Origin of the sequence: Trichocoleus sp. FACHB-6, from assembly GCF_014695815.1 — a bacterium.
GTDB lineage: Bacteria > Cyanobacteriota > Cyanobacteriia > Cyanobacteriales > FACHB-T130 > Funiculus > Funiculus sociatus.
This window is the reverse complement of record NZ_JACJOY010000120.1, coordinates 1-57,671: the sequence shown is the minus strand read 5'-3', so window position 1 is coordinate 57,671 and position 57,671 is coordinate 1. Positions and strand designations below refer to the sequence as shown.

General features: G+C 46.1%; 45 protein-coding genes, 1 tRNA gene and 1 pseudogene (1 of these 47 running past the window's edge). 24 read left to right on the top strand and 23 right to left on the bottom strand.

The features are described from left to right. The 3 genes from H6F66_RS24240 to pgsA form a co-directional block, all read left to right on the top strand. Positions 1 to 5,003: the 3' portion of a hypothetical protein gene (locus H6F66_RS24240; protein ID WP_190426742.1), read on the top strand. It extends 202 nt beyond the left edge of the window; only the last 5,003 of its 5,205 coding nucleotides appear in the window; its start codon lies beyond the left edge, outside the window; it ends in the stop codon at positions 5,001 to 5,003. A 349-nt stretch (positions 5,004 to 5,352) separates the two neighbouring features. Continuing rightward, complete coding sequence (locus H6F66_RS24235; RefSeq protein ID WP_190426816.1) at positions 5,353 to 6,003, top strand: sugar transferase; 651 nt, start codon at positions 5,353 to 5,355, stop codon at positions 6,001 to 6,003. A gap of 97 nt (positions 6,004 to 6,100) precedes the next feature. Then, complete coding sequence (gene pgsA / locus H6F66_RS24230; protein ID WP_190426740.1) at positions 6,101 to 6,622, top strand: CDP-diacylglycerol--glycerol-3-phosphate 3-phosphatidyltransferase; 522 nt, start codon at positions 6,101 to 6,103, stop codon at positions 6,620 to 6,622. Positions 6,623 to 6,663: 41 nt separating this feature from the next. Here the strand turns inward: pgsA and H6F66_RS24225 are convergent, their stop codons facing one another. From H6F66_RS24225 to surE, 3 genes are all read right to left on the bottom strand, one after another. Then, complete coding sequence (locus H6F66_RS24225; RefSeq protein ID WP_190426739.1) at positions 6,664 to 7,599, bottom strand: NAD-dependent epimerase/dehydratase family protein; 936 nt, start codon at positions 7,597 to 7,599, stop codon at positions 6,664 to 6,666. Beyond that, a complete protein-coding gene (locus tag H6F66_RS24220) occupies positions 7,587 to 7,868 on the bottom strand; it encodes a hypothetical protein (RefSeq protein ID WP_190426736.1) in 282 nt (93 codons plus the stop codon). Before H6F66_RS24220 ends, H6F66_RS24225 begins: the two co-directional genes overlap by 13 nt. Before the next feature lie 216 nt (positions 7,869 to 8,084). Then, the gene (gene surE, locus H6F66_RS24215; protein WP_190426733.1) at positions 8,085 to 8,762 is read right to left on the bottom strand and encodes a 5'/3'-nucleotidase SurE; all 678 of its coding nucleotides are present in this window, start codon (positions 8,760 to 8,762) and stop codon (positions 8,085 to 8,087) included. Positions 8,763 to 8,908: 146 nt separating this feature from the next. Between surE and H6F66_RS24210 the strand changes: the two genes are divergently transcribed. Next, a complete protein-coding gene (locus H6F66_RS24210) occupies positions 8,909 to 9,823 on the top strand; it encodes a branched-chain amino acid transaminase (RefSeq protein WP_190426730.1) in 915 nt (304 codons plus the stop codon). A gap of 40 nt (positions 9,824 to 9,863) precedes the next feature. On the opposite strand, the gene H6F66_RS24205 is transcribed toward H6F66_RS24210, so the two are convergent. Continuing rightward, entirely contained in the window at positions 9,864 to 10,268 is a 405-nt protein-coding gene (locus H6F66_RS24205; protein WP_190426728.1) for an NIL domain-containing protein, read from the bottom strand. Positions 10,269 to 10,439: 171 nt separating this feature from the next. On the opposite strand from H6F66_RS24205, the gene H6F66_RS24200 reads away from it, so the two are divergent. Together H6F66_RS24200 and H6F66_RS24195 are read left to right on the top strand one after the other, a co-directional pair. Continuing rightward, positions 10,440 to 11,036 (top strand): thioredoxin family protein, encoded by a 597-nt coding sequence (locus tag H6F66_RS24200; protein WP_190426726.1) that lies wholly within the window; start codon positions 10,440 to 10,442, stop codon positions 11,034 to 11,036. An 87-nt stretch (positions 11,037 to 11,123) separates the two neighbouring features. After that, the gene (locus H6F66_RS24195; protein WP_190426724.1) at positions 11,124 to 12,146 is read left to right on the top strand and encodes an S-layer homology domain-containing protein; all 1,023 of its coding nucleotides are present in this window, start codon (positions 11,124 to 11,126) and stop codon (positions 12,144 to 12,146) included. A gap of 81 nt (positions 12,147 to 12,227) precedes the next feature. Here H6F66_RS24195 and H6F66_RS24190 read toward each other — a convergent pair whose 3' ends face one another. The 3 genes from H6F66_RS24190 to H6F66_RS29100 all read right to left on the bottom strand — a co-directional run bounded on the left by H6F66_RS24190 (position 12,228) and on the right by H6F66_RS29100 (position 15,011). Then, complete coding sequence (locus H6F66_RS24190) at positions 12,228 to 12,671, bottom strand: hypothetical protein (RefSeq protein ID WP_190426723.1); 444 nt, start codon at positions 12,669 to 12,671, stop codon at positions 12,228 to 12,230. A gap of 191 nt (positions 12,672 to 12,862) precedes the next feature. Then, complete coding sequence (locus H6F66_RS24185) at positions 12,863 to 13,936, bottom strand: peptidoglycan-binding protein (RefSeq protein WP_190426699.1); 1,074 nt, start codon at positions 13,934 to 13,936, stop codon at positions 12,863 to 12,865. A 148-nt stretch (positions 13,937 to 14,084) separates the two neighbouring features. Further along, positions 14,085 to 15,011 (bottom strand): N-acetylmuramoyl-L-alanine amidase, encoded by a 927-nt coding sequence (locus H6F66_RS29100; protein ID WP_190426694.1) that lies wholly within the window; start codon positions 15,009 to 15,011, stop codon positions 14,085 to 14,087. A 308-nt stretch (positions 15,012 to 15,319) separates the two neighbouring features. Between H6F66_RS29100 and H6F66_RS24175 the strand changes: the two genes are divergently transcribed. The 3 genes from H6F66_RS24175 (at position 15,320) to H6F66_RS24165 (ending at position 21,332) form a co-directional block, all read left to right on the top strand. Continuing rightward, positions 15,320 to 16,957: a hypothetical protein gene (locus tag H6F66_RS24175; protein ID WP_190426689.1), complete on the top strand. Its 1,638-nt coding sequence runs from the start codon at positions 15,320 to 15,322 to the stop codon at positions 16,955 to 16,957. Between the two features lie 90 nt (positions 16,958 to 17,047). After that, positions 17,048 to 20,785, top strand: coding sequence for a magnesium chelatase subunit H (bchH, locus tag H6F66_RS24170; RefSeq protein ID WP_190426686.1), 3,738 nt, complete (start codon positions 17,048 to 17,050; stop codon positions 20,783 to 20,785). Between the two features lie 259 nt (positions 20,786 to 21,044). Continuing rightward, positions 21,045 to 21,332, top strand: coding sequence for a hypothetical protein (locus tag H6F66_RS24165; protein ID WP_190426683.1), 288 nt, complete (start codon positions 21,045 to 21,047; stop codon positions 21,330 to 21,332). Between the two features lie 58 nt (positions 21,333 to 21,390). On the opposite strand, the gene H6F66_RS24160 is transcribed toward H6F66_RS24165, so the two are convergent. The 3 genes from H6F66_RS24160 to H6F66_RS29565 form a co-directional block, all read right to left on the bottom strand. Further along, positions 21,391 to 21,981, bottom strand: coding sequence for a hypothetical protein (locus H6F66_RS24160; RefSeq protein ID WP_190426682.1), 591 nt, complete (start codon positions 21,979 to 21,981; stop codon positions 21,391 to 21,393). Positions 21,982 to 22,064: 83 nt separating this feature from the next. Further along, a complete protein-coding gene (locus H6F66_RS24155; protein WP_190426679.1) occupies positions 22,065 to 23,105 on the bottom strand; it encodes a zinc-binding dehydrogenase in 1,041 nt (346 codons plus the stop codon). 158 nt (positions 23,106 to 23,263) lie between these two features. Further along, positions 23,264 to 23,446, bottom strand: coding sequence for a hypothetical protein (locus tag H6F66_RS29565; protein ID WP_347269424.1), 183 nt, complete (start codon positions 23,444 to 23,446; stop codon positions 23,264 to 23,266). 422 nt (positions 23,447 to 23,868) lie between these two features. On the opposite strand from H6F66_RS29565, the gene H6F66_RS24150 reads away from it, so the two are divergent. Next, on the top strand, positions 23,869 to 26,115 hold the full coding sequence (locus H6F66_RS24150; protein ID WP_190426676.1) for a PAS domain S-box protein: 2,247 nt from the start codon (positions 23,869 to 23,871) through the stop codon (positions 26,113 to 26,115). Between the two features lie 241 nt (positions 26,116 to 26,356). After that, positions 26,357 to 29,365 (top strand): response regulator, encoded by a 3,009-nt coding sequence (locus tag H6F66_RS24145; RefSeq protein ID WP_190426673.1) that lies wholly within the window; start codon positions 26,357 to 26,359, stop codon positions 29,363 to 29,365. A 37-nt stretch (positions 29,366 to 29,402) separates the two neighbouring features. Here H6F66_RS24145 and H6F66_RS24140 read toward each other — a convergent pair whose 3' ends face one another. The 7 genes from H6F66_RS24140 to H6F66_RS24110 all read right to left on the bottom strand — a co-directional run bounded on the left by H6F66_RS24140 (position 29,403) and on the right by H6F66_RS24110 (position 41,082). Then, complete coding sequence (locus tag H6F66_RS24140; protein ID WP_190426670.1) at positions 29,403 to 31,916, bottom strand: glycosyltransferase family 39 protein; 2,514 nt, start codon at positions 31,914 to 31,916, stop codon at positions 29,403 to 29,405. A gap of 16 nt (positions 31,917 to 31,932) precedes the next feature. Then, entirely contained in the window at positions 31,933 to 32,484 is a 552-nt protein-coding gene (locus H6F66_RS24135) for a nuclear transport factor 2 family protein (RefSeq protein ID WP_190426658.1), read from the bottom strand. A gap of 93 nt (positions 32,485 to 32,577) precedes the next feature. Next, entirely contained in the window at positions 32,578 to 35,559 is a 2,982-nt protein-coding gene (gene pruA, locus H6F66_RS24130) for an L-glutamate gamma-semialdehyde dehydrogenase (RefSeq protein WP_190426656.1), read from the bottom strand. A gap of 272 nt (positions 35,560 to 35,831) precedes the next feature. Further along, complete coding sequence (locus H6F66_RS24125; RefSeq protein WP_190426652.1) at positions 35,832 to 37,181, bottom strand: serpin family protein; 1,350 nt, start codon at positions 37,179 to 37,181, stop codon at positions 35,832 to 35,834. 877 nt (positions 37,182 to 38,058) lie between these two features. Beyond that, entirely contained in the window at positions 38,059 to 39,459 is a 1,401-nt protein-coding gene (locus tag H6F66_RS24120) for an NAD(P)(+) transhydrogenase (Re/Si-specific) subunit beta (RefSeq protein ID WP_190426648.1), read from the bottom strand. 61 nt (positions 39,460 to 39,520) lie between these two features. Beyond that, positions 39,521 to 39,811 carry an NAD(P) transhydrogenase subunit alpha gene (locus tag H6F66_RS24115; RefSeq protein ID WP_190426646.1) on the bottom strand — a complete coding sequence of 97 codons (291 nt, stop codon included), beginning with the start codon at positions 39,809 to 39,811 and terminating at the stop codon, positions 39,521 to 39,523. A gap of 125 nt (positions 39,812 to 39,936) precedes the next feature. After that, complete coding sequence (locus H6F66_RS24110; RefSeq protein WP_190426644.1) at positions 39,937 to 41,082, bottom strand: Re/Si-specific NAD(P)(+) transhydrogenase subunit alpha; 1,146 nt, start codon at positions 41,080 to 41,082, stop codon at positions 39,937 to 39,939. Between the two features lie 552 nt (positions 41,083 to 41,634). On the opposite strand from H6F66_RS24110, the gene H6F66_RS24105 reads away from it, so the two are divergent. The 12 genes from H6F66_RS24105 (at position 41,635) to H6F66_RS24050 (ending at position 51,752) form a co-directional block, all read left to right on the top strand. Then, on the top strand, positions 41,635 to 42,168 hold the full coding sequence (locus H6F66_RS24105; protein WP_190426642.1) for a DUF2808 domain-containing protein: 534 nt from the start codon (positions 41,635 to 41,637) through the stop codon (positions 42,166 to 42,168). Between the two features lie 194 nt (positions 42,169 to 42,362). After that, positions 42,363 to 42,500, top strand: coding sequence for a 50S ribosomal protein L34 (gene rpmH / locus H6F66_RS24100; protein ID WP_190426639.1), 138 nt, complete (start codon positions 42,363 to 42,365; stop codon positions 42,498 to 42,500). 73 nt (positions 42,501 to 42,573) lie between these two features. Beyond that, on the top strand, positions 42,574 to 42,954 hold the full coding sequence (rnpA, locus tag H6F66_RS24095; protein WP_190426636.1) for a ribonuclease P protein component: 381 nt from the start codon (positions 42,574 to 42,576) through the stop codon (positions 42,952 to 42,954). Then, positions 42,944 to 43,342, top strand: a complete 399-nt coding sequence (locus H6F66_RS24090) for a PH domain-containing protein (protein ID WP_190426633.1) — start codon at positions 42,944 to 42,946, stop codon at positions 43,340 to 43,342. The genes rnpA and H6F66_RS24090 overlap by 11 nt, the downstream gene beginning before the upstream one ends. 160 nt (positions 43,343 to 43,502) lie before the next feature. Further along, positions 43,503 to 44,666: a membrane protein insertase YidC gene (gene yidC, locus H6F66_RS24085; protein WP_190426630.1), complete on the top strand. Its 1,164-nt coding sequence runs from the start codon at positions 43,503 to 43,505 to the stop codon at positions 44,664 to 44,666. Positions 44,667 to 44,668: 2 nt separating this feature from the next. Then, positions 44,669 to 45,184 carry a R3H domain-containing nucleic acid-binding protein gene (locus tag H6F66_RS24080; RefSeq protein WP_190426627.1) on the top strand — a complete coding sequence of 172 codons (516 nt, stop codon included), beginning with the start codon at positions 44,669 to 44,671 and terminating at the stop codon, positions 45,182 to 45,184. Between the two features lie 78 nt (positions 45,185 to 45,262). Further along, positions 45,263 to 45,769: a YceD family protein gene (locus H6F66_RS24075; protein ID WP_190426624.1), complete on the top strand. Its 507-nt coding sequence runs from the start codon at positions 45,263 to 45,265 to the stop codon at positions 45,767 to 45,769. Positions 45,770 to 45,857: 88 nt separating this feature from the next. Then, positions 45,858 to 47,387 carry an AAA family ATPase gene (locus H6F66_RS24070; RefSeq protein ID WP_190426621.1) on the top strand — a complete coding sequence of 510 codons (1,530 nt, stop codon included), beginning with the start codon at positions 45,858 to 45,860 and terminating at the stop codon, positions 47,385 to 47,387. Continuing rightward, positions 47,384 to 47,845 carry an SH3 domain-containing protein gene (locus H6F66_RS24065; protein WP_190426620.1) on the top strand — a complete coding sequence of 154 codons (462 nt, stop codon included), beginning with the start codon at positions 47,384 to 47,386 and terminating at the stop codon, positions 47,843 to 47,845. The genes H6F66_RS24070 and H6F66_RS24065 overlap by 4 nt, the downstream gene beginning before the upstream one ends. Before the next feature lie 600 nt (positions 47,846 to 48,445). Next, complete coding sequence (locus H6F66_RS28095; protein WP_190426617.1) at positions 48,446 to 49,309, top strand: peptidoglycan-binding protein; 864 nt, start codon at positions 48,446 to 48,448, stop codon at positions 49,307 to 49,309. A 70-nt stretch (positions 49,310 to 49,379) separates the two neighbouring features. Beyond that, the gene (locus H6F66_RS24055; protein ID WP_190426614.1) at positions 49,380 to 50,333 is read left to right on the top strand and encodes a peptidoglycan-binding protein; all 954 of its coding nucleotides are present in this window, start codon (positions 49,380 to 49,382) and stop codon (positions 50,331 to 50,333) included. A gap of 258 nt (positions 50,334 to 50,591) precedes the next feature. Next, complete coding sequence (locus H6F66_RS24050; protein ID WP_190426610.1) at positions 50,592 to 51,752, top strand: peptidoglycan-binding protein; 1,161 nt, start codon at positions 50,592 to 50,594, stop codon at positions 51,750 to 51,752. A gap of 81 nt (positions 51,753 to 51,833) precedes the next feature. Here the strand turns inward: H6F66_RS24050 and H6F66_RS24045 are convergent, their stop codons facing one another. From H6F66_RS24045 to lipA, 4 genes are all read right to left on the bottom strand, one after another. Beyond that, complete coding sequence (locus tag H6F66_RS24045; protein ID WP_190426608.1) at positions 51,834 to 52,289, bottom strand: transcriptional repressor; 456 nt, start codon at positions 52,287 to 52,289, stop codon at positions 51,834 to 51,836. A gap of 281 nt (positions 52,290 to 52,570) precedes the next feature. Next, complete coding sequence (gene sigC, locus H6F66_RS24040) at positions 52,571 to 53,842, bottom strand: RNA polymerase sigma factor SigC (RefSeq protein WP_190426605.1); 1,272 nt, start codon at positions 53,840 to 53,842, stop codon at positions 52,571 to 52,573. A gap of 469 nt (positions 53,843 to 54,311) precedes the next feature. Next, positions 54,312 to 55,232, bottom strand: coding sequence for an NAD(P)H-dependent glycerol-3-phosphate dehydrogenase (locus tag H6F66_RS24035; RefSeq protein WP_190426812.1), 921 nt, complete (start codon positions 55,230 to 55,232; stop codon positions 54,312 to 54,314). A gap of 101 nt (positions 55,233 to 55,333) precedes the next feature. Next, on the bottom strand, positions 55,334 to 56,212 hold the full coding sequence (gene lipA, locus H6F66_RS24030; RefSeq protein ID WP_190426602.1) for a lipoyl synthase: 879 nt from the start codon (positions 56,210 to 56,212) through the stop codon (positions 55,334 to 55,336). 136 nt (positions 56,213 to 56,348) lie between these two features. Between lipA and H6F66_RS24025 the strand changes: the two genes are divergently transcribed. Next, positions 56,349 to 56,422: transfer RNA gene (locus H6F66_RS24025), tRNA-Pro, on the top strand. Positions 56,423 to 56,569: 147 nt separating this feature from the next. Here H6F66_RS24025 and H6F66_RS24020 read toward each other — a convergent pair. Further along, positions 56,570 to 57,266: pseudogene (locus H6F66_RS24020) on the bottom strand (IS1 family transposase). A 28-nt stretch (positions 57,267 to 57,294) separates the two neighbouring features. Next, the gene (locus H6F66_RS24015; protein WP_190426599.1) at positions 57,295 to 57,438 is read right to left on the bottom strand and encodes a hypothetical protein; all 144 of its coding nucleotides are present in this window, start codon (positions 57,436 to 57,438) and stop codon (positions 57,295 to 57,297) included. Between the last annotated feature and the right edge of the window lie 233 nt (positions 57,439 to 57,671).

Below are 57,671 nucleotides of genomic sequence, written 5' to 3'. Positions count from 1 at the left end.
AAACGGGGCGGCAAATTGTGCAAGCGGTTGAGAAAGAGATGCACTCGTTGCGCTCCGGCTTAATTGGGCCTTTACAGGCGGAAATGGAGCGGCTGCGCCAACAACGGGAGTCGCTAATTTCAGAAATTCGGCAGATGGAGAGTTCCCGGCTGCACTATCGAACTCTTACCCAGCAACAGGCATCCCAGCAGCAAATGATTTCCGAATTTTTGCAGGCGCTTTCTGGTCGCTTGCAGGAAACTCTGACGCAACAGATGGCTCAAAGCCTGACGAATCTAGAAGCCCAATTTATGAATTTGGCGTATACATCCCAACAAACGCCACCATCCGCCTCTGGCCCAGCCTACGACCGCAGCCAGATAAACAATCCAGCACCGCTACACCCTCGTGAGCGTCTGGAACAACTGCAAATGCTACAGGCGCGATCCGATCAACTGTTGATAACGCTGGATTCTACTATTTGTTCCGTCTTCGAGACGCTACAGCGCAATATTCACAGCTATCAAGAGTCTTTGTTCCAAGGACTGGAGAAGATTCACAATTTGGGGCAGCAGAGTGAGGTCAGGTTTACCGAGTTGGTAAATCATCTGAGTGAGCAGTTACAGCAAGAAGCCTCAACCATAATGCAATCCTCCTCTAGGCGGATTTCCGAATTGGAGTCACCCCCAGAAGCGACTACAAGGCCGCAAAACCCAGGCAACCTGGAACCCAGGCAACGTGGAACCCAGGCACCTTGGAGAGAGGCAAATATTGCTCCGTTCTCGCCTTCACAAAATTACAGAAGCTTCTCGCCTAATGCTGACAACCCTCCCACACAATTACCGTATCCAGGTATTGAACTGCCAGCTAGATCGGTGGAACTGGTAGAGGAGCCAAGTCCGGAGGCGAATCCGACTATTAGCACTTGGGTTGTACAGGGACAGGAGCGATCGCCATCCGCAGCAGCCAACAGTGATGAAGGACTGAATCCGGAGATGGATATATCCGCTCTAAATCTGGATAGTCTGGATGATGATGATATGACAACCCTCCTACAGCTGAATGCTGTAATTCCCGTGCCTCCTGAAACACGGGAAGACGAACTAGACGATTTTTTTAATAGTTTGTTTGGTGCGGAACCGGTGAGTGACGCTGGGGTGGAAAAGTCACAACATACGGCTCAGGAAGAAGGAGAGAGGGGGAGACTAGGAGCAACAGAAAAATCCCCCGAATCTATTACAGAACCTACAACACAGTCTTTAGAGGATGCTTTGTTTGCCGGACTGATAGATTCGTCGGATGAGCCGACATTTGTACAGCCACAGACAAGACCTTGGGAAAATGCTTTGTTTCCGGAAGATTGGGAAGCAACCGTTTTTCAGATAGACACAGAAGCGATCGCACCCATCGCGGCAGATGAGCAAGAGCAACCCTCCAAAATTGCTAGCCGTTTGGGTGAAGAAATCTTTGCCGCCGAAACAAATTTAGCCGCCAATAGCGATGTTGAACCAGGGGATCTGGTCATCTCGTCGCTGGCTGATTTATTTCCGGAGGCGCTGACAGATGAATCCCTGAGTTCTGCTGTAGAAACTACCGTTCAAGAAACAACTCAAATTCAGGTAGAGCCAACCATACCTCAGCAAGCAATAGACACAGAGACACCTAGCCTGTCTCTAGAGCTAGAAGATACCTACATTCCAGCTTCGCCAGACGAGGATCTGCTGGCAATAGATGCTTCTGCTAGCCAAGCAGAAGAATTTTGGCTGGATCAAGAGACTTTGCAACTGCTGAGTGAAGACCTTTTTAGCTTCGAGACACCTACTAGCCGCCGAGAGCAACAAACAGAAATTCTGGAGACAGCTCAGCAGATAGGTGAAAATCTGTATAGATTAGAGGCACCTGATAGCGATTTCCTTCAACAAAAGGAGATTTTTGGAACCGAGTTAACCGGGGAATTGATGGCGCAGCAGCCTTTTACTCAAGAGGAACTGGCACTAGACGAAATCCACAGGAGTGAAAATCAAGAAATTCACTTATTTGAAGAAACTGTGGCAGACACAGCACTGGATGAAGTGTTGATGGAGGATTGGGACGATCTAAACTTGGATAGTTTTCCAGAGGATGTGTCTGCTGGTGTGCCAAATGAGCAGGCGCAGTCTCAAAGTGAAGCGTTACACCAAGAAGATTCCCCCAAACAGCCGGAGAAAACAGAACCATCTGTGTCTGAATGGGATGCGTCATTATACACCTGGGAACCGCTCTATCCACCTCCAGACACGGTGATTGGTCTGCTTCCTCCAGCTAAGGAATTAACAGCGGAGGAAGAACAGACAGCAGTCCCAGAAAATGCGATCGCTGCTTGGGAGTTGTCAGAAACACCTGAATCAAATTCCAGCCAGCAAACATTCAATGAGTGGGATGAAGCGGTGGAATTATCTTTAGAAGAATTAAGTCGGGTGGAAACAGAAAACGCGATCGCTTCTGATGATGAATACTTAGCTGCTTGGGAGTTGTCAGAAACACCTGAATCAAATTCCAGCCAGCAAACATTCAATGGGTGGGATGAAGCGGTGGAATTATCTTTAGAAGAATTAAGTCGGGTGGAAACAGAAAACGCAATTCCTTCTGATTCTGATGATGAATACTTAGCCTCTTGGGATTGGGAAGAAACGCCAGAAAGCGATGGGGGAGAAACAACACAATCAGAGGATATGGATTGGGAGTTGGAATTGTTACGCTTGGAGGAACTGATCGCACCAGAGGAAGCGATCGCATCCCAAGAAGAATCCTTTGACGAAGCCTTTAACGAAGCTTTTGATAATGAGGACTCAACTCTAACATCCGACGAGTTGAATCTAGATATACCCCCATCGTCAGATTCTGAAAAAAAAAAACAAATAGTGACTCCGAATGAGGAAGCTGTAAGCAGGGAGGATGAAACAGATTTTTCGGTGGAAGCGATATTTGAATCTCAGATTTTTACCGAAAACTTTATTCATCCTTCGTCCTTCAACCCCGTTCCTTTGATATCACCGCTTGCTGAACCAGCATTTCTGAAGAACCTCACATTGCCAGATAGTGTGCCTCCGCCTCCCGTGGGGACAGACGCAGAGGGGTTCGGGGTAAAGTGTTTTAATGATGGACAATTAACCGGATTTGAGCTTAAAAGTCCTTCATCCTTAATCCTTCATCCTTTAAAAAAAGCCGCCTCAGAGGATGTCAGCAACTATACCTGGTATTTAGGAATTGACTTTGGGACAACTGGTGTTTCCGCAGTTTTGTTAAATTGCTCCACTGGCGAAAGATATCCTATCTATTGGATGAAATCCCAACAGCCAGAGTCAAACGAAACCAGCTTTCGTTTACCATCTGTAACCTACATAGGGCCAGAGGGGAATATTCCGGGATCATCAGTAGCAGCGATCGCTGTTGCTCCAACATCCGTTGCCAATAGTAAAGAGGGGATATTCATCCAAAACTTTAAGCCATACTTGAAAGTTGGCATTCCTTACTATTCTGTCTCCGGCAAAAATTGGGAGCCAATGTTGCAGTGGTCGCTTGACCAGCCAATTTCTTTGTGCTGGATTGGGCGCTCGTTGAAAGCTTTATTCGCTACTCTGACACCCCTACAAGGCGAGGAAAGCCCTCTATCTTCCTCAGAACAAGCTCCTTCATATTTAGTAGGTGCTGCTGGTCTAAAGCCATCTACGCTGAATGCAGCGATGAGCCGCTTAAGCGGTGCGATTGTGGGTTGCCCTGCCCAGTGGGGGGATACCTACCGCTTTAATATTCGTGAAGCCTTGCTGGAGGCGAAGCTGGTGGGGCATCCAGAGCAAATTTTCTTTCTTGAGGATGCGATCGCTACTGTGTTGGCAGGAATTGAAGGTGCGACACTCCCAGAAGTACCCTGGCGAGGCCCCACTTTAGCAATCAATGCTGGTGCCACCACAACAGAACTCGCTTTGGTAAATTTACCGGAAAATCTGGAAGATTTAGCTCATTCCGACTTTGCTTGTCAAAGTTTTGCCTATGCGGGTAATGCGATTGACCAAGACATTATCTGTCAATTGCTTTTGCAGGATGAAGGCAGCAAAATAAAAGATAAATTAGAATCTTCATTTATTCTTCATTCTTCATCCCTCATCTTTCCTAAGGCGGGTGAACCAGATTTGGCGACACGCGATCGCTTATCATCGCTGTTGCAAAGTTCCCCTCTAGGACAAAAACTCCTAGAAGCCGCTAGTTATCTAAAACGGATTCTTCAACACCAAGATAGCTATACCCTGGAACTGGGCGAACATTCCTGCGTGGTGACGCGCCAAGACCTAGAAAACCGGGTGTTCAAACCGTTTATTGAACAACTCAATCAGAAGCTAAATTCGCTGCTAATTCAGACAGGAATACGCGAATCAGGGATTAAGCAAATCATCTGTACTGGCGGAACTGCTGCCATCGGTGAAATCGCCCAATGGCTGCGTCAAAAATTACCAAAAGCAATCTTGATTCGGGACACAGATACAACATTTCGCGTCTGGTCAGGGGAACAAGCAACCCGAAGCTGTAGCCCGGTTGCCTACGGTTTGGCTACTTTACCGTTATATCCCCAACTGTTGGAACAACAAACGCAGCAGTACAGCGACTATTTTCTGCTTTTGGAACTTTTACGCGCACTGCCCTCCCAACCGCTTCCGGTTGAGGAAATTTTGCAGATACTAGAGTATCGCGGTATTAATACACGGGTTTGCTTTTCTCGCGTGATGGCACTTTTGGACGGTCAGATGCCTGCTGGTCTGGTGCCGTCACAAACCGCTTCGGGTTTACTGACTCCCGCCTCGGCACAAAATCCTGATTATCAGGCGATCGCTTCCGCACCTCTTTTTGAGAAAGAGGCGACGCAGCTTTATCGCATGAATGGACAGCAAAGCGAGGCTTGGCGGCGTTATTTAAGTAGCGTTCTGGCTGGTACTCAGCAAAAACTGGACGACCCACTAGCGGTCAATTTGTTAGAACTGGCAATAATTTAGGGATTGGGGGCTGGGGGCTGGGGACTAGGGACTAGGGACTAGGAACTAGGAACTAGGAACTAGGTAAGACTTTTTTCTCTTCCCCAATCCCCAATCCCCAATCCCCAATCCCCAATCTCTACTTTCAACCCTAGCATCATATTAATGCACTTTTGTCAACCGCGTAAACACTAAATATATAAAAGCCGAATATCCTTAAAGATTCGGTGAAATAAGTGCTTTGGACATTCCAAGTAGGAAGGGTGTTGCTTATATTGACATATAGAAAGCCCAAATTATAGAAACCAACTACAGAACTGTGATTACTACTTATCGCTTCCGGGAATCCAAAAAAGTTGCTTCGCCAGAAATGGATGAACTCTACTTAGTTGATTGTGAAAAACAAGCCGAACATCATCCATCGGTTACTAGCAAAGCGAAGCGCCTAATTGATATTTTGGGAGGCATGGTAGGTTTAGGGATTACGGCTGCGATCGCAATTCCAGTAGCGATCGCTATGCAACTTGATAACCCCGGCCCAGTATTTTACAGCCAGATTCGTTGCGGTCTGCACGGTCGCCAATTCCGCATCTGGAAATTTCGTTCTATGGTTGTCGGCGCAGAAAAGCTTCAGCATCTGGTGAAGAACCAGGCAAAAGGGCATATCTTTAAAAATGAAAATGACCCTCGCATTACCCGCGTGGGAAGATTTATGCGCCGCACTAGCTTAGACGAATTTCCTCAGTTTTGGAATGTTCTGATGGGGGATATGAGTCTGGTGGGAACCCGTCCACCCACAGTCAATGAAGTTAAGAACTACGACGGTCATCATTGGGAACGGTTGAATGTTAAGCCGGGAATTACTGGCGAATGGCAAGCTAACGGTCGTTCTACTGTGGAAGACTTTGAAGAAATCGTTCGTATGGACATCGACTACCAACGCAAGTGGTCTGTTATCTACGACATCAGCCTAATTTTCAAGACCGTAATGGCAGTTTTGGATAAGAAAGGCGCTTGCTAAAATTTTTAGTTATGAATTGTAGAGACGCGATTTATCGCGTCTCTTGTTTTATGATGACGGTAGTCATTAATGGCTACCTCATAACTCATAACTATTGATGAATCTGCCTAACTGGATCACTTTATCTCGTTTGTTATCTCTACCATTTCTGCTCTATTTGCTGCAAAACCCAACAACTGAAACTCGCTGGATCAGTCTGGCAATTTTTCTGGTTGCGGCGGCTACAGATTGGCTGGATGGCTACTTAGCTCGTAAACTAAATCAAATTACAGATTTGGGTAAGTTTCTTGACCCTTTAGTTGATAAATTATTGGTGTTAGCTCCTTTACTGGCGCTGATTGGGTTAAATCAAGTTCCAGCATGGGGTGTATTTTTGATTTTGGGACGAGAGATCGCGATCGCAGGTTGGCGCGTTAACCAAACTACCATCACTGGTGCCAATATTTGGGGGAAGCTGAAAACAGTGAGTCAGATACTAGCGATCGCACTCCTCATCGCACCCCTACCTGACTCATGGCAAATTTACTCTTTGGTTGCCTTTTGGGTTTCTGTTGTCCTTACCTTGATTTCTGGCGCAATTTATGTATCACCTCAAAAAAGCGCTCAACCGATAGGGTAGGGTTCTCATTCCCAAGCCACAGCCCAGGAACGAGAATTAAATCAGGCTGCTTTTAAAATCTCATCATCAACTGAGAAATCTACCTCAGCTTTGTCGCGACCAGAGGCGAGATAATCATTTAAGAACGAGTCTTTCAGCCCAGAAATCAAGTCATATTCTGGATGCCAGCCTAGTTCAGTCTTGGCTTTATCAACTGCGGCGAAGAAATGCTGAGTTCTCATAGGAAAAGCCTTGCGTTTCCCAAAATCAAACTTTTTCGCGTCGTAATGGACAATTTGCAAATCTTGGTCTGACTTCCCGGCAGCAATAGCACAAGCACGCGCTAACCCATCAAAGGTGACATAGCGATCGCCTGACACATTATAAATCTGCCCAACTGCCTGAGATTTCCCCAAAACTGCTGCCATCGCCGCCGCTAAGTCTTTCACATGACCAAACTGGGTGATATGCAAACCATTTCCGGGAATTGGAATCGGGCGATTCCGCACAATCCGATCGAAAAACCAAGCTTCCAAATCGTTGTAGTTCTGAGGCCCGTAAATATAAGTAGGACGAATAGATGTAACAGGTAATCCCTGTTGGGTGAGGTAAGCTTCTGTTTCAAACTTGCCCTTGTGACGACTTTTTGGATCGACAGCATCGCCTTCTACATGAGGCATTTGGTCTGACTTCAGATAAACACCAGCAGAACTCATGTAGACAAAATGCTGCACCCGGTCTTTAAATATTTCTGCTAAAGGTTGGGTGTCGCTTAATTCCCGCCCGTTGTTATCAAAGATAGCGTCAAAATTTTCCGAAGATAACTTTTCTTTTAGTTGCGAGGCATCAGTGCGATCGCCATGAATTTGTTTTAGACCTTCAACTGGTGCAGGCTTGTTACCGCGATTAAAAAGTACGACTTCATGCCCTTGTTCCACCAGCATTTTTGTTAGATAAACCCCAATGAACCGGGTTCCACCCATCATTAAAATTCGCATTCTGCACCATCCTCATTTTTTGCCAATTTGTCTGAAATTTTCCACAAACGTCCTTCACAGTGAACTTCATCGCCAATGATTTGAACGCCACGTCGTGCAATCGCAAATATTTCTTTTCTCTCTGAATCTGTTAAGTAGTCATCACCTTTACGGCCCATTGGACGCTTTCGAGGATCTCCCCCAGCATCTAGATAGCGTTGCCGAGATCGGGCAAAAAGTTCTTTTAATCTTTCGGACTCTTGTTTCTGGACTTCAGTCAGTTCTTTCATAGTTCCGATCTCCATCTCATAGGAACAATATCGCCATTTTGCAGGAGTCGGGCATAAAGTAATACAGAGCTTGGTGTTTCAATTACCCAAATTCCTGTTTCTTCATCATACACCGCATTGCTAAGTAGTTCTAAGGTGTCCAGAGCGTTAAGAATTAGATACTGTAATTCTGATGGTTCCACAAGTTGTTATTCTAAATTTTTGCCAAAACTCATCTTACAGTCTGAGTTGAGTGACAGCAATTTTGCCGGAAAAACAAACATCAACATCACTTCCGGGAGTGCGATCGCGTTTTTGATATTCTCCTACATAGTAAAAATCATCACCTTCAATTCGGTAATTTACTGGCAACGGTCGCTTACAGGGTTCGCAAAATACCACTTCTGGATCGGGATCTCCTGGTTCCAAATGTGGTAAATTCACGTTCCAAAAGCTTCCCGGTTCAATGGTACGAGTCAGTAAGTCTGCTAAAACTCCAGCTGTCCAACGCGCCGCCACATCCCAATCAACATTCCGCTTCCCTTTGCGATAATGAGAAACGGCAATTCCCGGAACTCGGTGCATCGCCGCTTCGCGCACAGCTGCTACTGTGCCTGAGATGTAAGAGTCCACTCCCAAGTTGCCTCCAGCATTGATGCCTGAAAGTACGAATTTGACATTGGGACATAAATGTGACAAGGCAATGCGAACGCAATCAGCGGGAGTGCCTGCGATCGCATATTCAACATTAGAGCGTCGCTTGAGATGAATCGCTCTAGTCGTCGTCACCTGATGACCGCAACCCGATAGATGGTCACAGGGAGCAACAATTACGCCATTGCCATTCATCGCCTTGTACAGCGCTCGGATACCAGGAGCGTCTATTCCGTCGTCGTTGGTGATAATGAACGTCATAGATTTTTGGAGAGTAGTGTTGTAGTGTTCTGCTAAGCCATACTAAAATCAGAACTATAAAAATAATTCAAGCGCTATCAAAGTAATTTATAGTTAAATTTTGTAAGATTATTCTATAGTGATAACACTCACCAGATACTTTTAGTATGCTTAATTCTTTACCCTTTGCTTACTTCCAAAACAAATTTGTGCCTTTTGCTGAGGCAAATATTTCCATCGCTACCCATGCTTTGCATTATGGAACCGGAGCCTTTGGAGGATTGCGTGGCATCCCCGATCCCCAAAACCCTCAACAAATTTTGCTGTTTAGATTAGACCGTCATTGTCAAAGATTGAGTCAGAGTGCTAAGTTTCTTCGCTACGATTTACCAGCAGATAAAATCGAAAATACTATAGTCGATTTTGTCCGAGTTAATAAGCCAAGTACGTCTTTTTATATTCGACCTTTTATCTATACCTCAGATATAGGTATTGCTCCCAGACTTCATAACATTGAGAAACAGTTTTTCGTTTATGGATTAGAGTTAGGAGATTATATGTCTCCTGAAGGAGTAAGCTGTCGCATTAGTTCTTGGTATCGACAAGAAGATCGCAGCTTTCCCCTGAAAGGTAAAATTACAGGAGCTTATATTACTTCTTCTCTAGCCAAAACTGAAGCTGTAGAATCCGGTTTTGACGAAGGGATTTTAATGAACTCTCAAGGCAAAGTCTGTGAAGCTTCGGGGATGAATATTTTTATTGTGAGAAATGGGCAACTAATTACCCCTGGAGTTGAACAAGATATTTTAGAAGGCATCACTAGAGATAGCATTCTCACAATCGCTCAAGATATGGGAATTAAAACTATAGAAAGACCCGTTGATAAATCTGAGCTTTTGATTGCTGACGAAGTGTTTTTAAGTGGGACTGCTGCTAAGATAACCCCAGTAAAAAGAATTGAAAACTACGAGTTATCAACAACTAGACCAATAACTGAAAAACTTAGGGAGAAACTGACAGCAATTACAGAAAACCGAGACGATAATTACCGAGAATGGGTATACACAATTCCCCTTGAATAAACATAAGTATTCAAATGGGGGAGGGTGTGAATAATCGATATTAAAGATTGGTGGAAATTGCTTGAACGGGACAAGTAGGAATACACTGTTCGCAGACAATGCAGCGCGATCGCATAAACGTTAGCCGGAATGTCTGCGGATCTAAAGTAAGGGCTTCCGTAGGGCAAACACCAGTACAAAGTCCGCAGTCAACGCAGACATCTTCATCAATAACAATCTCCCGACTGGCAAAGGAAACGCTGATATCTTGCGATCGCATCCAATCAATCGCCGCATCCAGCGCATCAATATCGCCCAAAAGTTCCACTACCAGCTTACCAATTTGATTCGGTGCCACCTGAGCGCGAATAATATTCGCCGCCACATTAAAATCTTTAGCCAGTCGATAAGTCACTGGCATTTGTATTGCGCGTTTCGGAAAAGTCAGCGTTACTCGTTTTTTCACAGCAGGGGATGGGCTGGGGGCTGGGGACTGGGGGCTAGGGATTAAAAACTGGGGACTCTTGGACTGGGTAAGAATCCTTCCAATCCCCAATCCCCAATCCCCAATCCCTAATTCCTAATCCCCTTAGTAAACTAAAGGAAGCTTATATACAAATCCTAAACAAAATCTTCAATGGCTGTGACACCTGAAACAACTGTAACTCCCCAAACCCAGCCGCCAGCAGACAGCGGGAAACGCATTAGAAATTTCTTGATTGCAATGGTAGCAATTATCCTCACCGTTGCCCTATTTTTCGGACTGCGAACCGAGACAAGTTCAGTTTCCCTAGACGCACAGGCGCAAACATCCACACCGTTAGAAGTGGCTTTGAGTAATGGTAAGCCGACGCTAATGGAATTTTATGCCAACTGGTGTACTAGCTGTCAGGCGATGGCAAAAGATTTGGGCGAACTTAAACAAGAGTACGCGGAGTCTGTGAACTTTGTGATGCTGAACGTGGATAATAACAAGTGGTTGCCAGAGATGCTGCGCTACCGAGTCGATGGCATTCCACATTTCGTGTATTTTGGGAAAAATGGGGAAGCGATCGCTCAAACCCTCGGTGAAATGCCTCGTCTCATCATGCAGGCAAACATTGAAGCCCTAGTTGCTGCCTTACCCCTACCTTATACCCAAGCGGGGCAAGTATCCGCCTTTGAAGCGCCCGTCACCCCAGCAAAAGCCACCCCTGACGATCCTCGCAGCCACGGTAGTCAAGTCAAAAATTAAAAATGCAAAATGTTTAATTTTACTCTAGGAGGATGACTAGGCTTACCGCTTTGGGTTATAAGCTATTTGCTGCATGAAGGATGGCAAATGACGAATCCACCGCCCCCCGATCCAAGATCCTCTCAACTAGGCTTTGATGAGTTGATAGGCATTGTTGTAGCCTTTGCCGCCATTGGCGCGATTTTCTTTTGGGTGATAGGTAGAAAAGATGAAGGGTTGAATCTGACAGGCTTGCCGATTCCTAACGCCACTGCGAGTCCCACGCCAGCAGCCCCACTACCGCCCGTATTGCCACAAGAGTCGCCCCTTCCCCAAGCCATAGATCCCTCAACGCCAGAAGCCTCGGGAAACCTCACCCCAGTCGTACCGATACCAGTAGACCCCACAGCGGCTTCGAGAACCATACCCTTAGCTCCCGCCCCAGTGGTCGTAGCTCCTGCCCCAGTGGCCGTAGCTCCTGCCCCAACTGCGTCTGCGACTCCCTCCCCAACACCCACAGCTTCACCCCCAGCGAGGGTGCTCAACTTCACCGATATTCCTGCTAATTACTGGGCGCGTCCTTACATACAGGCAATGGCTCAGCGTAACATCGTCGCCGGTTTTACCGATCGCACTTTTCGCCCGGATAGACCGATAACTAGAGCCGAATTTGCTGCCATTTTGCAGAAGGCTTTTAACAAACAATCAGCTCAAAATGCACCTAATTTTAAAGATGTTCCAGCTGGGCTCTGGGCAAACGCAGCGATTAAGCAAGCTGCTACAACGGGTTTTTTAAAAGGGTATCCAAATAATACCTTTCTCCCCAATCAAGAAATTCCCAGAGCGCAAGTCTTCGTTGCCCTTGCCAGTGGCTTAGGGCTGGCACCACCGGCTAATCCTGCCCAAGTTTTACAGGCTTATCAAGATGCTCCGCAGATTCCTAATTACGCCAAGCCAGGGGTAGCAGCAGCTACGGCATCGGGTCTTGTGGTAAATTACCCAAAAACCAACTTGCTAAAACCAACTCAGGCGGCTACGAGAGCTGAGGTTGCGGCTGCGATTTATCAAGCCTTAGCGCAAGCTGGAAGTGTGGAAAAGATTCCTTCTCAGTATCAAGTTCAGCCAAAATAATAATGGCTAATTGTTAAGGGAAACATTTCTCGTTTCCAGCCTGAGACTGGGAACGAGGAAAAATGCTGGGAGTTATGGGGTTTAGTTTTTGAAGTTGCGATCGCCTTCATACCCGGATATATCAGCAAGTTTCTGCAAAGCCAGCACACCTGTGTATTGCTTTCCCTGAATTTCCCAGGTGGGATAGCCTTCAATTTCAGCTTTTTTGCAGAGGTCTGGGCGCGGATTTTTACCGCCAGCATCGCACTCAATATAGTTTATTTGCTTGACTGCTTCTTCACCAAACATTTGCTTTTGATCCGTGCAGTGAGGACACCAGTAAGCACCGTAAAATTTCGCTCCAATTTTTTTGAGATGTTTGGCTAAACCCACCTCTGCTGAAATGGGAGGCGCGGCGGCTTGGTTTGGCGTAGTTTGTGATGCTACGGGTGGCTCCAGTAAGTCACACCCAGCCACTAGCGCCAGCAGCGCTATCGTTGTACTGCGGATGATGATTGAGCGAAGGTTAATTCTTTGAGGTTGCATGGCACGAGAGCGTAGGATGGGATATATTACGTCTTTGCTTTTCGTTAAGAATAATTGTAGCCAACCCCAACAGCAGATAAAACATTTTTTGTAAATGCGATCGCTAGAAGTAAAAAGGCAAAAATCAAGAAATTTTTGCCTTTTTACTCCCCCTTTTGTAACACGATTAGGGGAAGCGCATGAGAGCCTTTTTAGCGACCGTTATATGACCAATGTGGAGGATCGTTCAATAGCTTATACACACCATAAGAAGCACCAACATTGTGCAAAATAGTATTGCTGGCACCGTTAGTAGGAGCGCTGATATTAAAGATGGTTCCATCTCGTCTTTTAATTTTTAGGATACCATCCCAGGTAATATTCCAATCAATCGCCAACCTTTCAGTATGAAGAGATTTGAGAGCAACAGGATTACCGCCAATCCCATAAGCATCTACCATCAATTCTGCCGCTTTCACCGACACCGCATTTGTGTAATGTACCCATTGAATGTCAACTCCCGGAAAGCGCGGCACATCCTCTGCCTTAATACTTCCTCGTGAAATTCTAGCAGCATAGTGCATCAAATAAGCTCGTTGTGGAGGTCGATAAGTGGCGGCGATAATTGTTTGAGCGCCTGCGTCGATTAAAGCTTTTTGAAATCCTAGTACCTTTTCGCGGAATGGAGAAGCTAAATCAGAAATAGATTTGCTCGTTGGAAAAAAGTCATACCAATGTTGTCCACTCAAACGAAATCTAATTCTTTTAGCATAGTTGATGAGAATATCCATTGCTTCGGTAAAATCTGCTCCCAGTTTCTGTTTAGTAGTTGCAGAAAGCAGCTCCCCTAATTCGCTACGCAAGCGCACGTCTCTTTGTAGGTAAGCTTGAGCTAAGCCCTGCGTACTTCTGGCACCAAAGTCTCCGTCTACTCCCAAATCTGGAACCAAGATAGTATTCAAGGACTTTTGTAAATCTTTTACCTCTGCATCACCAAAGCGCAGGTAAGCTAACAACAATGCCGCCGTAAGATTCGGAACTTTATAAATAAAACCGTCGCTCAAAGCTTTGGTATAAGTTGTATTATCTACAACTCCAGTGACGGGCAAATTATTTCTTTGTTGATAGCTGCGGGTAGCGGTATCACTTATTTTGCCAAAGTCTCCATCAACAGTCCCAATCGGATATTCAGCTTCTTTCAAATAGCTCTGCCAAGCACTAACAGCTGAACCATTAGAGCCAATTTTGATTGTAGGCAATTTTAGAACACTGATATTGAAAGCCATAGATTTTACCTGAGTTGAACAGTAGTAGGGTGGGCAATACCTTAACTCCCAATTTATGGGCGGTTGGCGGGGCAAAACGTTAGTCGCTTTTTTCTAAGCTACCCCTTGAAAGAAGGTAGGTATTACCCCAGTAAAGTTGTACGCCGCTTTAACCTATTAATTTAACCCAGCCTTGCGGCCCTAGAATGCCATCAGCAGTTAAGCCATTTTGTTTTTGAAATCTCTCAACTGCTGCCTCTGTACCAAGACCAAAAACGCCATCTGTTTCTGCACCTATGCGGTATTGCAGGTATTTTACAGCTGTACCGCCAGCATGGTTTGCTCTTAGTATTGGCTTGGCAAGAATCTGATTAAGTGCAATCCACGTAGTAGGGCCGGCAATTCCATTTTCGGTGATGTCTACAATGGACTGAAACTTTTGGGTAGCTGCTCTAGTTTCATTGTCTATTGTTCCATCTTCTACCAACTTTTTGCCGCTAATATCTGTTATTTTTAACCTATTTAAGGTTTGCTGTAGTTTGATTATCTCGTTATCTTTAGCTGGGTTTGGAGCGGGAGGCGTTGGAGATTTTCCAGTTAATCCGGTGACAATAGCATTCGCCAAAGCTTCTGGATTGTACCGATTCATATCTTCTTGGTTGTCGCAGAAACAACACTCAACCAGAATGGCGGGCATATTTGTATTTTTTATTACATACAAGTGCGAACCATCTTTAACGCCTCTGTTGAAATATCCCAATTTAACTATATTGTCTAGTATGGGCTGGGCAATCTTTCTGCCTGTATCGCTGGCTGCAAATACTTCCGTTCCCTTAGCTACACGGTTAAAAGCATTAAAGTGGATAGATACAAATAGGTTCACTCTATTAGCGTTGGCTATATTGCATCTTTGCAATAGGGAATTGCCTACAGTACTCGCACTTTTAGGCTTGCATTCTACAACTTGATGCCCCTGAGATTTTAACTTGGATATAACTCTAGTCCCCACCTCCATTGTCATCACATCTTCAACTCTAATTCCTCTGGCTCCCGTGTCGGGAGAACAATTATGCCCGATATCAATTCCGTATTCCATTGCAGTTAGCTCCTTTGAGAGATGACATTTCTGTTGAACTAAGTTCCCGAAAGTTTGGGGCAACTTTTATAGTAAAACCTTTACCTTATTTTCTGTCTATTCCTTTAACATAATAGTCATATTTTGTTACAAAAAAATCATTAAATTCGTAGGAATAGGTAGGACGAGAGATCCGAGCGGCTAATAGGAAACCGCTGTTGGTTCATCAGGAAAAAAACGAATTTAAACTAATATAAGTTCCGGATTTTATCTCATCGGTTGTGGATCATCCGGTAACTGATGTTCGCTTTTTTTAATAAGGAGGCTTTATGGCAGACTCTGGAAAATCTCGGATGCGCGATCGCACGCCAGACGATGTAATTATTCAGGCAGAGGCGCGAAAACCCATTACAGACCCCAGCCTGGGCATTTCCGTTGAAGTAAATAGACAAGGCACCCCCAAGCATCGATTGGTCACGATTGGGGATTCTCTCTCTCACGGCTTTCAAAGTGGGGCAATCTTTAATACTAGCCTCTCCTATCCGATGATGATTGCTAAGGAAATGGGCTGGTCTCACCAGATGCGTTATCCCACCTACGACGGGCCAGGAGATGGGTTTCCGCTCAACCTGGAAAATCTGGCTCGACAACTCGATCGGGAGTTTGGCGACAGCATCAACTGGTTGGATTTCGCCCCGGCGCTGTTGTTTATACGCCGCTACATGGACGATGTGGAGGATTATTGGGAACGTGACGCAGGCTCCCGCTTCCCAATTCAACGAGGGATTAATCACAACCTGGCAGTCTATGGCTGGGATTTGCGGAATACCCTGTCGCGTACTGCGGACATTTGCCTAGACATCATTCGGAAAAATCCCCCCAAAGACGATTATCTCCGGCAGGTTGTCGAGTATCATAACGAACGCGCTGCCATCCGTGTTTTGAATTCGGCACGAGATGCACAAGGCAACGCGCTGACGCCACTGCAAGCGGCGGCAGCACTGGGCGCTGAGGGGACGCCAGAAAGCGGTGGAGACGGCATTGAAACGCTGCTTGTTGTCATCGGTGGCAATAATGCCCTGGGTAGTATTCTGACATTCAAGGCGGCTTGGACCGCTGAAGGCTATGACGATATGGCGGTCAACGATCGCTATACTGTCTGGCGTCCAATTCACTTTAAGGCTGAACTAGACAAGCTGGTTGCGGAAGTTAAGCAAATCCGCGCTCGCCATGTAATCTTGGCAACGATTCCTCACGTCACGATCGTTCCTTTTGCCCGTGGCATAAATAAAAATGATCAGGGTAATAAAGCTAAGCCGGGATCTCGATACTTCCCTTACTACTCCTTACCTTGGCTTACCGAAGAAGAATTCGATCCGAATAAGCACCCCTACCTGACAGAGGAAGAAGCACGAGCAATCGATAGTGCCGTTGACCAGTACAACGACTATATAACCGATGCGGTGCGCCAGGCTCGACAAGAAGGCAGAGATTGGTATCTGTTTGAATTGGCTGGGTTACTGGATCGTTTGGCATCCAGGCGCTATATTCAAGACCCCGCAGCCAGACCGACTTGGTGGGATGAAGTGGGTGGTCAGTACGAGTTGCCACCTGAGCTTCAGGCACTTTCACCCGTGCCAGACTCCCGCTTTTTTAAATCTGATGCAACGGGTCGCACCCAAGGCGGCTTATTCTCTCTGGATGGGATTCATCCCACTACCATTGGCTATGGCATCATGGCGCAGGAGTTGATCGAGATTATGCACAAGAAGGCGGGTGTCAAGTTTTACGAAAGCGATGGGAAAACCGAGCGGACTGGTGACATCAAAGTTGATTTTAATCGCTTGATTACCCTGGATACGCTGATTTCTAACCCACCGCGATCGCTCTCTAATGCTCAGAGTTTAATCGGTTTGATTGACAAGAACTTTAATATCTTCAGCGGGATGCTTAGAGCTAGTTACTAAAAGCAATCCGAGGGTCGGGGTGGGCTAAGGCGTCCCATCCCCAAGGTTCCTGCTTAAGATCGAAAGTAGGAACCTTTAGGATCTCTGGGCATGAAACGCATTGTTCTAATTGCTGGGTTTGAATCTTTCAACGCTGACTTGTACCGGAAAGCGGCTGATCTGGCACAAGCAAGCTGTCGGGAACTAGATATTCGGGTATTTAGCGATCGCGCCCTCACGACGGAACCAGAAGCCGTAGAAGCCGCACTCCAGGGGGCAGATGTCTTCTTTGGCAGTCTGCTGTTTGATTATGACCAAGTTTTGTGGTTGCGCCAAAGGGTGCAAAATATCCCTATTCGCCTCGTCTTTGAGTCAGCCTTGGAATTGATGAGCCTCACTCAGATAGGCGCGTTCAAAATTGGCGACAAACCCAAGGGAATGCCCAAACCTGTTAAATTCATTCTCGACAAATTCAGCAATGGGCGAGAAGAAGACAAACTTGCTGGTTATATTAGCTTTTTGAAAGTAGGGCCAAAATTATTAAAATTCGTGCCAGTGCAAAAAGTACAAGACTTACGCAACTGGCTAATTATCTACGGTTATTGGAACGCTGGAGGAACAGAAAATGTTGCCTCTATGTTCTGGACTATAGCAGAGAAATATTTTGGGTTGAAGGTAGGAGAAATTCCGCCGCCAATTGAAACCCCCAACATGGGATTACTGCATCCCGATTATCAAGGATTTTTTGAATCACCGAAGGCATATTTAGATTGGTATCAAAGTAGGGACACGGCACTGCCGTGTCCCTACTCAACTGTTGGTATTCTGCTTTATCGCAAACACGTAATTACAAAACAGCCTTACATCCCCCAGTTAATTCGCCAGTTTGAGAAAGCTGGATTAATACCTTTACCAATTTTTATTAACGGAGTTGAAGGCCATGTGGCGGTGCGAGATTGGATGACAACAAATTACGAAATCGCCCAACGAAAACTCGGTAATATTGAAACTCCTTCACTCTCCGATCAAGCAGTGCGAGTGGATGCAATTGTTTCTACAATTGGTTTTCCCCTCGTAGGCGGCCCTGCGGGGTCGATGGAAGCAGGGCGACAGGTGGAAGTAGCAAAACGCATTCTCACCGCGAAGAATGTACCTTACATCGTTGCCGCACCCCTACTAATTCAAGATATCCATTCTTGGACGCGGCAGGGTGTTGGCGGATTACAAAGTGTCGTTTTGTATGCCTTACCAGAACTCGACGGGGCGATTGATCCAGTTCCTCTCGGTGGTTTGGTTGGAGAAGATATTTACTTAATTCCAGAACGAGTCCAGCGGTTAATCGGAAGGTTGAAAAAATGGATTTCCTTGCGACAAAAGTCTACCGCTGAACGCAAAATTGCCATAATTTTGTATGGATTTCCGCCGGGATATGGTGCAACGGGTACAGCAGCTTTGTTGAATGTACCACGTAGTCTCCTTAAATTTCTCCATGCACTCAAAGACCAAGGTTACAACATTGGGGAATTACCAGAAGACGGCGAAGAATTAATTCGATTAGTGAAAGAAGCGGATGAGAACCCCACCCCAGCCCTCACCGCTGAAAGGGCGAAGGCAAGAAAAGGTTTAGAAGGAGTAAACACCGTCAACACTAAAACCCTAGAAAAATGGCTAGGATACCTACTTACCACCCGTATCGAAAAACAGTGGGGATCCCTCACTGAAACTGGCATCAAAACTTATGGAGATGAATTTCAAATTGGTGGGATACAACTAGGAAATATTTGGGTAGGCGTACAGCCACCATTGGGTATTTCTGGCGACCCGATGCGGCTAATGTTTGAGCGAGATTTGACACCGCATCCTCAATATGCTGCCTTCTACAAGTGGTTACAAAATGACTTTCAAGCTGATGCCATTGTTCACTTTGGGATGCACGGTACGGTTGAATGGTTGCCGGGATCTCCGCTGGGAAATACTGGTTATTCATGGTCAGATATTTTGTTAGGAAATTTGCCGAATCTATATGTATATGCGGCAAATAATCCTTCCGAATCAATTTTGGCGAAACGTCGCGGCTATGGGGTAATAATTTCTCACAATGTACCGCCTTATGGTCGGGCTGGGTTGTATAAGGAATTGGTGACATTGCGAGAATTAATCGCGGAATATCGGGAAGATACAGATAAGAATTACGTTCTCAAAGAAGCCATCTGCAAAAAGATTTTAGATATAGGTTTGGATGCAGATTGTCCCTTTGAGGATGCGAAACGTCTAGGAATTGCCTTTACTCCTGAAAATGCCAGGATGTTTAGTGCTGATGTCTTTAATAGTTATTTGGTGCGGTTGTACGAGTATCTGCAAGTTCTGGAAAATCGGCTTTTTTCATCTGGGTTGCATACGTTGGGTGAAGCACCTAATTCAGAGGAGATGGTGTCGTACCTTGAGGCTTATTTTGGGGAGGAGTTCTCAGAGGGTATGGTAAGGGGAATTGTAGAAGGAACTGAACCGCAGAGACCCCCAGAACGTAGAGAGGAGGAGGTTATACAAATTCGGGATTTGTTGATGCAAACTGGGGAAGAATTAAGGAATCTTATCAGAGGGCTTAATGGGGAATATATTCCGCCTGCACCGGGGGGAGATTTGTTAAGAGATGGTGCTGGTGTGTTACCGACTGGTCGCAATATTCATGCTTTAGATCCTTATAGAATGCCTTCACCTGCGGCTTATGAAAGAGGTCGAGAAATTGCTATAAAAATTATTGACCAACACTTTCAGGAAAATGGTCAATATCCGGAAACTGTGGCGGTAATGTTGTGGGGTTTGGATGCGATCAAAACTAAGGGTGAATCTCTGGGAATTTTGCTGGAATTAGTAGGCGCTGAACCAGTGAAAGAAGGAACTGGCAGAATTGCCCGTTACGAATTAAAGCCTTTATCCCAGTTAAATCATCCTCGTATCGATGTTTTAGGGAATCTTTCTGGCATTTTTCGCGATAGCTTTGTAAATATTATCGAACTACTTGACGATTTATTTCAACGTGCTGCTGATGCTGATGAACCGGAAGATAAAAACTTTGTTCGCAAGCACGCTTTAGCCTTAAAAGCCAAGGGTGTAGAGAATGTAACGGCGAGATTATTTTCTAATCCTGCGGGTGATTTTGGTTCTTTGGTAAACGATCAAGTTGTCGCTTCCAGTTGGGAATCAGGTGATGAGTTGGGCGATACTTGGCAAAGTCGAAATGTTTTTAGTTACGGTAGAAAAGATAAAGGTCAAGCTAGACCAGAGGTTTTGACGCAGTTGTTGGATAAATGCGATCGCATTGTCCAAGAAATCGACTCTGTAGAATATGGTATCACTGATATTCAAGAATATTACGCCAACACGGGCGGCTTGAAAAGGGCAGCAGAAAAACAACAAGGTAAAAAAGTTAACGCCAGTTTTGTCGAAAGTTTCTCGAAAGATACGACACCCCGCAAATTAGAAGACTTGCTGCGAATGGAGTATCGCACTAAGTTACTTAACCCGAAATGGGCGCAAGCAATGGCGAATCAAGGTTCAGGTGGTGCTTACGAAATCTCGCAGCGCATGACAGCCCTAATTGGTTGGGGTGCTACTGCTGATTTTACCGATAATTGGGTTTACGACCAAGCAGCAGATACCTATGCTTTAGATGCAGAAATGGCGAATAAATTGCGAGAAGCCAATCCCGAAGCTTTCCGCAATATTGTCGGTAGGATGATAGAAGCAAATGGTCGCGGTTTCTGGGAACCTGATGCTGATAAGTTAGAGAAACTGCGCGGATTGTATGAGTTATCAGATGCAGAAATCGAAGGTGTGACCGTTGATTAATCATAAATAGTATGCTAGGAATATATAGCAATTCTCGATTCGGTACGATACAGAAGTTGATGGGTTGTCAGTGGAAAGGTGGTGATATTGGTTAGCTGTTGAAGGAGAAATGGAAGAAAGATGCGATCGCATCCTCTTTATCCCTAAGTAAATTTCCCATTCTCGCCATAAGATAACATTTGTTATACTCGCATTCGTTTATTCGGAACGGCGAGTAATTAGCTGTATTCAGGAAAGAGGAAATTCTAGAACTAAACTTATGTCTGACGAACCAAAAGCACAAGGATGGTTTCACACGCTTCCGGGCATCATAACTTCAACGGCGGCGATTCTCACTGCTGTAACTGGCTTAGTTGTTGCGCTAAAACCATCTGATACTCCGCAGCCATCGCCAGCAGCGTCAATCTCACCTTCACCAGCAGCGTCAACCCAAACAGTACAGTCACCAATTCCACAGTCATCAACTGTTGAACAAACTACTGATACACCTTCACAGGGAACTTCACAGGGAAAAGGAAAGGCGAAAAAAAAGGATAAAGACAAGTAGTTACAGTTGTTATTTATCGTTAGTCATTAGTTTAAGACTAATGACTAATGACTGGGATTTAGCGATCGCGTAGTTCCGTTTCCATCTTATCTAAATCTTCTCTGAGGAAAACTGTCATTTGACCGTTGTAAGCCTTACCTTCCTTGGTTTTGACAATTTCCATCCAGTAAGCAAATCTCTCTCCTAATCGTAATTGTCCCTGCTGCGCTCTCAAAAGTGGTAGTGCCTGACGACGAGATAAGTCTACACTTAGCGGCGTGGGATATTCATACACAAGTCTCGAACGGTCGTAATCTTGATAGATATCTGGGCCATAAATTACCCGCAAAGATTCCTTCAGGCGTTCGGGAGTAACGCCATTAATTTGGTCATAAAAATTAAAGCGTTCGCTGCGAATTGTGCCACGTTCTCTGATAGAAGTAATTCTGCCCGGCGAGAACACAGTTGCTTGAAAGGTAAATCTTTGGGCGGGCGTATTACTCTTTTGCACGATTAGCCCATCACCAACAGCAGGGCGAAGAGTGGGATTAGAATTAATCCAGGCAGTCACCTCTTCTGTTCTCTGTCCCGGTAAAGCATCGGCACGGCTGGCTCCCAATGCTAGTAAAATTCCCAGGGATAAAACTGATAACAATTTGACGCTTTTCATCTAATCCTTCAAACTTTCAACGAAAAAAAACAATCCATTAGTAGGACAAAGGCGACTTTAGTCGTTAGGCGTTGTTACTACTTCTAAGATGCCACGCTGGGGTCGATGGCGACCTTAATCACCTTACGATTCTTCATATCTTGGAATACTTGCTCTAAATTCTTTAAAGGCTGATGTTCGCTGATTAGCAACTCAAAGGGAATTGTCCGGCTCGCCAACAAGGATAAAGCATCTCGCACATACTTTGGCGTGTTGTGAAAAACGCCTTTTAAAGTGAGTTCGCTGTAGTGTAGCTGTTCTGTATTTACAGTGATGGTGGTATCTCGCGGACAACCGCCGAATAAGTTTACGGTAGCACCGGGACGAGCAGATGCGATCGCGCTCTCCCAAACACTCGGCACACCCGTCGCCTCAATCACCACATCCGCACCCATGCCATCCGTTAGCTCTTTTACCACACTTGCTATATCTGCCTGCTTGTGGTAGTTAAACGTTTGAGTTGCCCCCAATTTTTTCCCAATCTGCAACCGCTGGTCATTGCCGCCAAATAGTATGACTTCCGCTGAAGAGTCAGATGCTAATTTGGCTACAAACATCAGCCCAATTGCCCCATCTCCCAACACTACTACCCTATCTCCAGGTTTCACATTAGAACGCGCTACCCCGTGCAGCACGCAAGCTAGAGGTTCAGTCATCGCCGCCAGCGCATCCGGCAAGTCTGGGGGAATCGGCAACAGGTTATGCTGCACAATCTGGGCGGGAATTTTTAGATATTCTGCAAAGGTGCCGTTGTTCCAAGTTAAATTAGGGCAGAGAGAATATTCTTGACGTTGACAAAAAAAACAATTTGTGCAAGGAGCCGAGTTATTAGCAACTACGCGAACTCCTACCTGCGAAGCGCTGATACCTTCACCCACCGCGACAATCCGCCCAGCAGCCTCGTGGCCAAACAAAGTGGGAGGCTTCAGCATTTTCGCATGACCTCCCCGCCGCCAAACCTTCAGGTCTGTCCCACAAGTCGTTGCCGCTGCCACTTGAATCACCACCTCACCAGCAGCTGGCGTAGGGTCAGCTACCCGTTCCAGGCGTAAATCTTCTTGTCCATAAAGTACAGCCGCTAGCATTATGCTCTGCCCCTAACCGTGTCCTAGCTGATTTTATCAGGGCAGATTTAAAAAAGGTAAAAACAAGAAATCATCTAGCATTAAGGATGAAAAGCATTCTGACCGTTATTGTTCATCCGTATACCTTGTGCCTTTTACCTTTTACTTTTCGCCTTACTTTAAGTATTTACAAGTTTTAAAGTCCGCGATAATTGAACAACTTTGACTTCACTAGGGGGCGTCTTCTCGATAACTACGGGTAGCATTTCTTGACGACATGAGGTACAAAACCAATAAACACCATTTTGCCGCGCATGACGCAGGAGGGGGCTACCGCAACAATGACAAGTATTTAGTCGCATTTTATTAAACTCCCTATTTAAAAAACGTACACCACTGACTCAGTACCAACTCAAGCTAATGTATGATGGGATACCAATTTCAAAATGTTAAATTTATCTTAAGATACCCGACCAGCAAGAGTTGGGTTCACGGTAACATTTTATGGCGAGATACTGATGCCGTTACACAAAAAGTAGGCGGCGAAACTGGTGTCATAAATAAAGATAAAACTAAGCAACAAGTAGGCTCATCTATCCTGGGGATCATTTGTTAAGGGTATATAAAGCACTAAGAATGCAGCAAAACACTGAAAGATCATTGGGATCAGGAAGTTAAATTAGGGTTGGCGGCAGGAGGATTCTAAACCGCCTGCTGGCGATCGCCAGCAGAAGACAAGTCGTACCCGTGGGGCATACCCACCAGACAAAGGAGGCTTTTAGCAGTGCGAACAAGCGACGAAATCAAAGCAGAAATAGAAGGAAAATTCGGTTTTTTCCCCCCGTTTTTTGAACCTGCACTCGATACACCGCAGGTTCTGGAAAACCTTTGGCAACAGACTCTATCGGCTTATGTCAATAATCCGCTACCATCTTTATTCAAGGAAAAGCTTTTTGCTTACTTGTCGCGCTATTGCTCAGTTCCCTACTGCATCGTTTGCCATAGTTGTGCCTTGCGACCTTTAGGAATGACAGCCAAGGAATTGCTAAAACTACTGGAAACGCCACCGCCTACGGGAAATCGGGAATCAGAAATCGAGAATACAGAAGAATCTACCGAACTCCTCCAATCTGAGCAAAGCCTTTACGACTATGCGATTTTAATTTTCCTGAAGCCTGAGAGTGCAGCAGCTTATCGAAACCAGTTGCGTCAGTTGCTAGGATCAACTAATTACGCTCACCTGGTGGCGTTTCTGGGTTACATCAAAATGTGTCACCAGTGGGTAGAAAGTTATCCAGAGCTGTCATATCAAGCCGACCTACGAGCTGAGTCTCATCTAACGGCCTTGTTGGAAGAGGAACCTGACTTGGTGGATTTCTTTGCTGACTACAACGAAAAAATTCAGCAGGAAAAACACAGACGAGAAAATTTACTAGCAGCTCAAATTTTAGAGTTGCAACAGGTGCAGCAGGCGCTTTTGGAGAGTGAACAGCGCTTTCGCGCTACCTTTGAGCAAGCTGCGGTTGGCATTTCCCATGTGGGGATAGATGGTCGCTGGCTACGAGTTAACCAAAAGCTTTGCGAAATTGTGGGTTATACCCGCGAGGAACTGCTAGAGCTAACTTTTCAGGATATTACCTACCCGGATGACTTGGAAGCAGACTTGGCGTTAGTTGACCGATTGCTGGCTGGCGAAATTGAGACTTACTCGATGGAGAAGCGTTATATCTGTAAAGATGGGTCAACCGTCTGGATTAATTTAACTGTGTCGTTGAGAAGGGGACTGGGGACTGGGAGCTGGGGACAAGGGACTGGGGACAAGGGACTGGGTAAGAGTCTTTCCAATCACCAATTCCCAATTCCCAATCCCCAATCCCCAATCCCCTTCCCAACACCAGAATATTTCATTTGTGTGATTGAAGACATTAGCGATCGCATCCAAGCTGAGCAGGAGCTGCGAGAATCGAAAGGGCAACTCCAGGCAATTTATGATGGGATAGTGGATGGACTGCTAATTACCGATCGAGAGACAACAAAGTTTCTTCGTGCCAATGCAGCAATCTGTAATATGTTGGGATATTCAGAAAGCGAATTATTATCAATGTCTGTAAAGGATATTCATCCACCAGATCAGTTAGATGTTATCTGGGAAAAGCTTCGGGAAAAAGAGAAAGAAACAATTAGACATAGCAAAAATATTCCGTGCTTACGAAAAGACGGAAGTAGATTTTTTGCAGACATTGGCTCTAAAGTCATTATCTACAATCAGATTCCCTACAATATCGCCTTTTTTAGGGATATTACTGACCGCAAAGCCGCCGAAGAACAGTTGAGGCAACGAGCCGAAGAGTTAGCGATCGCTAATTCCCACTTGGAACAGTTTGCTTATATCGCTTCTCACGATTTGCAGGAACCTCTACGAATGGTTGCCAGCTACACGCAGCTTTTGGCAAGACGCTATAAGGGCAAGCTGGACGATGATGCTGATGATTTCATTAGTTATGCGGTTGAAGGTGCTAACCGGATGCAACAGCTGATTAAAGACTTGCTGGCGTTTTACCAGGTGGGGCATCGGGCCGAAACATTTGAGGCGGTGAACTGCGAGAAAGTTTTGCTGTTAGCGATCGCAAATCTAACTGCTGCGATCGCCGAAAGCGGGGCAGTGGTGACTCACAATCCCCTGCCAGTGGTGCTAGGTAACGCCGCTGGGCTGACGCAACTGTTGCAAAATTTAATTAGCAATGCTATCAAGTTCTCCCAGCAAAGCCCTCGCATTCATATCGAAGCTCGTTTGGGTGACAAGGAATGGGTGTTTTCTGTTAGGGATAACGGCATCGGCATCGATCCGCAGTACGCCGCGCGCATCTTTGTTATCTTTGGGCGCTTGCACACAAAATCTGACTATCCGGGAAATGGCATAGGACTGGCAATTTGCCAGAAAATTGTCAACAGGCATCAAGGTAAAATTTGGGTAGAGTCTGAGTTAGGCAAAGGTTCTACTTTCTATTTCACTCTTCCTATAATAAATTAAGGATAAAAAATTCAAAAAAGGCAGAGTAACACCTCAAATAAATTCCGTTGGTAATGCTTCCCACATTATTGACACGCCCAAATATTTAAAATACATATAATCACCATGCGAAAGGTTACATTACGATCTTGAATATTGTGTAATTAATCTAAAATTCAGGACTGATCATTGTAATGCTGCTTAAAGAATATCTGACCATACCCAGGCTAAAACCCCTAGCACAACAAGCGAAGTAAAGCCCATGCAGATCAAAGAACCCATCACCGTTTTGCTGGTGGAGGATAACGTTGGCGATGCCCGTTTGGTTCGGGAAATGTTGCGGGAAATGAATGCTACGCAGATAAAGCTGCTCCATGTAGTTAATCTGGAAGAGTGCCAGGTTTGCCTCGCCAAGCACCGTAACCCTTCTGACCAAGAGAAGACAACGCCTTGTGTGGGGGTAATTTTGTTGGATTTGTCGTTACCGGATGGCAACGGGTTAGAAACGGTGATGCGAGTCCGCAGTGCGGCACCAGACATCCCGATTGTAGTCATGTCAGGACTAACTGATGAAGCGATCGCCCTCAAAGCTTTGCAAGAAGGAGCGCAAGATTATCTTGTAAAAGGTTATACAGACGGTCATGGGTTGATCCGTGCCGTAAGCTATGCCATTGAAAGACAGCGGATGCAACTACGACTCCAACAAACTCAGCAAGCGTTGCAACACCAGCTGGAACGGGAAGCCTTAATAAACCGCATTACCACCGCCCTGAATTCCAATCTCGATCCTCAATTTGTCGTGCAGGAAATTGTCCGGCAAACTCTCGAACCGATGGGCGGCGATTTCTGCATGGTAGCCCGCGACTTGCCTGAATCAAAACAATTTTTGATTGAAGCTGAATATTGGTCTGATTTGTCAGAGGGCGACCAAAGGCGAAATTTCCTGGCTTGGCAGGGAAAAACCCTGCTCTTTGAAGGTTGGGAAACGGTGAGGGACGATTTACTACAAAATCGTCCGGTGACAATTCAAAATGAAAAAATAAAAATAAAAAATGCGGAAATTTTGAATGGTGAATCTTTAGTTTTGAATATTCCCGCTGTCTTGATGGCTCCGATTTTTGTTAGGAACCAATACTACGGCAATCTAGTTGTCGGGTATATTCAGGGGGGAAATTCATTTAGTAACTCACAAATCCAGCTGCTGCAACAACTGGCACAGCAGACAGCGATCGCTCTTTACAATGCGCGAGAGCTAGAGCAGTTAGAACACCTCGTGCAAGAGCGCACCCAGCAGCTAGGACGGGAAAAAGCCCTACTAGAGGCAATCCTCAATTCAATTCAAGAGGGGATTGTTGTCAGTCAACCTGATGGTCAGGCATTGATGTTTAATCCGGCAGCGACGCAGATATATGGACTTGAGGGACAAGTTAAAAAACCTAGCTCTAAGACAGGATTAGCACCTCACTTCACTGACTATGTAGCTAAATTACAAATTCGCAATCCTGATGGTTCCTGTCCAACTGTTGAGGAACTACCTATCAGTAGAGCAATTCGAGGAGAAATTTTTACCAATCACGAGCTAATTGTAGATTGTCCGAATGGGGAACAGAAGTGGGTGAGTCTTTCTGGATCGACTATCTTTGATGAAGCTGGGAAAGTTTTACTGGCGGTGAATACAACGCGAGACATCACCAAAGGCAAACAGGCAGAGGAAGCACTGCGAGAATCAGAAACCAAATTTCGCACACTTTATGAATCAACCAGCGCCGCAGTCATGCTGCTGGATGAAAGAGGATTTCTCGATTGCAACAGCGCCACACTACAGCTATTAGGTTGCGCTGACTTAGAGGAGTTTCGTGGCAAACATCTCAGCGAATTTTCGCCACCGACTCAACCTGATGGTAACGACTCTTTTAGCCTTGCTTGCGATCGCATAGCCACTGCTTTAAAAGAAGGCAGCTGTCGTTTTGATTGGATTCATCGGCGTAAAGATGGCACAGATTGCCCTACAGAAGTGATGTTGAGTGCAATCGAGTTGGGGAACCGGAAAGTGCTACAAGCGGTAGTGTATGACATCAGCGATCGCATCCAAACAGAACTCGAATTGCGTCAAGCGTATGATGCAGCTGAAGCTGGAAGTCGCGCAAAAAGTGAATTTTTGGCAACAATCAGCCACGAACTGCGGACACCCCTCAACTCCATATTGGGACTGTCTAACCTCCTGCTACAAGAAATATTTGGCACTCTCAATCAAAAACAAAAAGAATACGCTGCCTGCATTCATAGCAGCGGCGAACATCTCTTGGCGCTGATTAACGATATTCTTGACCTTTCTAAAGTCGAAGCGGGCAAAGAACAACTCACTTTAACCTCGGTGAACGTCGAGAATTTGTGCGAATACGCAGTAACAATTATGCGAGAGCAAGCCTTAGAAAGAGGACTGCAACTCACCTGCGAAATTGAGCCAAATGTTAATATCTGCGTAGCCGATGAGCGGCGTTTGAAGCAGATGTTGCTGAATTTGCTGTCTAATGCGATTAAGTTCACACCAACAGGATCAGTAAACTTAATTGTACAAAAGCACCCTGAAGGCATGGCATTTACCGTAACAGATACGGGCATCGGTATTGCCCCAGAAAAGCTGCCGTTATTGTTTCAGCCATTTCGTCAATTGGACAGCGGACTAAACCGACAGTTTACAGGCACGGGTTTGGGGTTATCTCTGACTCGCGGTTTAGCCCGACTTCATGGCGGAGATGTGAGAGTTTCTTCAACGCTAGGAAAAGGCAGTACATTTACCATTGATATACCCGATTTGGGCAGTGATTCTTCATCTGTCATAAATTATCAATCATCAGTCATCAGTCATGAATCATCAAGTAATGGACAAAAGCTTAGAAGTAATGAGCAAGGAAAAATTTTGATTGTAGAAAATGATAAAAACAGCGGGATGCTGTTGAATGACTATCTAAAATCGATTGGTTATACAGTAGAAATTTTAATAGATGGTGCAAATTTTATCAGCAGGGTGCGAACATTCAAGCCTCATCTGATTTTGTTAGATTTCAATTTAACAGGTGGTATTAGTGGGTTGGAGCTGCTGACACAATTGCGGCAGGAACCGGAGATAGCAGAACTGCCTGTGGTGATAGTGACAGCTATGGCGATGGCAGATGATAAAGAGCGTTGTCTAAATGCCGGTGCTGACGATTATCTTAGCAAGCCAGTTGGTGTCCAACAACTGGAGTTAATTTTAATGCGTTATTTCTAAAAAGGTAAAAGGAAAAAAAGTTATATGTTTTTTCCTTTTACCTTCTAATTTCCTGAACGATGTGCCAAGCTTTTAAGAAATTGCCCTGCATGAGTGCTGCAACGCCGCTTAAGGCTTTAATTTCGAGTAGGTTAGGGTTGAGTGCCACAGCTGGCTTCAGCACGTTTTGAGCCTTTTTGGGATGCCATTCGTACAGATGGACAAAGGCAAGATAAGCATAAGCATAGGGATTTTCAGAGTCTAGTCGCACCACTCGTTCCAGGGATGCGATCGCGTCTTTAGCTTGTCGCTTCAAAACCCTTGACAAAGCCAGCGCATATGCCAAATCTCGGTTTGGTTCCCGTTGCAGTCGATACTCCAAAGCCAACTGCGCTTGCACCAGATAGTCTTGAATCGGGTCATACTGATTAATCCGCCCAGTTTCCGCAAAAATTTGCTCTAGGGCGGCTGTCCCTTGGGGTAAAGTAGCCGCTAAAGTCCGCAACTGAGTCCCCAAATCCAACTCAGGCGCAGGTGTAGCAGCAACAGCAGCGTCAATCTTGAGAGTCACTGGCGGAACCTGTATGGGGTAAGTTTCACCAGTTTTTCGGTTCAGGTATGTCGCCTCCAGGGTGTAAATCCCAGCAGATGTATCAGCTTTTGGCAGCATTGCCGTCTGTTCAATGACTCGAAAACCTTTAGCTAATAATTTATCCGGCAGAATTTCTGGATATAAATTTCCCATCCCAATAGCGCGATCGTGCAACCATTGAGATGTTGGATTTTCCGTCTTCTCTTCGCTTCGCCAAGTTAGCAACACGATGCCCGATTGCAACTGTTCCCAGGAACCAGTCCACTCGTAGGTTACAGGCACAGGCAACCCAGGGGGAGCAACTTCTGGTACTTTTACATTTACTAACTTGACTTTATTTTGTGGTTCCGATAGCGGTTGTACCTGTACGGGTGGCGATTTTTGATGATAAAGTTTCAGACTACTGTTTTCGGATAAATTCCAAGTTTTATGCAGCTGAAAATCTGAACCTTGCTCGACAGTTTGGACAATGGTAGCCTGAGCATCGGGAACAGATCCTTGCTTGCCAGTTTTAGTTAGGAACCAGGAAAGCGATCGCGCATCTTGAGCTACTTGCTTCTTTCTCGTCCCCACCTGTCGCCCGTAAACCTGAAAATTTTGCAACGCCCCATAATAATTAAAATTGTGCTGATTAATATTGGCAGTTGATGGCAATACTCCCAATGTCGAACGCAAATAAGGCTCGGTTTGAATAATTTCTCTAATTACCTGTGGGTGAGGTAATTCTTTTTCTAAATAAACTGGGTGCTGAGCATAGGGACTGAGGGCTTGCGTGAAATTTTTCCATACCGTACCTTCCACAGGAAACCAGTTAAGAAACATCAGCAGCACTGCCAGACTAATCGTTCCCCAACGGATGTAATTCCAACGGCTAACCCATCGGGTCAAACCATAAGCCAGAAATAGCGCAACTACTGGTAAATAAGGCAACACATAGCGAGAATCTTTATTAATATTTAGCGAACAAAGCAAATAAGATCCCATCCAAAAAACAGCCAACCAGCCGATTTTGGATTTATTCTCGTTCCCAAGCTGAGCCTTCTGATTGCTAAATGCTGCACGACCCCAATAAATCAACAATCCTACGATCGGGACTAGCAACAAAGGCCAGGAAACATGATAAGGCAGAATTTTCCAATAATAAGTCCAAGCTTCTAGCGTATTCAGCGCGGGATCTCCTTCTGCGATCGCTGAATCCACCGTCGCCCGCTTCCCCGATGTCAGCATCAGCAACCAATTAGCGCGATACCAGGGAGCAAACACCAACACCGACACCAACAACGAGAAAACCAGCTGAGCTAATCGTCCCCATGCTCGGTGCCGAATTACACCAACACCCACCCACAACAGCGGAGTCAACAGAAAAAACAGCGCCGTCTGCTTCACCATCAACGCCAGCCCCAAAGAAAGCCCAAACACCGCCGCCCAAAACCACTCTCTTCTCTGCGTCCTCTGCGCCTCTGCGGTTCCAATACACCGCCACACCGTCAGGCAATAAAAACTCAACGCCACAACAGCCGTCAGCGGAAAATCCAGCAGAAAATCCAGACGATATCGATAAAGACCCGGTAACAACTGGCACAACCCAGCCGCCCATAAACCAACTTCAACGCTAAACAGCTGCACACCCAAACCATATACAGAAGCCAGCAGAACCGCGCTAAATAGCAGATTCACCAACGTGGCACTATCTGGCCCCGTCCCAAAGAGATTCTGAACTATAGCCGTAGCAATATAGGTGAAAGGCGGCACTTTTGAGGAAAGTTGCCAAAAACTCTCCCACCATCCCCCAGAAAACCACCGGGGATGTTGTAGAGCTTTCCAGTAATTTAAAGAGCCTGTCAAGTAATCTGCCTGATCCCAGGATGGCACCGAACGGTCAAGGGCAAACCAAATGCGATCGCATAGCGCCCCAACCAGCCAAATTATCCCCAGAACCAGTAGTGGATTAAACCGAGTGCGTTTATCTTTATCAGTCACAAAATCCAGATGCAACCTAATTTAGGTACTCAATTTTTTCTGTTTCTGTCGAATCCATTTTCCATTGGCCGTTTCTTTTCTTCAGTATATTTATTGATGTTAACTTATTATTCCTAAACTCAGGGCCTTTCAGCTTCGTAGTTGTCTGAATCATCCTTACCCTTGCTTCATTAGCAGATATACGAATAAACTCCAGACTATTCAGTTCATATTTTAAGTCATAGGTTTTGTAAACTTGCATTAATAATTCTTTAGTGAGTTCATAACCCGGAGATTGTTTATCAACCGTATCCATATAACCTACTATATCTTTCTCATTTAAAGCCTTGAATTGTTTATTGACCAACTCTCTTATTGCCTGCCTATCTGAATGATTCTGTTTTGTTTCTGCCAATAACTGCTTTTTAACAAAAGCCTTTTCTGGTAGCTTTTTTATTTTCTGAATATTTAGCTCCTCATACAAAGGAACTTTAGTTTGCTGCTTCTGTAACTGTGTGTTATTTAACCCTACTTGAGGATATCCCGCCAGTAACATTAGCACTGGAACAGCTAAAAAATTTATATCCATAGGTCTTTTTTCCTATATTGAAAAATTCTTCTGGATCAATCTAGATCAAAAAATTCCCCATGTAAATAGCTACTTGCATGGGGAATAAACTTTTTAATCTACACCTTCAATTGGCGCAAAGCCTTGGCGTTGGATATTTTCCGTGATTACGCGAGGTTCGAGGAATTGCAGCAAGTAGTCGGGGCCGCCAGCCTTGGAACCAACACCGGAAAGCTTGAAGCCGCCGAAGGGTTGCCTTGAGACAATCGCGCCAGTTATGCCACGATTAATGTAAAGGTTGCCAACTTCAAACTCAGCTTGCGCTTGTTCAATGTGGGAAGGTGTGCGGGAATACAAGCCGCCAGTCAGGGCAAAGTTGGTGTTATTGGCAACTGCGATCGCTTCCTGAAAATTCTTCACCCGCATTACTGCCACAACTGGCCCAAAAATTTCTTCTTGGACAATTGTCGCCTCTGGCGGTACTTCCGTAAAAATCGTAGGGCCGACAAAATAGCCGTTATCGGGGGAAGGCATTTCTAAAGCAAGTTTGGCTTCGGCGCGGCCTTTCTCGATATAGTCACGAATCCGGGCTTGAGCTGTCGCATCAATCACCGGGCCTACTTGCGTACTGGGCAAGTGGGCTTCCCCAACGTTGAGACTTCGCGTTGCTTCCACCAAACGCGCCACAAAAGCCTCATAAACTGGTTCCAGCACAATTACCCGCGAACAAGCTGAACACTTCTGTCCGCTGTAACCAAAAGCTGAATACACCACACCCGCAACAGCTTGGTCTAAATCGGCACTTTCGTCTACGATGATGCCATTCTTGCCGCCCATCTCGGCAATTACCCGCTTCAGGTGTTTCTGCCCTGGTTGTAAAATCGCAGCATCAGCGTAGATCCGACAACCAACTTCTTGAGATCCAGTAAAGGCAATCAGGTGAACGTCGGGATGCTTCACCATGTAAGCACCAGCTTGGGAACCTCTCCCCGGTACGTATTGAAACACGCCCTTCGGTATTCCCGCCTCAACCAGGATTTCCGTAATTTTGGCAGCAATTACAGAAGATGTTTCCGCAGGCTTGAGTAAAGTACAATTTCCCGTAACAAGCGCCGCCACCGCCATCCCTGTCGCGATCGCTATCGGGAAATTCCAAGGCGAAATCACCACCGTCACGCCTCGCGGCTGATAAATATAACGGTTGGTTTCTCCAGCAATATCGTACTTATACCCTTCATCCAGGCGTTCCATTTCGTCGGCGTAGTAGCGACAAAAGTCAATCGCCTCCGAAACTTCCCCATCAGCTTCTCTTACCGCCTTGCCAACTTCCAAGACCACCCAAGCTGATAATTCGGCGCGACGCAGTTCCATCAAATCTGCTGCTTTCCGCAACACTCCAGCCCGCTGTCTGACTGGTGTCTTCCGCCAACCGGGGAATGCTGCTTTTGCCGCTTGAATCGCTTGTTCTGCCTGTTCTATGCTAATCAGTCCGACTTTGCCAATGATTTCGCTGGGATTTGACGGGTTGACAGAATCAACTGTTTCTGCTGTGTTTACATATTCGCCATTAATCAACGGCAAATAAGTTTTACCCAGTTGTGGGCGCACAGTAGCATAAGCTTGTTGCGATCGCGCTCTCGCCTCAATTTCAGCATAATCTGTATCAGCTGCATTCGGGAACGCTCCGTTTGTCCCTCCTCCCCCGTTGACGGCGGAGTTAGAAGGAGTAGGCGGTGCTAACAATTCTTCTACTGGACGTTCTTCCAGATTTTGGCGTAAAAATGAACTATTAGCCGTATTTTCCAGCAAACGGCGAATTAAATAAGCCATTCCCGGCAGCAAATCCCCATAAGGACAATAAACTCGCACTCGATAGCCTTTATCAACTAAAGATTTTGCAAGTTTATCGCCCATACCGTAGAGGACTTGCATTTCAAAGCGACGGCGGGGAACTTTGAGAGTTTCGGCGATTGCGATCGCCCGTGCTTGCGATCGCACGTTATGGCTGCCAATTGCCGAATAAAGATACTCGTGATTTTCCAGCAGCAGTTGGGTAATCTTCTCAAAATTGGCATCAGTTGCCGCTTTGTCGCTGTAAACTGGCACAGGCCAATCCTTCTGCATCGATTTGATTGTCTCCTGATCCCAGTACGCGCCCTTCACCAAGCGCACCGTCAGGGGATAACCGCGTTCTTTTAGCCAGGGAATCAAATCTTTTACATCTTGTTCGCTGTCCCGCAGATACGCCTGAATTGTCATCCCGACATCGGTACGACTGCGAAACTCATCTTCCAGCAACAATTTTTTCAGGATAGACAGAGTAATGTCTTTGTAAGCATACTGTTCCATATCGAAGTGAACAGCAGCGCCCAACTGTGCAGCGCGACGTAATAGGAGGCGGATGCGATCGCTTACTCGCTCCTCACTTCCTTTAGCATCTAACGGGTCAAACTGCGAGTAAAACGCCGTTAACTTAACAGATACTTGTACCTTTGGTAAATCTTCCCCATCTGCCTTGTCAATTGCCTCCACAGTTGACCACGACTTAGCCGCATCCGTCAACTGCTCCATCAATTCCAAATAACGGTCAAGATAAGACTGCGCCTCAGCTTCTGTAATCACCGCCTCGCCCAAAAGGTCGATGGTAAAAGCCATTTTTTGCTTCCGCAAACTCTCGACCGTCTTAATTACCTGCTTAATATTTTCTCCAGCAATGTACTTATGCGCCAAAGTTTCAACCGCTGTATTCACAGTTGTCGCCGCAACAGTACCAGGCATAGAATCTGGAGAAGCAAAGTTGAGCATCCCCTTGAGAGCAGTTGGTAGTTCAACCGACTCATCCCCCAGATATTCCTGCAAGTGACGCGCAACTTCTGGTTTGCTACGCAGTGCTGGCAAAGTATCAATGAAGCGAAACAGCTGCACCCGCAAACCAGGGCTAGCCATCGCCCAAGCAAGTAATTTATCATCCCAGCGCATTTGGTCGCGCATTTGGGCAAAAAAGGATTTATTTTCTCTAGTTGCTATCAACAGCTGTTTGGCAATTTCTTGGGTTTTTAATTCGTAACTGCTATCAGAAGATATTTGTACAACCACAGCTGGCAGACTCCTAATTCAAGACATAGCTTCACCTTGGGAAGCCTCTATCTTTTATTTTCTCGGTTTATTGCGTCATTGGCAGCAAATTTAGTTAGTTGTCAGTTGTCGATTGTCAATGACTCATAACTAATGACGCTTAACTGATGAAATATAGAGTTTCTTAATTGGGTGGAATATATTGCGGTTCTAAAGTTGCCGCCACCTTGGTTGGGACAATGCCATGCCCCAACAGATGTGATCGCACCCAACCCTTTAATTGCTACAACAGACTACTCTAGCGGGTTTACCATACGACCCACGAATAGAATGCTCTCAGAGCGATTATCTCGAATCAAAAACAGAAACGGATGATCTGCCCGAAACTGCCCAGATCCGCCCCTCGCCATTAAAACACCTGTAGTCGCAGCTGCCTCAGTCCCCAACTCATTCACATCCACAAAAGTTTTGTGAATTACTTTCGATATCGAAAGTTCTTTCTTGGGGCTGATACCAGAGAAATCGGCTGTTTTACTGAAAGCGATCTCCATTCCCATGCTTGAGAGTACATCGCTCAGCTCAATCGCTGAATCTACCTTGAACTTGGGTAGCCAAATCTTAACATTGCCCCCCTCTCGAACCGACGATAACCACTTCTGGAGGTTTTCTGGCGTTAGCTGCTGCTCTAGTTGTGTCACCCCATTAGCTTTTTTCGGCAAGAGAATTACCATAGATATATCCGAATCAGCATAGGGCAGCTCCAAGAGTTGCAGCTCCTCTAAATCTGCAAAGGGAACCGCCGCTTCTTGGTACATCATCGGCACCTTGACTTGCTGAGTTGCCGTGACACTGAATGCTTCCTGTTTGGTATCTTTCGGGCTAAACTGACTTGCCCAAGCGCCCTTAAAGTAGATGGCGTTTGTCAGTACCAGCTTCGTATTCGAGGTGAGAATGCTCTGTTCAATCAGGTTTTCGATCTTGTTTTGGGTCTTTTTTGCCACCCAGCTATTGATAGTGCGACGAGCCTGTTCAGTAGCACCAGCGAAGTCTACCTGCTCTAACCCCGCCCCATAGTTATTCTGGCTAGTTTTGAGGAAGGCATCGCTAAAGCCGTATCCCTTCTGACCCCAAAGCCGATTGGCAATGCTTAGTTGATACCCCTGGGGGTTACTAGAGATCAGTCTAGCTATGAGCGTGGCAAAACTCGAATGCAGGTTTTCTGGCTCCTTAGTGAAGTGGAGAACCTTAGCCATCTCCGTTGCCGTTGGGCCCCTAGCTCCGGCGTAGGTCATAGCTAGTGCTGTTGAGATGCTGTAGGGAGAGAAAAATAAATTCCCTTGTTGATTACGCAGCTTGTTATATAAGTCGAAGGCAAAGGCGTTGTTACCCTCTACCACAGTATTTACCTCAGCAGACAGCTCTCTTGTAGCTTGATTTGCACTTTCCGATGCGTTTTGTCCGATTATTATGGGAGTCCGAGGCTGAGGGCGAAGCTTTAAGGGCAGGGTAGCGGTAGCATCTGCATTGCCAGAGGAGGTTTTATTCCTCAGAGGGATACCAGGCTCACAAGCCAAAGCGGAACCACCCAAAGCGGTCGTCAAACCTACTAAAGCGGCGGTAAAACCCGCGATGATCTGTTTCATGCTGCTTTCATGCAAAATGCCATATCAGTGCTTTGGAGAATGTAGCAGATGCTTATAGTTAACCTAGCCTAACCTATCTTTCATCCCACTAAACATCTGCCACAGAAGTTTGAAACCCCTGCTGCAAGCTGTTTATACACCTTTGTTGGTTTTGATTGATTTAAAATATGTAACTCAAAACTTAAAACGGATATTTCCTTTCTAAGGTGAGTAGGCTTGAGCAACAAGGAGCGGTTTCTCATGTCAAGGTAGGCTGGAGACGAGCCTTTGCTTGCGAACCGGAGGTAGATGCTATTCCCAAGATATGGCTCAAGTCTTAGAATTTAACAACCCACCATAGAAATAGTGGGAGATGATTTCAAAGCGAGCGATCGCACTTCCAAATCATCGCAAACCTTAGTGAGAGCAGTCAGTCATCGAATTGATGATAGCTGACTCAAGTGGCGTATCCCTATAGAAATTAAACCCTGATTTTACTTCTTTGGAAGCCGCCGATATTCTCAATGTATCACGCCTATTTCCGATCGAGTTGCATACGGACAGAACTTTATTCTACCTTTATTTTAGCCCTGCTTTCTGTGAAAATGGCTTAATTTCTCTCTTGCCTGAGTTTGATGCTTTCCCTAAACCACAAAAATAGATTCAATTTAAGCTAAAAAATAAGGTTGCAAAAAACGGTTTTTCTACTTCATTTTTATGCTTGCTGTAAAAGTCAAGCAGGCTTATTAACCGCCTGAATATTATTCTACACCTTGAACCAATCTCCAGCTTTTTTTAGCTACTCTACCAAAAAAAAGGCTTGCCACCAGCAAGCCTTTTTTACTTCTTCGTTCGCGCTATGGAGCGCGAACGCTAATGTGTCTTTACGGTGCTTTTCCTAAAGTTGCTTCACCTCAGCAACCAGCTTCGCAACCACATCCCGCGCACCACCAAAAAGCATCATGGTTTTGTCTTTGTAGAAAAGCTCATTATCCACACCAGCAAAACCCGCACTCATCCCCCGCTTAATCACAATCGTGTGCTTCGCCTTATCTACTTCCAAAATCGGCATTCCGTAGATAGGACTTGCAGAATCGTGACGAGCAGATGGATTTACTACATCATTTGCCCCAATAACTAAGGCAACATCAGTCTGCTCAAACTGGGGGTTAATATCATCCATGTCGTACAGCTGCGGATAAGGCACATTCGCCTCTGCCAATAGCACGTTCATGTGTCCAGGCATCCGCCCAGCAACTGGGTGAATCGCATACTTCACCTCAACGCCCAGCTTTTCCAAGCCGTCAGCTAATTCGCGGACAGCGTGCTGCGCTTGCGCCACAGCCATACCGTAACCGGGAACAATCACGACAGAACGAGCATAGCCCAACATCATCGCCCCTTCTTCTGGATCAACAGTGCGGACAGATTTATCGCCCCCTGCTGCTGCACCAGTACCGCCAGATGCGCCAGCTTTGCCAAAGGCACCGAATAGTACGCTTGGTAAAGAGCGGTTCATCGCCTTACACATAATCTCGGTAAGGATTAATCCAGATGCGCCCACCAAGGCACCAGCGATGATCAACATATTGTTCATCACCACAAAACCTGCGGCGGCTGCTGCTACTCCGGATAGGGAGTTCAACAGGGAGATTACTACTGGCATATCGCCGCCGCCGATAGGAATAACGAACAGCACGCCCAAGAGTAAGGAGATACCAACCATGCCCACGAATACGGGCAGGTTTTGCGGATCGATTAGCAGATAGGCGGTGGCAACAAAAAAGCCTGCCAAAAGGAGAGCATTAATTGGTTGCTGCAAGGGAAATGTAATTGGGCTACCGCTGATGAGTCCTTGCAATTTGGCAAAGGCAACCATACTGCCAGTGAAGGTGACACCACCGATAAACACACTACTGATGATCGAGATGTTGGCATCGATGGGTATGGCTTGATGTCCCACTAACCGCCCAAATTCTGCCACAGCAACGAGGGCAGATGCAGCACCTCCTAATCCGTTGAGTAAACCGACCATTTGGGGCATATCGGTCATTTCTACTTTATAGGCTGCGATCGCTCCCAACACGGAACCAATCAGCAAACCCACCAAAATCATCTGGTAGTTCAGCACTTGCCGATCCAGCAGCGTTGCCACCACCGCCAGCAGCATCCCTACAGCTGCCCATAAGTTGCCTTGACGAGCTGTTGCTGGCGAACCCAGTTTTTTCAAGCCCAGAATGAATAAAGATGCTGCGACTAAATAAGTCAGTTGTATTCCAGTTGGCAGAAAATCGGTCATATCAGTTGTTAGTTGTTACTTGAATGATTGCTAATTGCTAATTGCTAATTGTTTTTTTCCATTAGCTAGCCGCTTTTTTCTTGAACATTTGCAACATCCGATCTGTCACCAAGAAACCACCTACAACGTTAATGCTTGCCAGCACCACGGCTATCAAGCCCAAAATGACGCTGAGATTTGTATCGCGCTCTCCAGAGACGAGCAGCGCCCCAATCACGGCAATTCCAGAAATCGCATTTGCCCCAGACATGAGGGGAGTATGGAGCGTTGGCGGTACTTTGTTGATAATTTCAAATCCAGTAAAAGATGCCAACACAAACACGAACAAAGCGGCAATCAATGCTTCTGTCATCAGTTCCCAAATCCTTTCATTAAACTCACATCTTGCACGAGTCTCAATAAGAGGCTCTAGCCTCTATATTCTGGTTCCCAGCCTGGGACTGGGAACCAGAAATTCCTTGTTCCCAGTCCCCATTACTATGCGTTGACTGTTATTTGAGCGATCGCATCCTTTACCCGTTGATTGCGAATCTCTCCAGCATGGGCGACACAAGTGCTGTTGGTGATGTCATCTTCAAAATTCAACTGCAATGTACCGTCTTTAATCAGGTATTGCACCAAAGTCAAAACGTTTTTGGAATACATTTGACTGGCGTTAACTGGCAGAGATGAAGGTAAATTAATCGGCCCAATAATCGTCACGCCGTTGCGCTGGACATCTTTTCCTGCTTGGGTACAAGCACAGTTTCCGCCTTGGTCGGCTGCTAAATCTACAATTACCGAACCAGGCTTCATTCGAGCTACCATTTCCTCAGTCACAAGTATGGGTGCTTTTCTACCCGGTACTTGGGCGGTGGTGATTACCACATCCGACTGGGCGACGTGTTCGGCTACGACTTCCTGAGTCCGCTGCTTGGATGCTTCAGAAACTTCTTTAGCATAGCCTCCAGGCGCCACAGTCTCTTCTTCCAGTTTGACTTCGACGAATTTGGCTCCCAAGCTTTGTACTTCTTCCTTCACCGCTGGGCGAATATCAAAAGCTTCTACTACAGCGCCAAGTCGTCTAGCAGTAGCGATCGCTTGCAGTCCCGCCACACCTGCGCCCATCACAAACACCTTCGCTGGTGCGATTGTACCTGCTGCTGTCGTCAACATTGGGAAAAACTTCGGCAAAGCCGCCGCCGCAATCAATACTGCCTTATAACCTGCCACCCCCGCCTGAGACGACAAAGCATCCATGCTTTGCGCCCTACTGGTGCGGGGAATCATCTCCATACTGAAAGCTGTTACTTTCTGCTCGGCTAAACGTTGCACCAATGTTGGATTCCCTAGAGGATTGAGAAACCCAACCAAGGCGCTTCCTTCCTTCATCTGGTGAACTTCATGCAATGCAGGCGGATTAACTTTTAGTAGAACATCTGCCTCACCCCACAAAGCCGCTGTATCGCCGACAATCTTTGCTCCGGCTGCTTCATAGGCTTCATTAGAGAAAAATGCCTGCTCGCCAGCACCCGCCTCTACCCATACTTCTAAACCCTGTTTTACCAACTTGCCTACAGTGTCAGGCACCAGAGCAACGCGATGTTCACCAACTTCAACTTCTTTAGCAACCGATATTCTCATGAATTCTCCCAATCAATTTTTCCCGCCCTTTGGAATCCTATGTTAATTCTTAAATCCCAATCCGTATCTTTAATTTTGTCTTATGAATTTGGATTGAGCGCGATCGCACATTCTTTGTAATATCCACACATTTCTAGACAATTTTAAAAAACTTTCATCTTAATGATGGAAAAGCTTGCCATAAAAATTTTCGGTGGCTATTAGCTTCTGTGCCGTCAGTTAAGATTAATTGAAACCTCTGGTTGCTGTTGATTTTGTCAAATTTATTCAAAAAATTAAATAAAAAACTATACAATGGTATACATTAGTCAATAAAAAGATGGCTGTTAAGCGAGATCGGTGATGCAGCAGCTCTCTTCGCCATAGATGCTCATGCGCTTGGCCACCAACAAAAATCTCCCACGTCCCCGCGCCCCCAACGGGAGACACTTTTTATAAGCTTTCCACGTCACAAGCACCGATTCATCAGGTATTTCACAATACCTGATACAGTCAAAAACAGTAAAGTTTAGTAACGCCCAGCCCACTATCTACAGTTGAGGGAATCAGCCTATGTTGTCCACAAAATCCTCTACAAGACGCCTCCTGACTGCTCTGGCGGCGACTGGTTGCTTGCTTACGGGGTTTTCCACCCTGACTCAGGCGCAGAATCTGCCTGGATTAACCATCTTTAGTGGTGTAGAGCGGCAAAATCAATTGTCCTACTTTTTAGATTTCGGCGGTCAATCGGATAATTGGGATCGCTATCGGCTGAAGATTCCCGGCAAGAAAATGGAATTAGGCGCTGCCCAGTTTATCGTTTCTTATCCCGACTACTACAAAGGCAAGTTTGACACTAAAAGCATGGAGGTGCGTGTCAAAGGTAAAAAGTTTCCCATTCGAGAGGTTAACTGGGACAAAGAAAATCACAAGGTTCTAATTTATATGGAGGAGCCAGTTCCGGCTGGGAACAATGTAGAATTGGTGTTCTCTAACGTGAAGAACCCGCCTTTTGGGGGAGTTTATTATTTCAACGCTGCTATCCTCACTCCCGGTGATGTACCGTTGCCGCGTTACCTCGGCACCTGGATTTTGAGTATTAATTAACAAAGGAAAAGCAACTTCTCTCACGTCCTTGGCGCAGGCAAGAGGACTGAGAGAGCAAATTATTGCAGGCATTTTGCCTGTACGGAGACAGCCTTCCAGCCATTGGGTAAAAGGGACTCCCAGCGATTTGGTGCTAAGCTAGAGAATTGTGACTTTTTTTTTTACAGCATCAATTGCTATAGGAGTAATCACCGATGACTCAGCGGACTCTCGGCGGGACTAACCGCAAACAAAAAAGAACATCCGGTTTTCGGGCGCGGATGCGTACCACAAACGGTCAGAACGTTATCAAAGCCCGGAGAAAAAAAGGACGTTATCGCCTTAGCGTTTAGGAAGGTGGAGGATGAAGGATGAATTAATTTCGCCTTCAACCTTCTCCAAGCCACCGAGGTAAGGAAGTTTCCAGTGGCATTATCGAAAGCAAATCGACTCCGGCATCGGCGAGATTTTACAGCCGTGTATCAGAGTGGAGTGCGGCGCAATACCACTCACTTAACTTTACGAGCGCTAAGGTCGCCGCTTGGGGGCGCAACTGGTGTGGGAACTGGTAAGGTGCCGACACGGATAGGAATATCTATCAGCTTAAAAGTCAGCAAACAAGCAGTAATCCGGAACCGCATCAAGCGACGAATTCGAGCAGCTTTTCGCTGTCTGTTGCCCCGACTATCACCAGGCTGGAGGTTAGTACTGGTGGTGCGACCGACAGCAGTTGAGTGCGATTATGGTCAAATTTTGCGAGAATTAGAGCAGTTGTTGGCACAAGCAGAGGTACTAGATGGCGATTAAAGAGGAAACCTTTTATGAAGGTGGGCCGCATATTGGCGATTTGATTATAAATATTCTGTTGGGATTCACAGTAATCTGTTTGCCGCTGACAGTAGGAGCGATTGTGCGATCGCTGTGGTTGCGCTACCGGATTACCGATCGCCGGATATCGGTGACGGGTGGTTGGATGGGGCGCGATCGCACCGACATCATCTACTCAGAAATCGTCAAGGCAGTTAAAGTTCCCAGAGGACTTGGACTCTGGGGTGACATGGTGCTAACCCTCAGAGATGGTAGCCGTCTAGAACTCAGATCCCTGCCTAGATTCCGGGAAATTTATGATTACATCACCGAGAATGTAGAAGCCAGAACCGGGAAACCGGGTGGTTCCTCCAAGTCGTTAGGGTAGCATTCTTCCTTACTGAAGAATTTTAGATGGAACATTTAAAATCTAAAATCAGCGCCAGGGAAGCTTTTGTGATGCTATACAACCCCCAAAACGAGAAACATTAGATAAATTTAGATTAGATTCACTTCAAGTTACTAGCGCCCTCTTTGACTCAGAACGAATGGACTTTGGTATCGGGTTTCTCTCCAATAATGTCATGCTGCCAATCCTGGATTTCTTCTACGGGATTGTGCCAAGCTATGGTCTCGCCATCGTGGCGCTGACACTTGTGATTCGCTTTGCACTCTATCCACTGAGTGCAGGTTCCATTCGCAATATGCGGCGGATGAAAGTTACTCAACCGCTGATGAAAAAGCGACAAGAAGAGATTCAGAAACTCTACAAAGACGATCCGGCAAAACAGCAGGAAGAAATGAGCAAGCTGTTCAAAGAGTTTGGCAACCCTTTGGCAGGATGCTTCCCTGTGTTGGTGCAAATGCCAGTTCTGTTTGCCTTGTTCGCCACCTTGCGGGGTTCGCCGTTTTCTGATGTAAACTACTCCGTCAACCTGGAAATATTTCCTCAAGAACAAATTGAACGCATCCAACCGCAAGCTTTTGTAACCAAACCGCAAAACATTTACTTTACCGATGGCGTTCATGCTCCGATTGCAGCTTTGCTGCCTGGAGGCAATCGCCTTGCGATTGGGGAAAAAACAAAAGTAGAATTTCAAAGTGTTGAGGGAAAACCCCTGTCCCAACTACTCACCGACTATCCCGAAACCAAGCTGGTGCCTCATTGGAAGGTGACAAAAGGCGAAGATCGGGTGCGGTTGAATGAAGATGGAACCCTGGAAGCTTTACAGCCTGGGGAAGCAACGATTCAGGGAATAGTTCCGGGACTGGCGGCAGATAAGGGATTCCTATTTATCGATGCGCTTGGTCGTGTGGGCGCTTTTGATGAGGACGGAACTATCCACTGGGATATCATCGGAATGGTGCTGTTTTTTGGCATCAGTTTGTATATCAACCAGGTTCTCTCTGGACAGAACAGCGGTTCAGGCGACGCAAACGCACAGCAAGCTACGGTAAACAAAATCACCCCAGTCCTGTTTTCAGGGATGTTTTTGTTCTTCCCCCTGCCAGCTGGAGTGCTGATGTACATGGTTATTGCCAACATTTTTCAGACCGCTCAGACATTTATTCTGTCGCGGGAACCACTGCCAGAAAATATCCAGAAAATGGTAGAGGTGCAAGAAAAAGAAACAGAAAAAGAAACAAAATCAAAGGAAAGAGAGGCACTTCCCTTTGAACCCGGTCGATCTAAGAAAAAAGCTTCGAGTTAGCCATGAGCGATCGCATAATGCAACGGGGTCAACAGTGGCTGGAAGAACTTCTGCGGTTAGGGAAATTTCCCACAGGCGTTACAGTCGAAAAGCAAGCGATCGAGCCAGCAATTGACTCGCCAACAGAAGAATCAGGAGTAAGCTACTGGTTGACTATCGACGAAACCAAACTAACACCAGCACAAATTCAAGCCTTAATTGGCACTGAAGGTACTGCTCTTGATGCCATCCAGTATCTTGCTAATTCGATTTTGAACCTTGGCCAAGATCGGGAAAATCAAACAGCTTACACCATTGAACTCGACGGCTATCGACAAAAGCGGCAAGCAGAACTACTGGAAATGGCTGAATATGCCGCAGGGCAGGTGCGCCAAACTGGTCAAGAATATGAAATGAAATCATTGTCTTCAGCCGAACGTCGTCAAGTTCATACCTATTTTCAAGAGAGCGAAGATTTAGAAACCTACAGTCGAGGCCAGGAGCCAGATCGAAGGTTGGTTGTGCGGCTGAGGAGTTAAAAATTAAAAATGAAAAATTAAAAGCTTAAGTTTTTAATTTTTCATTTTTAATTTTGTAAGAAGGATGGCTGAATCACTATGAAGACGATTTATATTCCGGGATTGACAAAAGCGCCAGAGCGCACCGAAGTAATAGAAATTGATGAGTTTTTACCGGAACTGGAAACCTTAACCCCAGTGCGCGGACAGATAAAAGTTACCCATCAAGGAAATTACCTTGAGGTTTCTGCTGTTGCAGAAGCAATTACCACACTCACCTGCCACCGCTGCTTGCAACAGTATAACCACCGCCTAGCCCTTAATACCTCAGAAATGATCTGGCTAGATGAAGCGGCCGAAAAACCGGATAGCGGGCCTTTGGAACGGGAGACACCGCTAGAAGATTTGGTGGAAATGCTGTCGCCATACGGTGATTTTCACCCCGATGTTTGGTTGTACGAACAGCTGTGTCTAGCAATTCCTCCCAGAAATCTCTGTGACAAAAACTGTTCGGGAATTCAAGCAGGCGATAAAAATGCCTCCGAAATGGCCTCAGATCGGCGTTGGGAGGCTTTAGAAGCGCTCAAAAGACAACTGCCCAAATAGTCATTAGTCATTAGTTATTGGCTAATGGCTAATGGATTTAGAACAAGCGAGTAAATAGCCATTAGCCATTAGCCTTCTTAACAACAATATGAGCTTCAGTGACGAGTTTGAACTGCTCCTACGCGCCCGTTATCCGGCAATTTATATTCCGACTCCCGAAGAGGAGCGAGTAGAAGCGGTGATCGCACAGTGCGCTCAACGAACGGGCGATCGCGCAGTCTATATCTGGGATTTTGTTGATGGCTACCAAGGCAACCCCAACGATGCCGGGTTCGGTCGTCGTAATCCCCTACAAGCATTAGAATTTGTAGAAAAATTACCCGCAGCCTCCCCTGCAATCTTCCTTTTGAGAGATTTTCACCGCTTTTTAGAAGATATTTCCGTCTCCAGAAAACTTCGGAATTTATCGCGGCGGCTGAAATCCCAGCCAAAAAACATTGTTATTGTGTCGCCGCAAGTTAATATTCCCTCAGACTTGGGCGAAGTTTTGACAGTCATAGAATTTCCCCTGCCAGCACCAGCAGAAATTAAGAACGAAGTAGAGCGTCTGCTAGGTGCGACAGGTAAATCTCTCGGCGGCAAAGTCTTGGATGAACTGGTGCGTTCCTGCCAAGGTTTGTCAATGGATCGGATTCGACGGGTTTTGGCACGCGCGATCGCAACCCACGGCGAACTGCGTCCCGAAGACGTGGAACTGGTGCTAGAAGAAAAGCGTCAGAGCATTCGTCAGACGCAAATATTAGAGTTTTATCCGACAACCGAGAAAATTTCTGATATTGGCGGTTTAGATAACCTGAAAGACTGGCTGCTGCGGCGAGGCGGTGCCTTCTCAGAACGAGCTAGGCAATATGGTTTACCTTATCCCAGAGGTCTACTGCTGGTGGGAATTCAGGGAACTGGGAAATCTCTAACAGCAAAAGCCATCGCCCATCACTGGCACCTACCCCTATTGCGCCTAGACGTTGGGCGACTCTTTGGGGGATTGGTGGGAGAATCAGAATCTCGCACCAGACAGATGATTCAACTCGCAGAAGCCTTAGCTCCCTGTGTACTATGGATAGATGAAATTGACAAAGCCTTCTCTGGAATGGATGGTAAAGGAGATGCCGGAACCAGCAACCGCGTTTTTGGCACCTTTATTACCTGGCTGGCAGAAAAAACCTCACCAGTTTTTGTAGTTGCCACCGCTAACAACATTCAGGCTTTACCGCCGGAAATGCTCCGGAAAGGCAGATTTGATGAAATCTTTTTTGTCGGTTTGCCAGAAACAGAGGAACGTCGTGCCATTTTTGCGGTACACTTATCCCGACTGCGGCCTCACAACTTGAATAGCTACGATTTAGATCGGCTGGCATACGAGACACCGGACTTTTCCGGGGCAGAAATTGAGCAAACGCTTATAGAAGCAATGCACATTGGATTTAGCCAGAACCGAGACTTCACCGTAGATGATATTCTAGAAGCCGCCAGCCAGATTGTACCTCTGGCGCGGACTGCAAGCGAGCAAATCCAGTTTCTACAAGATTGGGCAGCCGCAGGTAAAGCCCGTATGGCTTCGAGACACTGTAGTTTGAGTAGTCGCTTTCATAAGTTGCAACAACCGGAATCACCCTCATGAGTTTTTCGGGGTTAGTAAAATTTCTAATCGGTTTTTTCCTGGCGATCTCCCTTTTGCTGGTGGCTGGTGGTGCCACTGCTTATTACTTCCTGACTAAACTCTCAACACCGCCCGCGAAGCCGATGTATGCAAACGATAAATCGGTGCTGAAAGCCAAGGCGGCGATCGCGTCCAAAAAACCAACACCAGCGTCCTCTGCTCCAGCGAGTCCCACTCCTACAGCCTCGACTCCACTAGAACCAGGAGCCTACATAGCCAGTGTTACCTGGCCAGAAGGCTTAAGTCTACGGGAGAACCCCAGTCTGGAAGCCAGCCGCGTTGGTGGGGTTGGATTCAATCAGCGAGTTGTGGTTATAAAAGAAAGTGACGATAAAAGGTGGCAGCAAGTACGCCTAGAAAATGGCGAACAACAAGGTTGGATCAAAGCTGGTAACGTTAAGCGAGTTGACTCAGAATAAACGTAGCAACCAGCAAATTTAAAATTTTCAATGGGGATTTTTCTCTCCCCGACGTAGCGCAGGCATCTTGGGTGCGCTACGTCGGGGCATGGCATTGCCGCGTCCCTAAGAAATTGAGCAGTATGTTAAGATTAGCTAAATTTTAATTGCCATATTCTTGCAAATTTTCCAGCAGGTAAAGAGCAGGTGGTAGGTTGAAAAACCATTACTTACAGCCATTTTCCACCTTACCGATGGATAACAAATTATGTATGACAAAAACTCTAACAAGAAACTGGGATCTGCTGTTATAGCAGCCTTGAGAAAAGAGAAACTTCACTTATTTGCCCCTAACTCAAGGTCAACATTCCCTAGCAGTTATGGTAATTACTGCTTTACCAGTGCTGCTTTCCTGAGTTTTTGATTCCAAGGGTTTAGTTTAAATGGGTGTGAATGGACAGATTTTATCCAAAGTAACACCGTCAATTATCATTTTTAATAAACTATCCCTGAAGTAAGTAACTATAAACCCTTAAATTGTCGTAAAATAAGCCGAAAACAGCAGCTAAAACATCTATAAGGTGGATTAGCGGCTATTGGTTTTGGTTTTGCAGGACAATAATGGAAACCCTTGCATATCTTCATCTGGCAGTAGCCTACGAGGAAACTACAGACGCTGGTACTCCGCCTGTCCTGAAGAAGTTGAAACTTTTTGAGGGACTAAACTGGCATAAGCTTTCCAGCAAAGCGAGTATCTATATGCTATCGCTGGCGCTGAATCTAGCTATCCTAAGCGCGATCGCCAGCGCTAGCGCCATGCAAATAGAGGACAGGGGTGCAGAAGTGACGGCGCTGCAAAATAACTTGATGGCGGCAAAATACTATAAAGGGCCTGTAACTGGATATTATGGCAAGTTAACCCAAGCTGCCGTAAAGCGGTTTCAGGCAGCTAATGGCTTAGCTGCTGACGGCATAGCGGGTACGCAAACTCTAGCGGCGCTGAAGCGTCACATGGAGGGCGGCAAAAACACAAAAACTAAGCAGTCGGAAGGCTTGAGTGTCAGCGTGCGCGGACTGCGAATAGGCGACCGCGGTTCCGAAGTCATAGAAGCGCAGCAAAGGTTGAAAGCTGCCGGGTTCTACAAAGGCCCTATCGATGGGAAATATGGCGGGCAAACGGCCCGAGCGGTGAAGCGTTTTCAGGTAGAAAGAGGTTTACGTGTTGACGGCATTGTTGGGAAGGAAACCTGGTTTGCAGCGGGATACCTTGGAAGTTCAAATTCTCCCTACTTGGTCGTAGTCATCCCTGAAAGTGGCGAGACGCTTTTACAAGTGCGCCAATACGTGTCTAATGCGTATCCAAAGGATTCGAGGCAGGATGCAGATATTTATGCAGGGACATTTCCCAATCCGTCTAGCGCCGAAGGCCAAGCCGAAATGCTGCGATCGCGTGGGTTGCAAGCAAGGGTTGTTTACTTACGGTAGCAACTCTTAGGAATAGCTATTTGATGAATTTTTTCGGCTAGACTGGCGAGATAAATATACTGCAATAACCGTGGAAACCCTAGCATATCTTCATATTTCCTTAGCCTACGAGACACCCAAGGAAGTCAGTTTTTCTCCTATCTGGAACAACCAGAAACTTTTTGCCGGACTGAATTGGAAAAAGCTTTCTAGCAGAGCGAGTATTCATTTTCTATCGCTGGCCGTTTCCTTGGTGGTGTTGGGCATGGCTTCCGATGCGTTGGCACAGAGGGTGCTTCAGCAAGGAAGCAGAGATCCGGAAGTGGCAGAGGTCCAAAGACGTTTGCAAGATTTGAACTACTTCAGGGGATCTATTACTGGCTTTTTTGGTTCGCAGACCAGAGCAGCTGTAATCGAATTCCAGAGAAATAATGGACTGGCACCGGATGGCGAGGTTGGTTCGGCAACCAGGGCAGCATTATTTAACGTTAGGCGGCCCCAGAGCCAACAATACAATTTTGAGTTTGGAAATGACCTATTGCCGGGTATCAGAGACGATTTTTCTAATATTGATAGAGGATCAGATACCAACAACCTTGGTGAAAGAGACGTATTTCGAGAAGGCGATCGCGCTTTTAATAGGAGTGTTCAGCTACGGTTAAGACAGCTGGGTTACAACCCTGGCCCCATCGATGGAATTATTGGTTCACGAACCAGGCAGGCGATCAGGGAGTTTCAAAGAGATAGCGATATATTCGCTGACGGTCGTCTCGATCGGGAAACCCTGGAGGAATTGGGAGTCCGTCGTGCTGTTGCTAGAAATCGTCCCCTTTCCTATGTAGTGATCGTACCAGGGAGCGAAAACGAACTGGATGACGTGCGCCAGTGTTTGCGTTTGCGTGTTGGTTCTGTGAATTTTAGGACAGATTCGAGATTAGGGAATTACGTTCAAACAGGCGCATTTCCTGACTACAACAGGGCTGAAAGTCAGTCCGAGTTTTTGCGCTCGTGTGGACTTGATGCACGGGTAGTCTATCGCCAATAAGAAAAATATGATACAATTACTAGCCTATTAATCAACTAGCTAGACTGGCGGTAAAAAATATAAGATGCCAGAAAACTAAGGCTTCCTATTTGAATGCAAGAATATCTTCAACCCGAAGCAGTGCTGAAAGGCAATATGCGCTTATACAATCTTATCGGCTGGATGCAGTGAAAGAGTCCCGCTGATAGTTACTATAAGTGTGGCTATTTGTTGAAATTGACCTGCTAAACTTGCTATCAAAAGAAGCCCTAGATAATTATGGAAACTCTTGCCTATATCCATCTTGCTCTTGCCTACGAGGAATCCGTCAACATCGAGCAAGTTTCTGCCCTCAATAACCAGAAGTTTTTTCAGGGACTGGAGTGCAAAAAGCTTTCCAGCACGGCGAGTATGTATATGCTATCGCTGGCAGTTAGCTTAAGCTATTTGGGAATGGCATCGGTCGCGTTGGCAACGCTTCAGCCTGGGGAAAGTGGTTCAGAGGTAGTTACCCTCCAGAAACGTTTGCAACAGCTAGGCTACTTCAGGGCAAATGCCACTGGAAATTTTGGTCCCTTGACCACAGAGGCGGTGATCCAATTCCAAAAAGCTAAAGGACTAGCACCAGATGGCATTGTAGGGCCGCAAACTGAGGCAGCTTTAAGCATTCCAAGGAGGAATAACCAAACACAGGCAAGTAACCGTCAGCAGGTGAGCAACCGTCTGCTAGTTAACCGTCCGCAGGTGAACCGTCAACGGGTCACTCGTCCGCAGGTGAGCAACCCTCCACAGGTGAGTAACCGTCGCCGTGGCGCTTTGCAGGAAGGGGACAAGGGTGCAGAGGTAGCCGCCCTCCAGCAGCAGTTGCAAAAACGGGGTTACTTGAAGGCAAATGCCACTGGCTATTATGGTCTGTTAACTAAAGCAGCCGTTACCCAATTTCAGAAAGTGGCGGGAATGCCTGTTGATGGCGTTGCAGGTACAGACACGCAGGCGGCTTTACTGGGTGTGGGAAATGGAGAGTTTCGGACTCCGGCAAAACCAGCCGTTGTTTCTACCGGCCCATTCGTGCAATTCGGTCAAACTAGCCAACAGGTAGCAGCCGTCCAGCGACAGCTGCGGCAAATGGAATACTATCAAGGTCGGTTAACTGGTTACTTCGACCAAGAAACTAAAGATGCTATCACCAAGTTTCAGCAAGAACAACGCTTACCTGCTGATGGAGTTGTGGGGCCAAATACTTTAGCAGCATTAGAGAAGGCAAGCGCAAAAGCAAGCGATCGCTCTAGTATGCTGTCCTTGCAAAAGCGTTTGAAAGAAAATGGCTTTTATAACGGCCCGTTAAATGGTGTTTTCGATAAGCAAACCAAAGCAGCTGTCGAAGCTGCACAGCGTGACTATGGACTCAGTGCTGATGACATTGTGAAGGGACGCTTCTAACTTTGGCGATTAGCTTTAAAAGCTAATCGCTCGTTTAGCGGCTGTTTTCCCATCGCTGTACTAACTAGTGCTCGTATTTGCTTAAATTGGCAGTAACGCCCGCTGGCAAGAGGGACAGACGGCGTGAATCGTCAACTGACAGTCAAGCAGATGATACCCCTCTTTTTTGGCGGTTCGGGTGCCTGTTTTTAATATCGAGTCATTCTTGAATTCAATCGTCTTGTTACACCGAACACAGATCAAATGATGGTGGTGATGCGGGTAAGGTTGATTGAGTTCGTAATGCTTATGTCCTTCCGCCAGTTCTAGTTCGCGTAGGATTCCCAGCCGAGCCATTAACTTTAGAGTTCGGTAAATGGTGGATAGGCTTATATCCTCACTTTCGCTGTGCAGCAGCTCGTAAAGGTCTTCCGCACTGAGATGCTGACCTCTGGGGAGATGTTGAAAAACATTTAGGATAGTTTCCCGCTGGGGAGTTAAACGCCAGCCCCGCTCATTGAGTTCAGCCTTGAGGGAGGTTGCTGTGTAAAATGACATATTTACCTTCTCAAGAAAGTAGCCCTATTGAGAAGGATAGCGAATTGCCAGAATATTTGCAACAAAGTTATCTTATTGAGAATGATAATTAATAAGCAAAGCAGTCAAGAAGCAGGAAAGTATAGAAGGAAACAGGAAAAAGTAGAAGTAAAGAATTATGTCTTTTACATGATTGCCTTTTCACTTTTGACGAAACTACTTAAAAGGCAATCATGTAAAAGATAAAAGGTAAAAGGCAATCATAAAGAATTCGATAATTGCCTTTTACCTTTTATGTTCTTTTATCCTAAAGATTCCAGATAATCTCGCACGCGGTTGCGGCGCTTGGGTTGGCGCAACTTCTGTAAGGCTTTGGCTTCAATTTGCCGGACTCGTTCTCTAGATAAATCCAAAGCGCGACCAATTTCTGCCAAGGAATAAGGATGACCATCTCCCAAGCCAAACCGCATCTGAATCACATCTCTCTCTCTGCTAGTGAGATCGTCAAGCAAATTCTGCAAATCGCGGTGTAAAGCTTCTCGCATTAACACTTCTTCGGGAGAGATGCTATCTGTTTCTAGCAAGTCGCCTAGTTCAGTGTCTTTCTCCTTACCAACTTTAATTTCTAAAGAGACAGAGCGGGGGACGCGCAGCAAAACTTCCCGCACCTGTTCGGCTGTCATGTCTAACTCGTGACCGATATCTTCAATGGTGGCGGTGCGACCTTTTTCTTGAGAAATTTTTCGCTGAGCTTTCTTGATTTTGTTGAGCTTTTCGGTGATGTGAACTGGAAGGCGGATGGTGCGGCTTTGAGTAGCGATCGCGCGCGTAATCCCCTGACGAATCCACCAATAAGCATAGGTGCTAAACCGATAACCCTTTGTCGGATCGAACTTCTCTACCGCCCGTTCTAGTCCGAGAGTTCCTTCCTGAACTAAATCCAACAATTCCAAGCCGCGATTTTGATATTTTTTCGCCACCGACACGACCAAGCGCAAGTTAGCCTTGATCATGTGTTCTTTGGCGCGGATGCCAGTATTCTGAATCGCCTCTAGTTCCTCGACATTCAGAATAGCTATCTCTGCCCAGCGTCGCTTTCCTGCTGCCAAACTGGGCTTCAGGTTGCTTACTTCAATACCAGCTTCTGCCGCCCAGCGTTCCAAAGAAGGACGATGCCCTAGTTGAGAAGCCAGACGATCGTGAACATTAATCAGATGGACATAGGGTTTAATTACTTCATCACCCTTAGTCGCAGCGTCACTTCTCAACTCCAGCAAACGCATATGACGCTGGACTTTTTGAGCTTCCGAGACTTCTTCATCTCGCCCTAGTAAACGAACCCGACCAATTTCCTGAAGGTATAAGCGCACCAAATCGGTTGTACGACGACTGGCACTTGTCGAGGGGCGGGACTCGTCGAGTTGCTCATCAAGAGCGTCTATCATTTCGATCTCAGGCTCACTGAGATCGTCTACTGGTGGTCCATCGTCGTCGCCGTGACTTGACAGCCCAAAGCTGAAGTCAGGAGCGATCGGTTCAAATTCTGTCTCTGTATAGAAAGGGGTGGCTGGCATAGGGATCTCTCAATTGCGACCGGAATAATCTTTCAGTTAGTCACTACTTATTTAGGATTCCCATTCTCCAAGACGAAACTACTACTGCTTATTGTTCTTTTAATTACTTCTCGCACCCACCAACAGGGTTTCTATTTGACCCCGCTCCTTTGACACCTAGTACACGCATCGCTATCAACTGCTGGCGCTGACAGTAGGACAATTTGACTTCCAGAAACCTGTCTCCAGAAGGATTCAGATTTCTATCTTTAGGAGCTAGTATAAGCAGCTATCAATCCCAGAGTAGTGACTTGGGTCAATACGCTAGGTTAATCTACATCACTAGCAAGAGCATTTCCTGAAGAATTACCTATTCTTAGAAAGAATATTGTTCGCACAAGTTCCCTGACTGGGGATTGGGGGCTATTGGGAAAAGACCTTTTTTCAATCCAAAATCCTTAATGTCAAAATCCAAAATCCTTGTATCGGATCACTCTGGCTTGCTGTCTCTAAGCATCAATGCCTCAACCGCAGAGAGCGGGGTAATTTCTCCTTGGAGTAGGCGGTAAACCTGGTAAGATATGGGAACAGAAATTCCTTTTGCGTTGGCTCTTTGAATCAAAACTGAGGTGGTGTTGACACCTTCAGCTGTCCCTTCCAATTCAGCTAAAACCTCAGAAAGCGTCTTGCCTTGAGCCAAAAAATAACCAACCTGATAATTGCGGCTGAGGCTGCTGTTGCAGGTGGCGAGTAAGTCCCCAAGTCCTGATAAACCATAAAACGTTTCAGTTTGTGCGCCCCAGTGGTTGCCAATGCGGATGATTTCGGTCAAGCCACGGGTTAATAAAGCGGCTTTGGCATTGGTTCCTAGTTGTAAACCGTCGCAGGTGCCAGCAGCGATCGCCATGACGTTTTTCAGCGTACCGCCCAGTTCGACTCCCAAAGGGTCAGCATTGGTATAAACCCGAAAACTTGGGGAAGAGAATACCGCTTGCACCGATGAGGCAGCGATCGCATCTGTGCTGGCTACTACGGTAGCTGCTGGCAACCCCTGTTGAATTTCTTTAGAAAGATTCGGGCCAGACAGAACAACGACGGGATTTGTGGGGAACGCCGCTTGCCAAAGTTGCGAAGGTGTGCTTGTGGCAGCTGGATCTAACCCTTTGGTTGCTGTTACGAAGATGGTATCTGGGGAGACAGGCAAAGATTGTACTTGCGCCACCACCGAGGCGACACCTTTCATTGAGATGGCTGATAAAACAATATGTGCGCCCTCTAGAATGTCCTCTAGTAGCACAGAACCCTGACGCGACCACAAACGCACGTCATAGCCATTCTTAGACGCTAGAGATGCCAATGTTGTACCCCAGGCACCAGATCCCAGAATGACTATCGATTTTGGATTTTGGATTTTGGATTTTGGATTAATCACCGTTAGGGCGAAGCATTGCCAAGCAGAAATTTTAACTTATCCCAGCCAATTATCAGCAGCAATACTTCGCCTCTAGAAATTTAAAATTTGCTTCGGGGATAGCGTTGCATCAATTCGCGTACCTGTTCAGCATGATAAGAGCTACGGGTGAGGGGAGAGGCGACGACTTGCAAAAATCCCACCGATTCTCCAAACTGTCTCCAAGCGTCAAACTGGGCTGGTGTCACGAAGCTATCAACTTTTAAATGCTTCTGAGTGGGTTGCAGATATTGCCCGATAGTCAAGATATCGCAGTCTACATCGCGCAAATCCTGCATAACTTGCCGAATTTCGGCATCAGTTTCTCCCAATCCCACCATCAAGCCAGATTTAGTATAAACCCAAGGTGCAATCTGACGAGTTAGACGCAACAATTCGAGCGATCGCGCATAATTTCCTTGAGGGCGCACCCGTCGATAAAGACTCGGAACTGTTTCTGTATTGTGATTCAGCACCTCTGGCGCAGCTTGCAGAATTTTCTCCAGCGCTTCCCAGTTACTACACAAGTCAGGAATCAGCACCTCAATTGTTGTCTTTGGTGAGGTGGCGCGAACCGCTTCAATGCAGCGAACAAACTGAGACGCACCACCATCTGGCAAATCATCCCGATTCACAGAAGTAATCACTACATGATTCAGTCGTAGCCGTCGGACAGCTTCCGCTAATCTTTCCGGTTCCGATGCGTCTAGCGGTTGCGGCTTCTTCTCAAAATCTATATCGCAGTAGGGACAAGCTCGCGTGCAGGCTGGCCCCATAATTAAGAAAGTTGCTGTCCCGGCGTTAAAACACTCGCCAATGTTGGGACAAGATGCTTCTTCGCAAACCGTATTTAGCCCCAAATCCCGCAATATTTCTTTAACATTGCCGACGCGCTCCCACTGAGGCGCTTTCACCCGCAACCATTCTGGTTTAACTGCCACGACCCGCTTTTCCCACTGTAGTCATACAGAGTTTATAGTATCAAGCATTCCTACTGCTTGAGTTAATTTCCCTTGCTGTGGGTTGGTGAAAAGGGATTCGGCGTGATATCGTGGATTAAGATTGCCTTTATGGTAACGGGATGTGGCGCAGTTTGGTAGCGCACTTCGTTCGGGACGAAGGGGCCGCTGGTTCGAATCCAGTCATCCCGATTTTTCAACCTGATGTACGACCGATAATCCTCATTTGATGATCGGCAACGTTAGTCTGAGATTCTTCGAGTGAAGTATCGGGAATTTGTTCATCAACGTTGTCATAATCGTGGCTAGAGTCATGGCGTTGCTGAATAGCGGTATGAATTATTGAGGAACCGGAACATCCCAGAATTTCAGATAATGTAGTAACAATCTAATTGAGTGTCTCAGTAGTTCTTCAGATTTGGAATAGCACAGTGTCTTGCGATGCAGTCGAGCTCGCGGAGTGTCTAAGCCTTGTGTTTTCCCCCTCAACCCGTGTCATGTATGTCTTGCTGACAATCTGGTCGCCGTCTGGAATAAAGCCTGGATAAACCGACCATCCATCAGTGACATAGAAATAGCAAGCACTGCCATGCCTGCACAATTGCCCACAACGGTCGAAACGTTTCTGCACTGTGGTCACCTAAGACCCACCCTAAGATCCCTTGCTTGAAGTGGTCAACTGCCGTCCACAGCCAGATTTTATTTTTTTTGAACCGACAAAGGTTTCTAATTCATCTAGCTCACCCACCAGGGGAACAGTCTCTGGCTCGTAAGCATCAGGCAGCAGTTGTCCCACGCGCTTGACCCAAGTAATCACCGTCGTATCATGCACACCTTTGACTCGTTCGATACCCCGAAAGCCCATGCCGTTAACATACATTTTCAGACATTCTCGTTTGACTTCATCTGAGTAGCCTTTCGGTGGTTCGTAGCGCTCGATGAACTGGCGACCACAAACAACACAAATGTGATTTTGTTTACCTTGTTTCTTCCCATTTTTACGGATATGGGTGGAACCGCATTCAGGGCATTGCATCCTCAATTGACCTCAATTCATACTTCCATTATGCAACGCCAGAGTCATTAGTATCTGCCTGATTATCAGCATAATCGGCGCGTGAAGTATCAGGGCCAGCATCAGGGGTAAGAAAACCACTACCTGTGGTGTCAGCGCCTACTGCATCAACATGCTTGGGTTGTGAAAACATTTTATTTTCTCCTTGGAAACGGTACACATAATATCAATTTCCTTAAACTTTGCTACACTTAGACAGAAGATTTTAAGAGGAAAAGCTTCAAATGCCAGGAGTTACAAAAATTGAAATAGCCGAAACAGAAGAAACTTTAAAAGCTCTCTTATTGAAAGTTGAGAAGGCGGAACAAAAAGAAAAAGTTCAAGCGTTGTACTGGCTGAAGACAAAAACTGTAGACAGTGTCTCAG

Bases quoted from the DNA above. Each gene is read 5' to 3' on its own strand.
- H6F66_RS24120 (WP_190426648.1), bottom strand. From the start codon at position 39,459: ATGACCGATTTTCTGCCAACTGGAATACAACTGACTTATTTAGTCGCA.
- bchH (WP_190426686.1), top strand. From the start codon at position 17,048: ATGAAACGCATTGTTCTAATTGCTGGGTTTGAATCTTTCAACGCTGAC.
- rpmH (WP_190426639.1), top strand. From the start codon at position 42,363: ATGACTCAGCGGACTCTCGGCGGGACTAACCGCAAACAAAAAAGAACA.
- H6F66_RS24190 (WP_190426723.1), bottom strand. From the start codon at position 12,671: ATGCAACCTCAAAGAATTAACCTTCGCTCAATCATCATCCGCAGTACA.
- H6F66_RS24235 (WP_190426816.1), top strand. From the start codon at position 5,353: ATGGATGAACTCTACTTAGTTGATTGTGAAAAACAAGCCGAACATCAT.
- H6F66_RS24175 (WP_190426689.1), top strand. From the start codon at position 15,320: ATGGCAGACTCTGGAAAATCTCGGATGCGCGATCGCACGCCAGACGAT.
- H6F66_RS24015 (WP_190426599.1), bottom strand. From the start codon at position 57,438: ATGTTTTCACAACCCAAGCATGTTGATGCAGTAGGCGCTGACACCACA.
- H6F66_RS24050 (WP_190426610.1), top strand. From the start codon at position 50,592: ATGGAAACTCTTGCCTATATCCATCTTGCTCTTGCCTACGAGGAATCC.
- H6F66_RS24045 (WP_190426608.1), bottom strand. From the start codon at position 52,289: ATGTCATTTTACACAGCAACCTCCCTCAAGGCTGAACTCAATGAGCGG.
- H6F66_RS24135 (WP_190426658.1), bottom strand. From the start codon at position 32,484: ATGGATATAAATTTTTTAGCTGTTCCAGTGCTAATGTTACTGGCGGGA.
- H6F66_RS24090 (WP_190426633.1), top strand. From the start codon at position 42,944: ATGGCGATTAAAGAGGAAACCTTTTATGAAGGTGGGCCGCATATTGGC.
- H6F66_RS29100 (WP_190426694.1), bottom strand. From the start codon at position 15,011: ATGGAATACGGAATTGATATCGGGCATAATTGTTCTCCCGACACGGGA.
- H6F66_RS24195 (WP_190426724.1), top strand. From the start codon at position 11,124: ATGACGAATCCACCGCCCCCCGATCCAAGATCCTCTCAACTAGGCTTT.
- H6F66_RS24105 (WP_190426642.1), top strand. From the start codon at position 41,635: ATGTTGTCCACAAAATCCTCTACAAGACGCCTCCTGACTGCTCTGGCG.
- H6F66_RS28095 (WP_190426617.1), top strand. From the start codon at position 48,446: ATGGAAACCCTTGCATATCTTCATCTGGCAGTAGCCTACGAGGAAACT.
- H6F66_RS24160 (WP_190426682.1), bottom strand. From the start codon at position 21,981: ATGAAAAGCGTCAAATTGTTATCAGTTTTATCCCTGGGAATTTTACTA.
- surE (WP_190426733.1), bottom strand. From the start codon at position 8,762: ATGACGTTCATTATCACCAACGACGACGGAATAGACGCTCCTGGTATC.
- pgsA (WP_190426740.1), top strand. From the start codon at position 6,101: ATGAATCTGCCTAACTGGATCACTTTATCTCGTTTGTTATCTCTACCA.
- H6F66_RS24210 (WP_190426730.1), top strand. From the start codon at position 8,909: ATGCTTAATTCTTTACCCTTTGCTTACTTCCAAAACAAATTTGTGCCT.
- H6F66_RS24165 (WP_190426683.1), top strand. From the start codon at position 21,045: ATGTCTGACGAACCAAAAGCACAAGGATGGTTTCACACGCTTCCGGGC.
- H6F66_RS24125 (WP_190426652.1), bottom strand. From the start codon at position 37,181: ATGAAACAGATCATCGCGGGTTTTACCGCCGCTTTAGTAGGTTTGACG.
- H6F66_RS24200 (WP_190426726.1), top strand. From the start codon at position 10,440: ATGGCTGTGACACCTGAAACAACTGTAACTCCCCAAACCCAGCCGCCA.
- H6F66_RS24065 (WP_190426620.1), top strand. From the start codon at position 47,384: ATGAGTTTTTCGGGGTTAGTAAAATTTCTAATCGGTTTTTTCCTGGCG.
- H6F66_RS24185 (WP_190426699.1), bottom strand. From the start codon at position 13,936: ATGGCTTTCAATATCAGTGTTCTAAAATTGCCTACAATCAAAATTGGC.
- H6F66_RS29565 (WP_347269424.1), bottom strand. From the start codon at position 23,446: ATGCGACTAAATACTTGTCATTGTTGCGGTAGCCCCCTCCTGCGTCAT.
- H6F66_RS24110 (WP_190426644.1), bottom strand. From the start codon at position 41,082: ATGAGAATATCGGTTGCTAAAGAAGTTGAAGTTGGTGAACATCGCGTT.
- H6F66_RS24075 (WP_190426624.1), top strand. From the start codon at position 45,263: ATGAAGACGATTTATATTCCGGGATTGACAAAAGCGCCAGAGCGCACC.
- H6F66_RS24080 (WP_190426627.1), top strand. From the start codon at position 44,669: ATGAGCGATCGCATAATGCAACGGGGTCAACAGTGGCTGGAAGAACTT.
- H6F66_RS24220 (WP_190426736.1), bottom strand. From the start codon at position 7,868: ATGAAAGAACTGACTGAAGTCCAGAAACAAGAGTCCGAAAGATTAAAA.
- yidC (WP_190426630.1), top strand. From the start codon at position 43,503: ATGGACTTTGGTATCGGGTTTCTCTCCAATAATGTCATGCTGCCAATC.
- H6F66_RS24225 (WP_190426739.1), bottom strand. From the start codon at position 7,599: ATGCGAATTTTAATGATGGGTGGAACCCGGTTCATTGGGGTTTATCTA.
- H6F66_RS24155 (WP_190426679.1), bottom strand. From the start codon at position 23,105: ATGCTAGCGGCTGTACTTTATGGACAAGAAGATTTACGCCTGGAACGG.
- sigC (WP_190426605.1), bottom strand. From the start codon at position 53,842: ATGCCAGCCACCCCTTTCTATACAGAGACAGAATTTGAACCGATCGCT.
- H6F66_RS24115 (WP_190426646.1), bottom strand. From the start codon at position 39,811: ATGACAGAAGCATTGATTGCCGCTTTGTTCGTGTTTGTGTTGGCATCT.
- H6F66_RS24145 (WP_190426673.1), top strand. From the start codon at position 26,357: ATGCAGATCAAAGAACCCATCACCGTTTTGCTGGTGGAGGATAACGTT.
- H6F66_RS24070 (WP_190426621.1), top strand. From the start codon at position 45,858: ATGAGCTTCAGTGACGAGTTTGAACTGCTCCTACGCGCCCGTTATCCG.